Source organism: Microvirga zambiensis WSM3693 (assembly GCF_016735695.1).
Classification (GTDB): domain Bacteria; phylum Pseudomonadota; class Alphaproteobacteria; order Rhizobiales; family Beijerinckiaceae; genus Microvirga; species Microvirga zambiensis.
The window spans coordinates 1-54,817 of sequence record NZ_JAERQD010000043.1 but is presented as its reverse complement, the minus strand read 5'-3'; the positions used below and the strand labels follow the sequence as shown (position 1 = coordinate 54,817).

The 54,817-nt window shown below is 57.7% G+C and carries 49 protein-coding genes and 2 pseudogenes; 34 read left to right on the top strand and 17 right to left on the bottom strand.

Going from position 1 to position 54,817, the window contains the following annotated elements; translation table 11 throughout:
- Window positions 1-640: 640 nt before the first annotated feature.
- The gene (locus tag JKL46_RS25165; RefSeq protein ID WP_201838508.1) at window positions 641-1,330 is read right to left on the bottom strand and encodes a site-2 protease family protein; all 690 of its coding nucleotides are present in this window, start codon (window positions 1,328-1,330) and stop codon (window positions 641-643) included.
- Window positions 1,331-1,818: 488 nt separating this feature from the next.
- Between JKL46_RS25165 and JKL46_RS25160 the strand changes: the two genes are divergently transcribed.
- Together JKL46_RS25160 and minD are read left to right on the top strand one after the other, a co-directional pair.
- Window positions 1,819-2,175, top strand: a complete 357-nt coding sequence (locus JKL46_RS25160) for a hypothetical protein (protein WP_201838506.1) — start codon at window positions 1,819-1,821, stop codon at window positions 2,173-2,175.
- A 423-nt stretch (window positions 2,176-2,598) separates the two neighbouring features.
- Window positions 2,599-3,462, top strand: coding sequence for a septum site-determining protein MinD (minD, locus tag JKL46_RS25155; RefSeq protein ID WP_201838504.1), 864 nt, complete (start codon window positions 2,599-2,601; stop codon window positions 3,460-3,462).
- Between the two features lie 249 nt (window positions 3,463-3,711).
- On the opposite strand, the gene JKL46_RS25150 is transcribed toward minD, so the two are convergent.
- A complete protein-coding gene (locus tag JKL46_RS25150) occupies window positions 3,712-3,960 on the bottom strand; it encodes a hypothetical protein (RefSeq protein ID WP_201838502.1) in 249 nt (82 codons plus the stop codon).
- A gap of 457 nt (window positions 3,961-4,417) precedes the next feature.
- Between JKL46_RS25150 and JKL46_RS25145 the strand changes: the two genes are divergently transcribed.
- The 7 genes from JKL46_RS25145 (at window position 4,418) to JKL46_RS25115 (ending at window position 10,182) form a co-directional block, all read left to right on the top strand.
- The gene (locus JKL46_RS25145; protein ID WP_246529513.1) at window positions 4,418-5,143 is read left to right on the top strand and encodes a hypothetical protein; all 726 of its coding nucleotides are present in this window, start codon (window positions 4,418-4,420) and stop codon (window positions 5,141-5,143) included.
- Window positions 5,140-5,688, top strand: a complete 549-nt coding sequence (locus tag JKL46_RS25140) for an RES domain-containing protein (RefSeq protein WP_201838501.1) — start codon at window positions 5,140-5,142, stop codon at window positions 5,686-5,688. Before JKL46_RS25145 ends, JKL46_RS25140 begins: the two co-directional genes overlap by 4 nt.
- 358 nt (window positions 5,689-6,046) lie before the next feature.
- Entirely contained in the window at window positions 6,047-6,784 is a 738-nt protein-coding gene (locus JKL46_RS25135) for an ABC transporter ATP-binding protein (RefSeq protein ID WP_201838500.1), read from the top strand.
- Entirely contained in the window at window positions 6,781-7,536 is a 756-nt protein-coding gene (locus JKL46_RS25130) for an ABC transporter permease (protein ID WP_201838499.1), read from the top strand. The genes JKL46_RS25135 and JKL46_RS25130 overlap by 4 nt, the downstream gene beginning before the upstream one ends.
- On the top strand, window positions 7,533-8,327 hold the full coding sequence (locus tag JKL46_RS25125) for a phosphorylase family protein (RefSeq protein WP_201838498.1): 795 nt from the start codon (window positions 7,533-7,535) through the stop codon (window positions 8,325-8,327). The genes JKL46_RS25130 and JKL46_RS25125 overlap by 4 nt, the downstream gene beginning before the upstream one ends.
- 24 nt (window positions 8,328-8,351) lie before the next feature.
- The gene (locus JKL46_RS25120; protein WP_201838497.1) at window positions 8,352-9,353 is read left to right on the top strand and encodes an ABC transporter substrate-binding protein; all 1,002 of its coding nucleotides are present in this window, start codon (window positions 8,352-8,354) and stop codon (window positions 9,351-9,353) included.
- Window positions 9,354-9,405: 52 nt separating this feature from the next.
- Complete coding sequence (locus JKL46_RS25115) at window positions 9,406-10,182, top strand: ABC transporter permease (protein ID WP_201838496.1); 777 nt, start codon at window positions 9,406-9,408, stop codon at window positions 10,180-10,182.
- Between the two features lie 195 nt (window positions 10,183-10,377).
- Here the strand turns inward: JKL46_RS25115 and JKL46_RS25110 are convergent, their stop codons facing one another.
- Window positions 10,378-11,043 (bottom strand): ParA family protein, encoded by a 666-nt coding sequence (locus JKL46_RS25110; RefSeq protein ID WP_201838495.1) that lies wholly within the window; start codon window positions 11,041-11,043, stop codon window positions 10,378-10,380.
- A gap of 646 nt (window positions 11,044-11,689) precedes the next feature.
- Between JKL46_RS25110 and JKL46_RS25105 the strand changes: the two genes are divergently transcribed.
- A complete protein-coding gene (locus tag JKL46_RS25105) occupies window positions 11,690-13,618 on the top strand; it encodes a putative bifunctional diguanylate cyclase/phosphodiesterase (RefSeq protein WP_201838493.1) in 1,929 nt (642 codons plus the stop codon).
- A gap of 752 nt (window positions 13,619-14,370) precedes the next feature.
- On the top strand, window positions 14,371-14,865 hold the full coding sequence (locus JKL46_RS25100) for a TIGR02444 family protein (protein ID WP_201838491.1): 495 nt from the start codon (window positions 14,371-14,373) through the stop codon (window positions 14,863-14,865).
- Between the two features lie 5 nt (window positions 14,866-14,870).
- Here the strand turns inward: JKL46_RS25100 and JKL46_RS25095 are convergent, their stop codons facing one another.
- From JKL46_RS25095 to JKL46_RS25085, 3 genes are all read right to left on the bottom strand, one after another.
- Window positions 14,871-15,443, bottom strand: coding sequence for a UbiX family flavin prenyltransferase (locus JKL46_RS25095; protein ID WP_201838490.1), 573 nt, complete (start codon window positions 15,441-15,443; stop codon window positions 14,871-14,873).
- Between the two features lie 441 nt (window positions 15,444-15,884).
- Window positions 15,885-17,240, bottom strand: coding sequence for a UbiD family decarboxylase (locus tag JKL46_RS25090; RefSeq protein ID WP_201838489.1), 1,356 nt, complete (start codon window positions 17,238-17,240; stop codon window positions 15,885-15,887).
- Between the two features lie 105 nt (window positions 17,241-17,345).
- Window positions 17,346-18,422, bottom strand: a complete 1,077-nt coding sequence (locus JKL46_RS25085; protein ID WP_201838488.1) for a DUF2817 domain-containing protein — start codon at window positions 18,420-18,422, stop codon at window positions 17,346-17,348.
- 84 nt (window positions 18,423-18,506) lie between these two features.
- Between JKL46_RS25085 and JKL46_RS25080 the strand changes: the two genes are divergently transcribed.
- The 9 genes from JKL46_RS25080 (at window position 18,507) to JKL46_RS25040 (ending at window position 27,199) form a co-directional block, all read left to right on the top strand.
- On the top strand, window positions 18,507-20,039 hold the full coding sequence (locus tag JKL46_RS25080) for an ABC transporter substrate-binding protein (RefSeq protein WP_201838487.1): 1,533 nt from the start codon (window positions 18,507-18,509) through the stop codon (window positions 20,037-20,039).
- Between the two features lie 20 nt (window positions 20,040-20,059).
- The gene (locus tag JKL46_RS25075; protein ID WP_201838486.1) at window positions 20,060-20,980 is read left to right on the top strand and encodes an ABC transporter permease; all 921 of its coding nucleotides are present in this window, start codon (window positions 20,060-20,062) and stop codon (window positions 20,978-20,980) included.
- Window positions 20,980-21,861, top strand: a complete 882-nt coding sequence (locus JKL46_RS25070; RefSeq protein WP_201838485.1) for an ABC transporter permease — start codon at window positions 20,980-20,982, stop codon at window positions 21,859-21,861. The genes JKL46_RS25075 and JKL46_RS25070 overlap by 1 nt, the downstream gene beginning before the upstream one ends.
- Window positions 21,858-22,862, top strand: a complete 1,005-nt coding sequence (locus JKL46_RS25065; RefSeq protein ID WP_201838483.1) for an ABC transporter ATP-binding protein — start codon at window positions 21,858-21,860, stop codon at window positions 22,860-22,862. The genes JKL46_RS25070 and JKL46_RS25065 overlap by 4 nt, the downstream gene beginning before the upstream one ends.
- Window positions 22,859-23,740 (top strand): ATP-binding cassette domain-containing protein, encoded by an 882-nt coding sequence (locus tag JKL46_RS25060; protein ID WP_201838481.1) that lies wholly within the window; start codon window positions 22,859-22,861, stop codon window positions 23,738-23,740. Before JKL46_RS25065 ends, JKL46_RS25060 begins: the two co-directional genes overlap by 4 nt.
- 164 nt (window positions 23,741-23,904) lie before the next feature.
- Window positions 23,905-24,843, top strand: coding sequence for a molybdopterin dinucleotide binding domain-containing protein (locus tag JKL46_RS25055; RefSeq protein ID WP_201838480.1), 939 nt, complete (start codon window positions 23,905-23,907; stop codon window positions 24,841-24,843).
- A 322-nt stretch (window positions 24,844-25,165) separates the two neighbouring features.
- Window positions 25,166-25,363 carry a hypothetical protein gene (locus JKL46_RS25050; protein WP_201838479.1) on the top strand — a complete coding sequence of 66 codons (198 nt, stop codon included), beginning with the start codon at window positions 25,166-25,168 and terminating at the stop codon, window positions 25,361-25,363.
- Window positions 25,364-25,586: 223 nt separating this feature from the next.
- On the top strand, window positions 25,587-26,234 hold the full coding sequence (locus JKL46_RS25045) for a hypothetical protein (RefSeq protein ID WP_201838478.1): 648 nt from the start codon (window positions 25,587-25,589) through the stop codon (window positions 26,232-26,234).
- Between the two features lie 173 nt (window positions 26,235-26,407).
- A complete protein-coding gene (locus JKL46_RS25040) occupies window positions 26,408-27,199 on the top strand; it encodes a hypothetical protein (protein ID WP_201838477.1) in 792 nt (263 codons plus the stop codon).
- Between the two features lie 375 nt (window positions 27,200-27,574).
- Here JKL46_RS25040 and JKL46_RS25035 read toward each other — a convergent pair whose 3' ends face one another.
- Window positions 27,575-28,549, bottom strand: a complete 975-nt coding sequence (locus JKL46_RS25035) for a PAN/Apple domain-containing protein (RefSeq protein WP_201838476.1) — start codon at window positions 28,547-28,549, stop codon at window positions 27,575-27,577.
- Between the two features lie 7 nt (window positions 28,550-28,556).
- Entirely contained in the window at window positions 28,557-30,155 is a 1,599-nt protein-coding gene (locus JKL46_RS25030) for a coiled-coil domain-containing protein (protein ID WP_201838475.1), read from the bottom strand.
- 447 nt (window positions 30,156-30,602) lie between these two features.
- Between JKL46_RS25030 and JKL46_RS25025 the strand changes: the two genes are divergently transcribed.
- From JKL46_RS25025 to JKL46_RS24990, 8 genes and pseudogenes are all read left to right on the top strand, one after another.
- Window positions 30,603-31,796: a PDDEXK nuclease domain-containing protein gene (locus JKL46_RS25025; protein WP_246529511.1), complete on the top strand. Its 1,194-nt coding sequence runs from the start codon at window positions 30,603-30,605 to the stop codon at window positions 31,794-31,796.
- 242 nt (window positions 31,797-32,038) lie between these two features.
- A pseudogene (locus JKL46_RS25020) lies at window positions 32,039-32,218 on the top strand (MbcA/ParS/Xre antitoxin family protein); the annotation flags it as partial.
- The gene (locus tag JKL46_RS36930) at window positions 32,215-32,322 is read left to right on the top strand and encodes a DUF433 domain-containing protein (RefSeq protein WP_201838473.1); all 108 of its coding nucleotides are present in this window, start codon (window positions 32,215-32,217) and stop codon (window positions 32,320-32,322) included. The pseudogene JKL46_RS25020 and the gene JKL46_RS36930, both read left to right, overlap by 4 nt.
- 242 nt (window positions 32,323-32,564) lie before the next feature.
- On the top strand, window positions 32,565-32,963 hold the full coding sequence (locus JKL46_RS25010; protein WP_201838471.1) for an MbcA/ParS/Xre antitoxin family protein: 399 nt from the start codon (window positions 32,565-32,567) through the stop codon (window positions 32,961-32,963).
- On the top strand, window positions 32,938-33,672 hold the full coding sequence (locus JKL46_RS25005) for an RES family NAD+ phosphorylase (protein ID WP_201838469.1): 735 nt from the start codon (window positions 32,938-32,940) through the stop codon (window positions 33,670-33,672). Before JKL46_RS25010 ends, JKL46_RS25005 begins: the two co-directional genes overlap by 26 nt.
- A 258-nt stretch (window positions 33,673-33,930) precedes the next feature.
- Window positions 33,931-35,067, top strand: coding sequence for a hypothetical protein (locus JKL46_RS25000; protein ID WP_201838467.1), 1,137 nt, complete (start codon window positions 33,931-33,933; stop codon window positions 35,065-35,067).
- A 709-nt stretch (window positions 35,068-35,776) separates the two neighbouring features.
- The gene (locus tag JKL46_RS24995; protein ID WP_201838465.1) at window positions 35,777-38,053 is read left to right on the top strand and encodes a DEAD/DEAH box helicase; all 2,277 of its coding nucleotides are present in this window, start codon (window positions 35,777-35,779) and stop codon (window positions 38,051-38,053) included.
- Window positions 38,054-38,166: 113 nt separating this feature from the next.
- Entirely contained in the window at window positions 38,167-39,501 is a 1,335-nt protein-coding gene (locus tag JKL46_RS24990; RefSeq protein WP_201838463.1) for a hypothetical protein, read from the top strand.
- A gap of 1,172 nt (window positions 39,502-40,673) precedes the next feature.
- Here JKL46_RS24990 and JKL46_RS24985 read toward each other — a convergent pair.
- Window positions 40,674-41,648, bottom strand: a complete 975-nt coding sequence (locus JKL46_RS24985) for a quinone oxidoreductase family protein (RefSeq protein ID WP_201838462.1) — start codon at window positions 41,646-41,648, stop codon at window positions 40,674-40,676.
- 322 nt (window positions 41,649-41,970) lie between these two features.
- Here JKL46_RS24985 and JKL46_RS24980 point away from each other — a divergent pair, with 322 nt between their 5' ends.
- From JKL46_RS24980 to JKL46_RS24970, 3 genes are all read left to right on the top strand, one after another.
- Complete coding sequence (locus JKL46_RS24980; RefSeq protein WP_246529510.1) at window positions 41,971-42,909, top strand: LysR substrate-binding domain-containing protein; 939 nt, start codon at window positions 41,971-41,973, stop codon at window positions 42,907-42,909.
- Window positions 42,910-43,955: 1,046 nt separating this feature from the next.
- Entirely contained in the window at window positions 43,956-45,569 is a 1,614-nt protein-coding gene (locus JKL46_RS24975) for a coiled-coil domain-containing protein (RefSeq protein WP_201838461.1), read from the top strand.
- 201 nt (window positions 45,570-45,770) lie between these two features.
- A complete protein-coding gene (locus JKL46_RS24970) occupies window positions 45,771-46,673 on the top strand; it encodes a hypothetical protein (RefSeq protein ID WP_201838460.1) in 903 nt (300 codons plus the stop codon).
- Between the two features lie 153 nt (window positions 46,674-46,826).
- Here JKL46_RS24970 and JKL46_RS24965 read toward each other — a convergent pair whose 3' ends face one another.
- From JKL46_RS24965 to JKL46_RS24945, 5 genes are all read right to left on the bottom strand, one after another.
- Window positions 46,827-47,300 (bottom strand): hypothetical protein, encoded by a 474-nt coding sequence (locus JKL46_RS24965; protein WP_201838459.1) that lies wholly within the window; start codon window positions 47,298-47,300, stop codon window positions 46,827-46,829.
- Window positions 47,301-47,325: 25 nt separating this feature from the next.
- Window positions 47,326-48,309, bottom strand: a complete 984-nt coding sequence (locus JKL46_RS24960; protein WP_201838458.1) for a P-loop NTPase family protein — start codon at window positions 48,307-48,309, stop codon at window positions 47,326-47,328.
- A 723-nt stretch (window positions 48,310-49,032) separates the two neighbouring features.
- A complete protein-coding gene (locus tag JKL46_RS24955; protein ID WP_201838457.1) occupies window positions 49,033-49,470 on the bottom strand; it encodes a hypothetical protein in 438 nt (145 codons plus the stop codon).
- Window positions 49,471-49,929: 459 nt separating this feature from the next.
- On the bottom strand, window positions 49,930-50,907 hold the full coding sequence (locus JKL46_RS24950) for an antitoxin Xre/MbcA/ParS-like domain-containing protein (RefSeq protein ID WP_201838456.1): 978 nt from the start codon (window positions 50,905-50,907) through the stop codon (window positions 49,930-49,932).
- A gap of 139 nt (window positions 50,908-51,046) precedes the next feature.
- The gene (locus JKL46_RS24945) at window positions 51,047-51,523 is read right to left on the bottom strand and encodes an antitoxin Xre/MbcA/ParS toxin-binding domain-containing protein (RefSeq protein WP_201838455.1); all 477 of its coding nucleotides are present in this window, start codon (window positions 51,521-51,523) and stop codon (window positions 51,047-51,049) included.
- A gap of 118 nt (window positions 51,524-51,641) precedes the next feature.
- On the opposite strand from JKL46_RS24945, the gene JKL46_RS24940 reads away from it, so the two are divergent.
- The 3 genes from JKL46_RS24940 (at window position 51,642) to JKL46_RS24930 (ending at window position 53,667) form a co-directional block, all read left to right on the top strand.
- The gene (locus JKL46_RS24940) at window positions 51,642-51,989 is read left to right on the top strand and encodes a hypothetical protein (protein WP_201838454.1); all 348 of its coding nucleotides are present in this window, start codon (window positions 51,642-51,644) and stop codon (window positions 51,987-51,989) included.
- 121 nt (window positions 51,990-52,110) lie between these two features.
- Window positions 52,111-53,058 carry a tyrosine-type recombinase/integrase gene (locus JKL46_RS24935; RefSeq protein WP_201838453.1) on the top strand — a complete coding sequence of 316 codons (948 nt, stop codon included), beginning with the start codon at window positions 52,111-52,113 and terminating at the stop codon, window positions 53,056-53,058.
- Between the two features lie 90 nt (window positions 53,059-53,148).
- Window positions 53,149-53,667: a flavodoxin family protein gene (locus tag JKL46_RS24930; protein WP_201838452.1), complete on the top strand. Its 519-nt coding sequence runs from the start codon at window positions 53,149-53,151 to the stop codon at window positions 53,665-53,667.
- Between the two features lie 142 nt (window positions 53,668-53,809).
- Here the strand turns inward: JKL46_RS24930 and JKL46_RS24925 are convergent, their stop codons facing one another.
- From JKL46_RS24925 to JKL46_RS24915, 3 genes and pseudogenes are all read right to left on the bottom strand, one after another.
- On the bottom strand, window positions 53,810-54,067 hold the full coding sequence (locus tag JKL46_RS24925; protein ID WP_201838451.1) for a WGR domain-containing protein: 258 nt from the start codon (window positions 54,065-54,067) through the stop codon (window positions 53,810-53,812).
- Window positions 54,068-54,238: 171 nt separating this feature from the next.
- Window positions 54,239-54,490, bottom strand: coding sequence for a hypothetical protein (locus tag JKL46_RS24920; protein ID WP_201838449.1), 252 nt, complete (start codon window positions 54,488-54,490; stop codon window positions 54,239-54,241).
- 127 nt (window positions 54,491-54,617) lie between these two features.
- A pseudogene (locus JKL46_RS24915) lies at window positions 54,618-54,817 on the bottom strand (plasmid replication protein RepC); the annotation flags it as partial.

Genomic DNA, 54,817 nt, shown 5'->3' with positions numbered 1-54,817 from the left:
TCTATATTGACGTCTATATAGACAGACCATCCACACTCTCACTCACTAGCGCAATGCGTCCTTCCTCGGATGCGTACATTGGAACTTCATTTGAGGAGTTCACACAGCCGGTGACGCATACGCGCGGCAAAGACGCTAGGCGCGAGCGACCGGCAAAGCGTACGATCAGCACATTCAAGGCTTCGCATCTGGATGTCGGAGAGCGGACCCGCCTCAGTCGGCTCCACCAGGCTGCAAGAGCCAACAGGGCTTGGAGCAAGAAACATCGCGTTGGCGCATTGGCACGTCAGAAAGCTCGCCAGGCCTGGCTTGTGCATCGTCCGTCATCGCGGACGATCCATCGGAACTTAGTAATACCGAAGAGTCGGGTTGCCTCGCGTTAATGCCACGGCAATCTCTGGTGCAGTCTGTCGTGCAATTCCGAATTATCCCCCGCCACTATGGCACCACCTCCTCAGCGAATGGAATACTTTGCTCGGAGCCGGTGGGCCGCGAGTGGCACTGATGGCAATCCTTTCAATGTGGTTCTTCTCTCCGATGGTTCGGTCCTCAGCGTCCGCTTTACAGCGTCGAGATTTCTGCGCTGATCGACAACCCTTTACAAACGACAGGGTAAGGGTGCCCTGCTAACCGTCAGCCGCTACGAAGATGCTCCAGCGATTGTCCGAAAAATCGGCATCAGCCAGGCAAGCGGGATCGCGACAAACCATCGGAAGATGTTCAAGTCGACCCCCAGCGATCTGCCGAGCATCGGCAGAGGAAAGATGATCCCGAGTAGAACCAGGAAACCAAACCGCTCCAGCCTGGCAAATGGCCGTGCCAGTGCGTTGGGCAGAATGCTCAAGACGACGCGTCCTCCGTCCAGGGGCGGCAGGGGAAACATGTTGAAGATCGCCAGGACCAGGTTCAGCAGGATCGACTGGTAGAGTGTCTGAACCAGCCAGGGGACGAGCGCCTCCGGCAACACCCAGGCAATCCTTAGGAGACCAGCGGACGCAACAGCGAGCAATACATTCGCCAGTGGCCCGGCCATGGCGACAATCGCCATGTCGCGTCGGGGATGGCCCAGACGCCCGAACGCCACCGGAACAGGCTTTGCCCAGCCAAACAGGAATGGAGCCTTGGTCAGAAAAAGCAGTGCAGGAAGCAGGATCGTTCCAAAAGGATCGACATGCTTCAGTGGGTTGAAGGTGACACGGCCCAGACGGTGCGCGGTGTCGTCCCCTAATTTCCACGCTGCATAGGCATGTGCCGCCTCATGGAAGGTGATTGGGATAAGGATTGGGACGATCCAAGTCGATGCCGCATAGATGGTGCCAGGGAAGTCCAAACAGCAATCCTCATCCCTGCTTCGCTACTAATGATAGGCAACGCTCGGCATTTTTCAAAAACCTGTCAAGAAGCACGATGAGATGGAGAGACACTGGTTATCAAGTCATGCCCGCGCCAAGAACAATGGACTTCATTGGTCCTCGAACACGATCACGCAGCTCGCTCCTGCAAGCGTTCAAGTTGTGCAACGCAGGGCATCCGCCGGTTTCGATGGCGCTCTTGCAGCTTTCGGATTGTCGTCTGCTTGAGCCAATCATCCACCGCGCTATTCCTGATGGTCTCAACGTCGCCTTCGTGCTCGAAGTCAATGTTGGCGAGGGTTGTCCGAAGCGATTGCAGCAGGGGTAAATGCTCCACCGAGGCCAGAGGGGACGCTTCGTTCCCAGGGTGTACAGAAGGGCGTGCCGGTGTGGCGGGCATAGCTTCCTCCAGTTGTTACAGGTCAATCAAGGTGCCTTGCTTTGGGTGCCGTTAGAGACCCGATTGATGTGGCGGAACATCGGCCAAAGCGAGGATTTTCGCTGCCCTTATACATCGGCGGTCGGACAGGGCCACATATCTCAGGGCTCGTCACAGCCCTGGTTGGCGTTTTTCTGCGAAGAACTGCGATCGCGGGCCATCTTCACCGATGCCTTCCGCGGGACACGAGGGCAGGCCGGACCTGTGGGGTTCGAAGAAGGGGCCACGATCGGAATGGAACTCGTGGCATTGATTGAGGCGCCGCGTCATCGCTTCCAGAAACCACCGCTTGATCCGTCGCTGGAAAGCCCGCTTCATCCCTACCTCCGCATTGTCAGGACCATTGAATGGTGTGGTCTGGTTCGCGTGTCGATCTGGCTCTAGCTTGCAGTGATCGATCGCAAATGATCGCAGGTAATCCTCTCATCTGAGCATGTGTGGAATGCCGCGTGTCCCGTTTCGATCAGATTCGAATGAGATCCTGGCTAAGCCTCTGTTACTGCGCGGGCCCCGTTCACCTCCAAAGCAGACGGTCCGCGTCCCGTCTGCTTTGGAGAACGGTGCTGATCCCTGAGCCGGATCGGCCCGAACATGCTCACCGCTGTATGGTTAACAGATCGCTAACGGGCGCTTGCTGGCGATCGTTAACTTCCTGGTAACCATCTTGAGCGCGGAATGGGCATGCCTGCGAGGGGCGGAAAGCTGAAACGGCTCCGGTTCGCCTCCTTTTTGCTGACGACCCCTCAGTCACGCGTGTGCCTGCGTCGGTGCCGTGCCCCTCACGGTCTCTCTGGAGAAATGCCAGCGATGAAGAAGCTAAGGCCAAAGCATACCAAAGCCAAGACAAGGCTCAGACAGGGCAGGGTGCTCGTCGTGACCTCCGGCAAGGGCGGTGTCGGCAAGACAACCTCGACGGCGGCACTGGGAGCGGCCCTCGCTCAGACGGGTCAGAAGGTCGTAGTCGTCGATTTCGATGTGGGCCTGCGCAATCTCGACCTGGTCATGGGCGCCGAGCGGCGCGTGGTGTTCGATCTGATCAATGTCATCAAAGGCGAGGCCAAACTCGCGCAGGCCCTCATCCGCGACAAACGCGTTGACACGCTGGCTCTCCTGCCGGCTTCACAGAGCCGGGACAAGGACAGTCTGACCGACGACGGGGTGGCGCACGTCATCGGTGAGCTGCGGCAGCAGTTCGACTGGGTGATTTGCGACAGCCCGGCCGGGATCGAGAAGGGAGCAATCCTGGCGATGCGGCATGCGGATTTGGCCGTCGTTGTCGTCAACCCGGAGGTGTCCTCGATCCGCGATGCCGATCGCATTATCGGCATGCTCGATGCCAAGACGGCGAAAGCCGAGAGCGGGCGCCGCATCGATAAGCATTTGCTTCTCACCCGCTATGATCCCGTTCGTGCCAGGCGTGGTGAGATTATGAAGGTGGATGACGTGTGCGAGATCCTCTCCATTCCGCTCCTGGGGATCATTCCAGAGAGTGGCGAAGTGCTCCTGAGCTCAAACGTTGGAGCTCCGGTGACCTTAGGCAGCCCTGGAAGCCCACCGGCCCAGGCTTACCTTGACGCCGCGCAGCGGCTGAAGGGGGAGGGAGCCGAGATCGCTCTCGCACGCGAGAAGCATGGTCTATTGCATCGCCTGTTCACCCGGCGGGCCGCATAGACCGGTTCAGCCACTCACAAGAGCGGGACGAAGCACGGATCTAATGATCTTCACGGAAGTGGGGTAATATAGGGTGGTGTTGATCATCGCAGTTTCTCTAGGCACGCAAGTCTCTCTGTCACAGGACTCCCGTGAAGATCATTAGAATACATTCTGAAGCCTTCCGGGCTGCCCAGAGCGAGTGGTTTGAATGTGATGTTAATTCACGACGCGGCGTGAACGATGCCCGAGCGCCGGGGTGGAAACGGTCTAGGCCTGCTCCCGCCTGACGTAAATCGGTTCAAGCTGGTAGTCCTTTGAGAGATCGTTGGCCTGGTCGACGGCTTCCTCCATCGACCCGAACGGACCACTCACGGCGATGGCCGTCCCATCGATGAGCACCGTCACCATGAACTCCATCGCCCGCTCGGGCTGAACCACCTCAGCCAGGGTGATGTTGTTGCTCTGGTCCTCAGGAACTTCGTCGGGCATCAAGAGGTGGAGGCCGGGACCGGTCATTGGGGATCCTTTGGCTTCATGGGACCACGAAAAACGACGAGATAGGCTGGAAAGAGCTTCACAGGGAACAAGACCCCAATCAATGGCTACAGAATCTCCGGCGAAACGATGCGCTGAACATGCCTGAACCGCGCTCTAGCGCCGTCACGGATGGGCTAAAGCAGACGGTTTCACGACTGGCGGGCAAACGCCTTAAAGGGGCACGTGAATGACGTCGTTGACATGAAGAAAGCTCCTAGAGCTAATTCCATAATGTTTGTTATGCGAAATGTTATCTCGTTAGATATTTGTCCGATGCTAACACCAGCTTCTACAAGGGATCCCCTACTGTTTCTCATCTTCACAGATAGCCGCGGGAGCACTTTGTGCGAAGTGTGGTTCGTTTCCAAAGTTGCCTTAGTTGTCCAAGTTGCCAATCGGCGGAACAAGGCTTATCTTAGCTCCAAGGGAGGAGCAGATGGCTCGCATCAAAGACCCTCAAGCGAAAAAGCGGCCGTCTGCTCGGAAGTACTCCAGGGCGAAGTCATCCGTGCATTCATCGGTTCACTCATACAAAGTGGTTGGTGATCCAGCACAGGTGCTTCGGGAGATTCCCGACGGAGTGCTGGTCGCGTTAGTCCCCCCAGACGCAACGACGGAGAAGAAGCTGTTGCGGATAGGGTCCGGACGGATCCAACGGTTTCGGGGGCATCTGGCAGGGCCCCAGGGCCGTCTCTTTGCCCGGGTCAGTTCAGGCCCAGTCCAGAAAAAACCCGTTGTTGATGCCTCTGCGTTCGAGCCCAGCTCGCGGGCCAAGGCACTCCTCAGAGGCGTTCAGATCGCCCAAAACGATCTGAAGGAATCGGGCGGTGCCTACGACCTGGATCAGGTTCGTGTCCTGATGAATGGCATTTCACGGCAGATGGTGGATCGAAAAGTGCGCGAAGGCAGCTTGCTGGCCGTTCCGGGTCCGAGCAACCGACGAGCCTATCCCACCGTGCAATTCAACCACGATGGCACGGTCGTCCCGGGTCTGAAGGCGGTGCATGAGGCTCTCCCAACAGAGAACCCCTGGGCGGTGCTGAACTTTCTTGTTCGTCCCGATCCGCGCCTGAATGGGCGCAAGCCAATTGATCTCCTCAAAGCTGGCGATATCGACTTGGCTGTCGACGCTGCCCGGCGCATGGGTCAGCAAGGATCGTGACGGCACCATTGCCGCCACCAGATCTTGCTTCGCGGGATCCGGTCCTCATCACCCTCGAGCCTGGCGAGATCCTCCACCGGTTCTTCACGTCAGCATACAACCCAATCCATTTTGATCGCACCCGGGATAGTCGCCTCAATGCGCCTGATGCATCGTATGGCGTCCTCTACACGGCCAAGGACGCGCGTGGCGCATTTGCCGAGACGTTTCTCCGAGAACCCGGCCGCACTCTGATCCCCTCAGACCTTCTGGCCAGGAAAGCGTATGTACGGCTGCGGATTACGAACCATCTTGTGCTGATCAAACTTGGAGGGCCTGGTCTGGCCCGAATGGGAGCGACAGCGGAGGTCGTGCATGGCGGTCTTCCGTATGACGTCCCGCAAGCCTGGTCATCGGCTCTGCGCGACCACCCCATCCGAGCGAGTGGGATTGCCTATTACGCTCGCCATGATGATGAGGCCCTTTGTTATGCCATTTATGGCCATGCCGCCGCAGCTATCGTGGAGGAATACCGCGAGGCCCAGCTTGATAGGGATTGGTTCTGAGACATAGCCGAGCTTTATGGCGTTGGCTTGGCGCCCTAATCCCTCACCGCTCTCATGGACACTCTACCTGCCTATGCTGGTCACCCGAACGGGGAAATTGAACCGGACCGGTCCCCTGCCCGGTTGCGTGAGCACCCGGTGGCCGACCCTAATTCGCAATGCGATGCTCGGAGAACCGTTGGCGCCGATCCGACACAAAGTTACGAAAAGTAACAATGAGTGACGAGAATTTGTCCCTTCACAGGCAAAAGAAATGCAAGATGCATTGCCGCCAAAGCTTGTCTGCAAGGGGCTGAATGTGTCAGTGCGACAGGAGCTTTCAAGGCTGTGGCCAAGACCTTTAGGTGCGAACAGACGAATGATCACGATCCGCGGCGTTCACAAGGATTTTTCGATCGACGGAGCTAAGGTAACGGCACTGAGCCCAACTGATCTTGATGTGCGCCGCGGCGAATTTGTTAGCATCATTGGACCATCCGGTTGTGGGAAGTCGACCCTTTTGCGCATCCTCGCTGGCTTGGAGACGGCAAGCGGCGGATCCATCGACGTTGACGACGGTGACCGGGCCCGGCAGCGGGTCGGCTTTGTTTTTCAAGAGCCAGTTCTTCTCCCATGGCTCTCCGCGCTTGAGAATGTTCGCTTCCCTCTTGATACAGCCAGGGTCGCTCGAACTGAGGCCGACAGCCGTGCTTTGGACTTGCTAAAGCTCGTTGGATTGACTGGTTTCGAAGCTGCCTTGCCGCGTGCCTTGTCCGGCGGAATGCGTCAGCGCGTCTCGATTGCGCGTGCTCTGTCATATGATCCTTCGCTGCTCCTGATGGATGAGCCGTTTGGCGCTTTGGATCTGATCACTCGCGATAGACTGAATGATGAACTCCTGTCGATTTGGTCGCAGACGAAGAAGACCATTCTGTTCGTGACTCATAGTGTTGAAGAGGCCGCCTACCTTTCGGATCGGGTTGTTGTGATGTCTCCTCGTCCTGGCCGTATCAAAACCGTCTACGACGTGAATCTTCCTCGTCCTCGAGGGGAGAGAACCAAACTGGATCCGGCGTTTCACCAGTTGATGGCTGACCTTAGGCGGGATCTGCAATGAAAGGCTTCTGGAGAGTTCTTGAGACCACTTTCGCCATCGCAGCCATCGTCGTCGCATGGGATCTCTATACACGCTATTGTGATATCCCCGACTTCCTGCTGCCTTCTCCGGTGTCCGTTTGGAATGCCCTCGTGGAGGCTGCCAAAGGACAGCTTTTTGATCATCTTCTCTACACCATTACCATTCTAGTTTCGGGTTATGTGGTGGGAGTGGTTCTTGGTATCGCCAGTGGGCTTGTTCTTGCGAAGAGTGCAAGGTTAGAACGCTGGTTGTCTGGTCCAATCCTTTTCTTACAAACCGCCCCAAAGATCGCACTCGCGCCACTCTTTGTCATTTGGTTCGGCTTGGGCATCACATCCAAGCTTATCCTGATTGTATCGCTTGTCTTTTTTCCGGTTCTGATTGCGACACTCGTCGGCATCCGTTCAGTCGATAAACGACTCCATGACCTGGCGCAGGTGCTCCATCTCAGCCTCTGGCAGCGTTTCCGGCGGATTGAGTTTCCATCGGCCCTTCCAGAGATCTTCATCGGTCTACGCGTGGGGGCCGTGCAAGCTGTGGTTGGAGCTATCCTTGCTGAATGGATGGCTGGTAAGCAGGGCCTAGGCTACCTGATGACGTTTGCAACAGCCACTTACAAGACGCCACTTCTGTTCGGGGCGGTCATCGTAACGGCTCTCTTGGGTATTGCCGTCTATCAGATCATCGACTTCGTTGAACGTCGCCTCCTATCTTGGCGAGAACAACCATGACCAACACAGCATCACGCTCAGCCGCGTTCCCCTGGCTTGAGGGGAGCCCCACTCATCTGCCTTGCGAGGCAGCGGACGTCATGCCGTCAGTCCTCCTTCCAGGAGATCCGGACCGGGTGTCAAAGGCGGCAAGCGTCCTGGAACAGGTGACGGAGATTGGGCGCCGGCGCGAGTTTCAAATGGCCCGCGGCACCTGGACTGGCACACCAATTACGGTTTGCTCGACAGGGATCGGGGGGCCCTCAACCGAAATCGCAGTGGTGGAGCTTACTAACCTGGGTATGAAAAGAGGGATCCGGGTTGGCGGCATGGGAGCGATCGATCCCAGTATGCCCCTCGGCTCATTCCTGATTGTCGACACGGCCCTGCGGAATACTGGAACTGCTCGCATCTATGATCCTTCAGGTGAGCCAATCCCCGCCTCGCCTGAGGTCGTAGAGGCGCTTGAGCGTGCAGCGCAGGCGCTCAACCTTCCTTTCCGCAAGGGAGCAATTTACACTACGGACTCCTACTACTGGGGACAAGAGCGACTTGCTCAACCTAAGGGCGACCCCAGCGGGCTGCCAACCGCCGGGCTGATACGACAGCTGACCGAGGCTGGCGCTGTTGGTATGGATATGGAATGCGAGGCGCTGTTTGCTGTCGGCAGGGCTCTGGGCGTCCAGGTTGGGGCTGTTCTGGCGGTGCACGGCAATCGCGCAACCGACCAATGGCTGGAAGACTACGAAGAAACCCAGCACAATCTTATTCGTCTTGCGGCAACAGCAGCCGCTTTGCTCGACGCTCAATAGTGCGTCCAACTTGGGAGGTTTTCGATGAAACGCAGAACATTTCTCGCAACCGGCGCCGTCGCAGCGGCTGCAGGTGTTTTTCCACGCATTGCGAGAGCTCAAAGTACTGAGGCAGTGACGCTGCAAATCGATGGAGCAGCTGTTCCGTTCTACGCTCCCATCTATGTCGCCCAGGAGAAAGGACTCTTCGCGAAGAATGGTCTCGAAGTTCGCATCGTCTACGCGGCTGCGGCCGACATCATGCGCAATGTGGCGGCCGGGAACGTCCAATTCGGTTTCCCGAATGGCGACGCGGTTATTGCCGCAAAAGCTAACGGTCTTCCTGCCAAGGTGGTTCATACCACCTATCAACGCGGCATTGGGGCAACCCTTTTCAAAACGTCCAAGAACATCAAGACCTTTGCCGACTTGAAAGGAAAGACGGTCGCAGTTACGAGCCTCGGAAGTCCGAACTACCTGCAGCTGCAAGTCGGACTAAAGCAGGCAGGCCTGAAGCTGGACGACGTCAACGTGGAGGTGATTGCCACGGGTGCGATTGTCCAAGCCCTGCAAGCTGACAAAGTTGATGCCATCGTTTTCTCGGAACTGCGGCGCTACAACCTCGAAGCTGACGGCGTGCAAGTCGGCATGATCTCCTCAAACGACTTTCTGCCATCGTTCGGCAACGTCGTTGTGACGAGCGATCGGTATCTCCAAAGCAATCCAAAGGCAGTGAGCGGTTTCAATGCTGCTCTCAGTGAAGCAATTCAGTGGGTGATTGACGGTCACGTCGATGAGGCGTTGACGATTGCAATCGACAAGCACGCGCAGACTTGGAAGGGGCAGGAGGCTCTGCTGAAGCGAGCGTTCACAGAGTCGTTCATCCCATCAATTTGGCAGAGCCCGCTAACGAAACAGAAGGGGCTTGGCGCAGCGGACTTCGCGGCTTGGCAGAAGAATGTCGATATCTTGGCTGAATACAAAGTCATCGAGAAGGGCTTCAAAGCCGACGATCTTGTGGTCCAGCCGAGCGATATCAAAGCCTAATAGTCCTTCAACCTCCGTCGACAGGCGGAGGTTAACCCATCCATGGGCCATAATGACAATAGCCAGTATCCTGATTGCTCTCCGATCACTAGCCATCGCAGTGGCGATCTGGTGGATTGTCGTCCTTGTGGCGAATGTGCCGGCCTATTTGCTCCCTGCGCCGGATGCTATTGCGTCTCGCTTCGTTTTCCTCGCGCAAACGGCGGAGCTCACGAAGCACATCCGTGTCACTCTTGGTGAGATTGGCGCCGGATTTATTCTCGGTGGTTTTCTCGGTGTTGCGTTTGGGTGGTTGTTCGTGCGAGTGCCACTTCTCGGTCGGCTGCTGTCCCCCCTTATCTTAGTCCTGCAGACGGCACCCAAGATTGCGATCGCCCCCTTGCTTCTCCTGTGGCTCGGGTTGGATATGGGACCGAAAATAACTCTTATTGCGATCGTGACGTTCTTCCCGGTGATGGCAGGTGCTGCTGCGGGATTTGCAGCTGTCGAAAGGCCTTATCAAGATCTCGGCACACTTCTTCATCTAAACGCATGGCAGCGCTTTCGACGGATAGAGCTTCCTTTTTCGCTGCCACCTATCTTCGCCGGGTTGAGGATTGCCTCTACGCAGGCAGTCACCGCGGCGGTGATTGGTGAACTTATGGGAGCGACTTACGGCCTCGGCTATCTCCTCAGCTTGGGGCAAGAGAACGGCGATGCCAGCGTGGTCATCGTCGCAATCCTGGTTTTGTCGACAATCGGTTGGGGTTTCCATGAATTGATCCGCGCAGGCGAACGACACATCCTTAGCTGGCATGCCAGTCAGATCGGACTGGAAGCCCGCGTCTGATCCGCGGTTTGAAAACTTCGCCAATGCTGCGCAGGGGGACGAACCGACACAGCTCCATTTCGGTCGAGCACTGTAGTAGCTTGATCAAACCTGGGTTCGTCTTCTTGGTTCCCATCGCTCCAGCAATGGCAATCTTCAGGTCCCTTTCCGAATAACGGTTCGAATTATCTCGACCGGAGTAAGACGACATACTCGTTAAGCGGATTGACCCTGTTTGCCGGTCATCGCCTCGATTGCCTCGAAGCTCCGCGTGAGCGCTCGCCAAAGGCTGCCGATCTCCTCCGATCCAGCCGATCCGGAGTGGGACTCGCTCACCCCGGCTCCATAGGCCAAGGAGAGCGTCAGCTCAGGGCGGTGGGTGATCTGACCACTCCATGTCGGAACCTCGAGCGTCTGCATCGCGCCTCGTGCATCCGCAACACTCGGATCCGTCGAGCCGTTCCTGGCCGGCGCAGCATTGATTACCACAGCATATGGCTTCTTAAGGTCACGGCACATTTGGATCGTGGCCTGAACGGCGTCGATATCGAACAGCCCGGCGCGCATTGGGATCACGACAAGATCCGCGTGCCAGATCGCCTCGGTCACGGAAGCTTCCGCGTTGGGTGGCGTGTCGATCAAGACCCATTCAGCCCCGGCCCGCCGCGCCTTCGCCAAGGTGGCCGCGAGATGCTTGGTGCCAACATGGAGCGTCAGATCCGGCGAGCCCCGAACCCGGTGCCAAAGGGCCAACGACCCCTGAGGGTCCGCGTCAATCAGGAGCGTCGGCCGAGAGTGCTCGGCCATATAGCTCCCGAGATGCGCGGCAAGGGTGCTCTTTCCGGAACCTCCCTTGCGGGAAGCAAAAACCACGACATTCATGCCAGTCCCCCAGTCTTGATCAAGCAATGCATCGTCGCGCGAGTATGGTTAACGGAGCCTTATCGCTTGCCAGACAGCAAAACGCCCTCACCGAGGGGTCGTGACAGACCTCCGGCTGAGGGCGGTTGGAGCCCGGTCGACGAAATTGGATGGATCCGCAACCAGGGTATCTGCGGCTCAAGGAGGCTGAAACCACTAAGCCAACCTTGGCCGTTCAACCGTGGCAATTTTATGGGCCACGTTCCCACGATATCCTCGTCGTAACTTTTGATGCGCGCCGGACCGATCCTGTCAGATGGCTCTGTGCCGCCATCCTGCAGAGCGACCGCGGACTTCTTGTCAATGACCCCTTATTCAAAATTTTATAGCGTTTCATGATATGCGAGGCCTAACGGCTTAGAAGCATCGGAATTAGTGATGGTCTCCCGTCTGCTTCACGGCGTAGGCAGTAATCCTACCGACCGGGCGGGTTTCCGATGCTGGTTCGCAACAGTGTTGAACTTCGATGGTGTCCCGTTATGGAGGCGATTGCGCAAGCATCCGGAGTATGGCACTGAAGCAAGAGAATAATCGTCTTGATCGAGCTTCGCCTAAGTCACTGTTTGCACCCGCTTTTCCTGCGTACAAGCCGGAGCCGATCCGGAGGATGAAACGCTTGTCCCTGCGTGCATTTCAACTGTTGCTTGGCGTCATTATCTGCGGCTTCGTGATTTCGGCAGGGTATGTTTCGACCCTCGTGGTCAAGCGGCAGTATTCGCTCGAGTATGTTTCCCGATATCGCCCATCCTGGGATGCCAGTCAGGCGTCAAATGAGTTCGTTCGACTTGAGCAGCGCCTTGCCGAGTATGGGGATCCCGGTAGTGATGTCGATGAAGGCGAAATTAGACTGCGCTTTGATATACTTATGGATCGCGCCAAGTCATTTCTCCGAAGCGATATCCTGACCGAACCGCTTCGAGGGTACCCGGAATACGTGGCTGCCCTCCGTCAACTCAGTGATATCCTGCGAACCATTGAGCCGCTTATCGATAATATCGATCAGCCAGGCGCAGCTCAAAAGGCCTTGCAGGCCGTAAAGCCGCTCGAAGCGATATTCATCCAAATTGCTTCCGTCGCTCACTCGTACAGTGCGAACACTGTTGCGGCCGAGCAAGAGGGTCTGCTCCGTATGCACTGGAGGTTCACCGGCATCGTCGCCGGGCTCATTCTTTCCGGATTTATTCTCCTAGCCCTTCTCCTTCGCCACATTGGCTTGCTCAGCGGAGCGCACAAGAAGCTACGCGTGCTCGCCCACCGCGATTCCTTGACTGGTCTTGCCAACCGCGCGCTGTTTCAGGAAACCCTGGAAGGGATCCTGGCAAATCGCGACGGCAACAAAGTTACCCAGGCGGTGCTGCTCCTTGATCTCGACCGTTTCAAAGACGTCAACGACTCGTTTGGGCACGGAATGGGCGATGCCCTCCTCAGGGAAGTCACGACACGCATTAGCAACTGCGTTGCCGACGGTGACGTCATTGCACGCCTTGGTGGCGACGAGTTTGCCGTTCTTCAAATGGGCGTCACCAACTTGGAGGGATGCGCGCGACTTGCGACGCAGATCGTGACTGCTCTTGGTGCCCCTTATTTCATTGACGGGCATGAGATCGTCATCGGAGCCAGTATCGGCATCGCTCTCATCCGAGAGGGAAGGACACCGAGTCAAATCCTTCAGTTCGCGGACCTCGCCCTATACCGCGCCAAGGCGGTCGGACGCGGCACCTACCAGTTTTTCGCTCCTGAAATGGACGAACAGCTACAGGCCCGTCGCCAACTGGAACTCGACTTGCGTAAGGCGATCAGCAATGACGAACTGATGCTCGCATATCAGCCGATCGTAAACCTCAAACTCTATGAAATCTGCGGGTTCGAGGCCCTTCTGCGCTGGAATCACCCCGAGAAAGGAATTATCGCACCGGGTGATTTCATTCCGCTCGCCGAAGAAACCGGGCTGATCGCCAGCCTCGGTCGGTGGGTCCTTCAGCAGGCCTGCACCGAGGCAGCCAAATGGCCAGACCACATCCGCGTTGCTGTCAATCTGTCGCCTGTGCAGTTCCGATCCGGTAATCTCGCCCAGCAGGTGATAACAGCCCTCGATGCCTCCGGTCTTTCTCCAAACCGCCTGGAACTAGAGATCACAGAGTCGGTGCTGCTCCAGGACAATGACGCGACGCTCGCGACGCTTCACCAGCTTAGGAGCATGGGCATACGCATCGCTTTGGACGATTTCGGTACTGGCTACTCGTCCCTGAGCTATCTGCGCCGGTTCCCCTTCGACAAGATCAAGGTCGATCAACTGTTCGTTCGGGACCTCCCCGACGAGGGGGATGCAGCCGTGATCGTTGAATCGATCGTAAGGCTCGGAGCGAGCCTGAGAATGATCACTACCGCCGAGGGCGTTGAGACTGAAGAACAGCTCGTTCGGCTCCGTGCTGCCGGGTGCATCCAAGCTCAGGGCTTTTTCTTCGCGAAGCCAAAGCCCGCCCGGGAGTTGAGTTACAGTTTGGAGAGCGGCCCGGGACTTGAGCGGGCGGCCTGAGCCGTCCACTTCGACGAGCCGTCAACAGGCTCGAAGTTAATGAAAACATGAAAACGGGCAACACTATTTGCTGAGGTAATCGTCAGGTCGCTGATCAATGAGAGAAAGCCTCAGCACCACGGTCCTTTTCCGGTAGAATGGAGCCGGGGGCATGGACCACATTGGCCCCGATCCGACAGCCATCGCCCACGATGGCGCCGAACGTCACGGCACCGGTTTGCTCGTTGTGCCCTCGTGGAGGATGAACATCGCCGTTTAGGCGGTTCGCGACGATGATTGGCGATGACGGCGCCAGCTTCCACGAGCACGTCCGCGGCCAGCAGCCGGTCTCTCACAATGGAGGCCGTGCCGTTAAGCATGATCCATAGGGATATCGACGCTTTCGTCTCCCGTTTCGGCAATATCGCTTACGCGCCGTTCGTGAGCCACATCCCCGAAGAAAACCCGCCGAATCTCAAGGACCTGGACATCCTCATCTTGGATGCCTTGCTTACACGCCGCGCCCCACGCATTTCTCGCTGCCGGAATTGTTGGAACTGTTAGGGCAGGGTGAGCCCAAGCGAGCTATCCTGACGAACCCGCAAGCTGCCTGGGAACATATCGATTTAAGTTTCAAAGCCTTTGTTATCAGCCACAGTTATCTAGCCGCAAAGTTAGAATGTCCGGATCCTGCAATGTAAGAGATCACGCGCAGCAGCTGCATTTGAAAGCTCGGCTTGACGGTCTTAGGTGCACCGTGGGATGCAAGTCGCATGACTTCCTCAAGCCCGCTGCGCGATTTCGCTCTTGCCTTCTATGCCCACCCGGGCGTCAGCCCAGCTTGCCTAAAGCTGCAGGACGAAGGCGGGGTGGATGTACTTATGCTGATTGCTTTGCTCTATGCCGATGTGCGGCTCGGCCGACCGCTCAATACGGCAGGAATAGCGACGCTCGACGCTGAGATCGCCAACTGGCGCCGAATAGTAATTCTTCCCTTGCGTCGCGTTCGGGTTCAGTTAAAGCCCGGCTGGGCTGAAGTGCCTGATGCCAACCGGCTAGCACTGCGCGAGAAGGTGAAGGCGCTCGAGTTGGAGGCGGAGTTCATCCAGCTTTCGGCGATCGAGACTTGGCTACAGGCTCACTCCTCGAATGCCGGTCTGCCGCTAGAGCAAGCCCTGCCGGAGCTTCTCAAAGCTGAAACTCCCAAGGATGGGGCGCTCACCAAAGCCTTCGACGTGGTAGCACAAGCCGCCCGCACACTCGGCTGAGAGGTTCATCCGTCCTTCCACCGCCGGACCAGCCCGGTATCGACGTCGAAGAGATCGAGCATTCGGCCGATCGTGTGGTCGATCATGTCATCAAGGGTCTGCGGCCGTGCGTAGAAGGCAGGTACGGGTGGGGCTATAATCGCCCCCATTTCTGAAAGCTGGACCATCGTTCGCAAATGGCCGCTGTGCAGGGGAGTCTCGCGCACCATTAGCACGAGGCGTCGCCTCTCCTTTAGCACCACGTCTGCTGCACGGCTCAGAAGGCCTGTGGTTACGCCGCTGGCAACCTCAGACATCGATCTTATTGAGCAGGGTGCGACGATCATTCCTGCAGTCCGGAACGAGCCACTGGAAATAGCCGCACTAATATCGGTCGGCGCATAGGTGCGGCTCGCAAGATCGCGCACCTCTGCCACCTTGTATTCGCTCTCATACGCCAACGTGATTTCGGCCGAGCGGGTCATCACCAGATGAGTCTCGACATCAGCTTCTCGCAGGACCTGAAGTAGACGGATCCCATAGATGACCCCTGACGCTCCAGATATGCCAACCACAATACGGCGCGGATTGCTGCTCATCGTCTGACCTTCTCTCTGGCTTTTCAATTATTCATCACACTATGCAATGCAATAGCAATTTGCGCCCCGGCCCTAACTACGATGATGCTAATATAAGTCCACTCGAGCGAAGGCACTCAGCTCAATCGCAATCTTCGCCTGGAGGCGGAATCTGGAAGATAAGCACCATGTTCGTGTGGCGGATGTCCCAGACATTTTCGCCAAGCGCTACGGCCCAGTCCTTCAAGTAGCTCGCACCCGTGACGGAGGCTCTGCAGACGACTATGTGCTGCACTCGGGTGATATCTATCGCCTAGATGGGTCAGATACAGGAGGTCTGGCGCATCCCTAGCATGAAGTCTCTAAAGCCCTCGCAATTCCAAAGCTAGATGTGCCGATAGCAGCAGCCGGACAGCTTTGCCGACTGAGGGCAAAAAGGAGGAGGGGCCTTCGGCCGCCCCATCATGTTTCACGCTCGTGACCGGAACCTCGATCGACCCATTCGCGTAGGTCAATATCGTCTTCTCCAGGAATTGACTTGCGGACGAATTCGGCAGCTCGGCCCCAGGGCATTGTGGCGTCGATGGCGAGCCGGCCCCAGTGATCCTTCTTGGCGTCCCGGTAGAAGCCCGGGATATCATTGAGGATCATGGCCCGGGTATCGGCCCTGCCACGGGTCAGGTAGGCCCACATCACGTCATCTAGATTATAGATGTCGACATCCTCATCCACGGCGATGACGACCTTGTTGTAGTCAAGATAGGAGCCCATTGCGGCCAGCAGCGCATGCTTGGCGTGCCCTTCGTACTGAACCTTGAGCTTGATAATCGTGATCATCACATTCGGCCGGCAGCAGATGTCGATGATTCCCGGCACCTGCGCGGCAACGTGCCGATAGATCCGAGCGGCCGTCACAGCCTCGAGCGGGCGCAGATCCTCGGGCGAGCCGCAGACAAGGCCGTGGAACACGGCCGCGCGGCGATAGCTGACATGGGTGACCTCAAAGACATGATTGTCGCCAACTTCGACGTAGTTCCCCATGAACTCGCCGAACGGGCCTTCCGGGCGACGTTCGTTGGATACGAAGCGGCCTTCGACCACGATATCCACGGAGGCAGGCACCTCAAGGTCGATGGTCTTACAGCGGCGCATCGGCAGCTTCCTGCCCGCGATCTGGGCCGCCATGTTCAGCTCACTCGCCTCGTAGGGCAGGGAGGCGCAGGCCGACAGAAAGATTTCGGGCGGACAACTCAGCAGCAGCGCCGCTTCCAGTGGCTGGCCGCGCGATTCCGCCTTGGCCTGATACCGCGCCAGATCGTGAGTGCCTCCGAGCCGCACTCGAAGCTCCGTATCGCTCACATACATCGATCTATGAAAGGACAGGTTCGGCACGCCACTGTCCGGCTCTCTCGCGAGATAGATCGCCGAGGTGAAATACGGGCCAGCATCCCGCCCGTGATAGGTGATCGCAGGCAGATCGGAGAGCGTGCCGGAGACGAACTCGGCTTCGACATCCGAACTGGCTTGTTCAAGCACGTCTGCATCGCGGCTAGCGAGGCAGGCGTCGGTCAATTCGATCCAGCGTTCGCAGAAGCTGCATTCACCCGCGCCGATCAGCCGTTTCAGGCGCTCATGGCTGCCATAGAGATTGGAGATGACCGGCAACTCGCTGCCGCCTACCTTCTCGAAGAGGACGGCCTGCTCACCCGCCTTCTGCACGGCTCGGGTGACAGCGGCAAGCTCATGACACGGATTGACAGGGCGCTTGACCACGGCGAGTTCACCGCGTGCCACGAGATCTAGAATGAAGTCCTTCATTTTCCTGCTTTACCCGTGCTGTTGTTGCATTACGTAATTTGATCACGTTAACCAGTTACGCCTTGCAGCTAAACTTGCTCAGTGGCCTCATGCAAACGTCTCCTCTCATCTCGAAATGCCGCTAAGTCCTGACCGAACGACTTCCATGCCGCGAATTAGCACGGCCTGCCGCCACTCAGGCTCATCCGGGTAATAGGCGTGAAGCATCAGTGCTTTGACTTGTTGCGCCTTGGGATGAGCCACGCCACCATTGAGATGCAGCCAGCCATCGAAGCGTACCGCGTCACGCACAACTTTTTCCGATCGGGTGCCAAATTCCAGGCCGATTGGGGTCCAGACCAGCCATGGCGCAGCCCGCTTGTATCCATCTAGAATGGAGGCTGCGCTTCCTGCATAAGCCGTGTTTGCGCTTTTCGTATGAGCGACCGTGCCGTACCAGTCGCTACAGCGTTTGCCCTCATCGCTGTCGGGTGCCATGCCGCTTAGGCATTCTCCAAAGCCGAACGGGCCTAAACCAGTGTGTACATCGATCAAGCCGCATATCTTAGCCGACTTCAAATGATCGTTGGCAATCTGCGCAACCGTCCTTGCCGACCATGAGGGCGCCAGCCCACCGTAATAGAGGCCCTCAGGGTGCGAATACTGACCGAGCTTGATGGCAGACCGAAATGCCAGTTCGCCCCTTTCCGTCCGATAGGTTTCAAGCTTTGCATCAGAGGCAGCTAGCGCATCAGCGGAAAAATCCTGCGGGATGATGAAATCTGCTACATCTCTGTAACCGGGATTATCGAGGCTGCCTGGTGCATCCCAATCGATGAAATGCCGGTTGAGATCGATATTGTCTTCGTTGAACCGGCGGTTCCAGGCATAGCCCCAGGGATTGATCGCATGGACCAGAAGGAGCGCTACATCGCCGTCGTCTGAAAAGGTCGGTTCCTCCAGTGCGGACAATTGCAAAGCCGATCCAGGGTAGCCCTCGACGCCGTGAAGGCCAGACTCCAAAATCAATACGCGACTAGCGTCCGCCGGACCGATACGCGCGACATCTGTCGCCAATGTCTCGTTGGCTGGACCGACTTGTGGATGGAGATAAGAGGTCACTGGCATATTCTTCGCGCGAGCGCTCGCCAGGAAGCGCTGCCGGGCTTCGGAATAGCTGCTTGAGAAGAAACCTATGGTCATGGACAAACCTCTTCTTTTGAGGTCCAATAGTTTAGACTTAAAGTAAAAATGCAAGTGGTCTGCCGCTTGGAAAGGGAACGGTTGATGAAAAAACTCCTTAAATGGTCCACGGCCTTTGGTGCACTTATGTCTCTGGTTCTTTCTGCCTCTGCCGTCCGGGCCGGGCAATCCGACGACACGCTTCGCGTGGCGCTTTCACGAGAAACGGATTTCATCGATTCCATCCACACAAGCAGCGCCGACTCCGATCTGTTCGGGACGATCATCTTCGACACCCTGATTTATGCCGACCGAGCGACGGGCGATTTCAAACCGCTGCTTGCTTCTTCCTGGAACTGGACAAGTGACAAGTCGGTTGAATTCAAGCTGCGCCAGGGAATCAAGTTCCAAAACGGAGAGACCTTCAACGCAGATGATGTTGTCTTCACCTTCAAGCAACTGATGGACATGAATAACAAGTTCCGTCAGCAGCAGCAGGATTTTGGCAACATTGCTTCCGTTGAAAAACTTGACGAATACACCGTGAAACTTTCCCTCAAGCAGCCGGAGCCGACCTTCGAAAACGTGCTTGCTTCGCGTGTGGGCATCTGGCCGAACGAATACACTGAAGCAAACGGCCACATGATTCATGCGACGAAGCCGGTCGGCACCGGTCCGTACGCGCTCAAGAGCATGCAGAAGGGCTCTTCCTATACGCTGGTAAGGAACGACAACTATTTCGGCGGCACACGCCCCAAGCCGACGATTGGGACTATCGAAATTCGTGTCATCCCCGAAACGCAGACGCAAATCGCGGAACTCATGTCAGGCGGCATCGACATGGCGCTTTCGCTCTCTCCGACAGATGTCACGGCGTTGCAGGGTGCACCGGGTGTCATTGTACAGACCGGCCAGGCGACGCGGATGTATTTCCTGAGCATGAATGTCGCTGGCAAGGACAACAACCCGCTAAGTAACGCTGATGTTCGGCGCGCCATCTCTTATGCCGTGAACAAACCTGAAATGGTTCATAGCCTCGTCAGCCCCGATGCTGCCGTCTTGGCAACCAATTGCAATCCATCACAGCGGTTCTGCATCACTGACGTGAAACCGGTTTACGAGCTCAATCTCGCCAAGGCCAAGGAACTGATGAAAACGGCCGGTTATGCCAATGGGTTCGATGTTACGTTGATGGCTGAAGCCAACATCCGGGCGATCGGCGAAGCATTGCAAGGGTACCTGTCAGCAATTGGCATCCGGGTCAGGCTTGAGACAATGCCACTGCCGGCTTGGCGCGAACGCTATATTAAGGGCGAATCGCAGATGAGCATTGTTGGTTGGGGCAGCGGTGTAACATCATTGGACATTTCGAATACACTCGGCATCTTCTTCAACGGGTCTTCCACCGATTACGTGAAGGACAAAGACATCACCGAGTGGAATGCAACCGCCTTGCGCACAACGGACAAAGGAAAGCGTGAGGAACTCTATCGCAACACGCTGACTCGCATTAACGAACAGGCCTACGTTCTTCCCCTATACGGCACGGTCGCAACCTATGTCCTCTCGGAGCAGGTCAGGTATCAAGCTCCGGTAATCGATTTCCCGGACATCTCGCTTGCAGGTTGGGCGAAGTAGGAGACAAAGCGGATACGGTGATGCTGAGCTTCGTTCGGGGCAAACTGCTCGTCTCACTTCTCGTTCTGTTGACGGTGTCGTTGGTAGGATTTGCGCTCCTGCATCTTTCCGGCGACCTTGCCGCCACGCTTGCGGGAGAGAATGCCAGTGCCGAACAGATTGAGGAAATTCGACGATCGATGGGGCTCGACCGGTCTTTACTGGCCCAATATGCCAGTTGGCTGACCGGGGCAGCGAGAGGCGATCTCGGCACATCCTTCTTCACCCGCGAGACAGTGTTTTCGCTGTTCATGGCCCGGATCGGCACCACCGCCATCCTCGCCGTATGCGCCCTTGTCGTCGCCCTCACAATCAGCCTGCCGCTGGGTATGCTGGCTGCATTACGACCTAACTCTTGGCTTGACCGCTTGGTCAGCAGCTTGGCTTTGAGCGGTCAGGCATTACCCAGCTTCTTCCTGGCGTTGATGATGGTCAGCATCTTCGGCGTCACGTTACGGTGGCTCCCCGTTTCAGGCTCCTCAACTCCGCTTCATTATATTATGCCTATTGTGGTGCTGGCGGTCGGCGCAATCCCGGCGCTGATGCGACTGACACGGTCCGGTGTAATGGAAGTGCTCGAACAGGATTACATCCGAACAGCCCGCTCCAAGGGCATACCGACGGCTCGGATCATGCTGAACCACGCAATGCGCAACGCCATATTGCCGATTATATCGCTTTCAGCCGTGCAACTTGGCACGCTTCTTGGAGGTTCGGTCATCGTCGAATCGGTATTCGCCATCGATGGGATTGGCCTTCTGACATACCGATCAATTCAGAGAGGCGACTTCCCCGTCGTGCAGGCAATGCTGATGTTCGTTTCCGCGGCCTATATTGTCCTGACATTGCTAGCTGACATCCTGAACGCATGGCTGGATCCTAGATTGAGGCAGAAGCGCTGATGGAAGAGATACAATCATCTCTTCCGGCGCCACGGCGCCTGCGTATGCGGCGAGCGCTCCAACATGGCGGCTTCATCTTTGGTTTCGCCATTCTGTTCGTCACGATTGTCATCGCGATATTCGCGCCGTTCATCGCGCCGCACGACCCCATCGCTCAGAACCTGGGGGTGCGGCTGCTACCCCCATTGTGGATGCAAGGTGGTCGCCCAGACTATTTGCTCGGGACCGATCATCTTGGTCGCGACTATTTAAGTCGCCTCATCTACGGTAGCCGCGTTTCGCTGATCGTTGGCTTCTCCACCATGTTAATCGCAGGGGCAATCGGATCAGCGCTTGGCTTTGTCGGCGGATACTATGGAGGACGGACTGATGACATTGTGACCTATGTCATCAACTGCAGGCTCAGCATGCCCGGCCTGCTTGTTGCGCTGGCCGTCATTTCGCTGGTAGGCGGCTCTCTGGCCACCATCATTCTCGTTCTCGGGCTGCTTTTCTGGGATCGCTACGCTGTGGTCGTGCGAACGGCGACACAGCAAGTGCGCAATGCTGATTTTATAGCTGCAGCGCGAGTTGCTGGAGCCTCGGCACCGTGGATCATCTGGAACGAGATCCGGCCTAACGTTCTCCACCACATTCTGGTCATTGCCACTTTGGAAATGGCGATGGCTATTCTAAGCGAGGCAAGCTTGTCCTTCCTCGGCCTTGGCATCCGCGCGCCCACGCCCTCATGGGGCCTTATGATTGCTGAAGGCCGAAGCTTCCTGTTCGCCAAACCGTATCTCGTTTGGGTTCCAGGCATCGCCATTTTCCTGCTGGTCCTGGCAACAAATCTGCTCGGAGATGGATTGCGCGATCTTTCGCAGCCGGAGGGCCGCCGATGAGCCCGCTTCTCGACATCGAAGGCCTCCGGATCGACATCCCTGGTCATGCTGGTCTCCTGCGCGCAATTCGCGGCATCAGCTTTTCGATCGGGGAGGGGGAAAGCTTTGCGATTGTCGGCGAGAGCGGCTGCGGCAAGTCGCTGACCGCCATGTCTGTGCTCGGACTTCTACCACGCAGCGCGGTCCTTTCCGCCGAGACCATGTCTTGGAAGAACCAGGACATGCGCATGTTCGGGCGCCGCCAGTGGTCTCATTTGCACGGACTAGGGATCGCCGCAATATTCCAGGAGCCAATGACGGCGCTCAATCCGGTGTTGCCCATCGGCGATCAGATGATCGAATCTTTCCTTCATCATCGCCTTGGCAACCGTAGGGCGGCTCTGTCCCGTGCAGGGGAGTTGCTCGAACGCGTCGGGGTTGTGCCGGTGGAAAGGCGCCTGCGACAGTATCCACACGAAATGTCTGGCGGACTGCGCCAGCGTGTCATGATCGCCATGGCGCTGATGTGTCGTCCTAATCTGATGATCGCTGACGAGCCGACAACCGCCCTCGATGTTACGACCCAGGTGGAAATCCTCGCTCTGCTAAAGGAACTGCAGGCGGATACCGGTATGGCCTTGATGCTCATTACCCATGACCTCGGGGTTGTCGCCCACGTTGCTGACCGGATGGCCGTCATGTACGCCGGCGAGATTGTCGAAACCGGCTCTGTGGCCTCCGTCCTGACGCGTCCGGCCCATCCCTACACCAGCGCACTTCTTTCTTGCCTACCGACGCGCGGCCAGCCACTTATCCCTATTCCAGGCGTGGTGCCGGCACTAATTGGAGAGTTGCAGGGTTGTATCTTCCGGAACCGCTGTGGGTTTGCGATGCCTGACTGTGCAAGTCAGGTCCCAGAACGCGAGGTCGCTCCGGGCCATGCTTATCGTTGTCTACTTGCACGTGACGATTCGGGATCGACGACAGACTCATCAGCCGCGCCATTGGAGGCATTCCAATGACTTCGCTCCTGGAGGTGAACAATATTAGCCTCGCGTTTCGGCAGCGAACTGGTTTTTTCTCGCCACCTCAGCTTATCCCGGCTGTGAAGTCCGTTTCAATGCAAGTGAGAGAGGGCGAAGTGATGGCCATCGTCGGCGAGTCCGGCTCTGGGAAATCGACACTCGCCAAGCTTGTGCTGCGCTTGCTGATGCCGGATACAGGATCGATCACGATCGATGGCAGGCCATCAAGCACGCTGAGCCCGCGGGACTTTGCGAATCTCGTGCAACCGGTTTTCCAGGATCCTTATTCATCTTTGAATCCTAAGCGAACCCTTGCGGACATTATCCAGATGCCGCTCATTGTGCGCGGCGGCGTTTCTGCAAAAGAATGTCAGGATCGTGCACGCGAGCTCTTCGGAAGGGTGGGCCTGCCGATGCGTCTCTTTCATACCTATCCGAACCAAATCTCGGGTGGGCAGCGGCAACGCGTTGCAATAGCGCGTGCCTTGATGTTGCGTCCGAAGTTACTCGTCTGCGACGAACCGACGTCGGCACTGGATGTCTCCGTCCAAGCACAGATCCTCAAGCTGTTCGAAGAGCTCAAACAGAGCTTTGGCCTGACCTATCTTTTTATCAGCCATAATCTGGCTGTGGTCGAACGCATAGCCGACCGCATAGCTGTTATGTATCGCGGAGAGATCGTTGAACAGGGTGAGACTGCACCTTTCTTCGCAGCTCCTCGTCATCCCTATTCCCGCATGCTGCTTTCGAGCGTCCTAATACCTATTGCAGGACGGCCATTGCCGCTTGTTTCGCGCGATTTTGAGACATCGGTAAGCTGTGAGTCTCCTGCGACGGAACGCCCGATTGTGGCCACTCGCGGCTGCAGGCCATAAGCTCGCCAACCTTCTAAGGATTCAGGGCTGCAGGGACGTCGCTGGGACCGAACCTCTGCCCCGAATAGAACCCGCGTGGTGCAAGCCAGGCGGGTTTTCTTGTACCCGTTCTTCGCCGCATGACGACGGAGTTGCGACACGCCAGGAAGCGTTGGACAACATCGTTGACAGTCGATGTTCACCGGTGGTTCACCAGCCAGGGAGCATCGTTGGATATCGGTCGCCCGACTGGTGCGGCCTCTCACCGCTTGGCGGAGCCGGCCGGAGAAGCCCGCGACGACTTCACGATCTTCTCCGCACTCGCCTCACGGCTTGGGGCAGAGGAGGCTTTCACGGAGGGTCGCAACGAGGAGAGTTGGCTCCGGCATCTCTATGGCTTGGCGCGCCAGCGCATCGCCGCTGCTGATATGGACATCCCTGATTTCGATGCCTTCTGGCGCGAGGGTGTGACCCTGTTGCCGGAACACGTAGCGGTCAAGCCGCTCCTCGCCGACTTCCGTTCTGATCCGGTGCGGTTCCCACTTACGACCCCATCCGGTTTGATTGAGCTGTTCTCTGAGCGGATCGCAAGCTTCGGCTACGCGGACTGCCCAGGCCACGCCGCGTGGTTGCCATCCCAGAAATGGCTCGGGGCGCCTGCCGCAGATCGCTTCCCGCTTCATCTGATCTCGAACCAGCCGGTCACAAAGCTGCACAGCCAGTATGACCATGGCAGTCATGCCCGAGATGCCAAAATCGCTGGACGCGAGCCGATCAGAATGAACCCGCAGGATGCCACACGCCGTGGGCTTTCAAGCGGCGATATCGTGCGCGTCTTCAACGATCGTGGTGCTTGTCTGGCAGGCGTAAGCGTTTCGAATGACGTGCGTCCAGGCGTCGTCCAGTTGTCGACAGGGGCGTGGTTTGATCCCCTTGAGCCGGGCATGCCTGGTTCACTCGACAAGCACGGCAATCCTAATGTTCTGACGCCTGATCGTGGCACATCCGCACTGGCCCAAGGACCCAGTGCACATTCCTGTCTTGTTGAGGTCCAAGCTTACGATGGCTCTGCGCCGCCCGTCACGAGCTATCAGCCGCCACCATTCCTGCGAGGATCGCAGTGACTGTGGACGGATCGAATTAAGGGCTCTTGCTGGCGCCTTCTATCGGCGACAGCCGGCATGAGGCATCACATGACCAGCTGACGTTGCACTTGGACCACCGAGTTGCTGGAGGACCTGCCGCGCCGCAAGCGGCCTTCGCCCCTTCAAGGAGATGGCGCTGGTGAGCCAAGGGAATGGCATATCTTGAATGTAAATCATCCTCGGCCCTCGGCCCTCGGCAATGGTGCTTTCGACGGCGGCCCGATCAGCCACATCGCGACCCGCCGTGTGACCTTCCGGCTACAGACATCAGGGCCGAAATCGGACACATAACACGAGCCGAGTGACACGGTTTGATCGCCCCTTCCACCGTCTTCCGGAACTCGCCGCAGTCATCGAGGTCTTCATCATGCCGCCGACAGAGGTTGCAGCGCCTATCTTTGCTCCGACACATGCCCCGACATTCACGCAGGCTGCTGCGCGGTTTGTCGTCTCGTTTGCCGCCCTGATTGGCCTGAGCCTGCTGCTGACGGCGCTCTGAGTCCATATTATTCGGCGCCTGTGCCCGCGGCGATACAGCCAAAACGATTGAGATTAGGTATTGTGCGTTACCCTTGAAGGAAAGGCTGGGGGGCTAATCCTCCCTGGAAGGGAAGCGCCTCTGCCATGCACGGGGCGCTTCTCTTTGTCTGCGGCATCTGACCTTCACCAGTTGCGCTCTTAGGTCACTGTCTTTTCCAGCTCCAAGTCATCATATCTAGATAATGCGCAAACCAAAGCCGTTCTCGGTTGAGATCAAGAAATCCCGTGCACCAGGGCAGGGAAGCCACCTGCCGCCGAGGCGTCTGTTCGAGCCCGCGCCGGTGGCGAGCAGGAACCTCCAGATCGAGACGCCACACGTTAAGGCTGAACCGGCAGCCGCTCCCCGCATTCTGCCGAGCATCGTCAAAGCGGGAGAGAGCCGGCCGGAGCCCGTTGAGCCTGTTCGCTCCAAGCGCTCTGAAGCAACGGCCAATCAGAAGCAGATGGCGTTCGACCTGGCGCCCCTGGTCCAGGCGGACGAGGAAAAAGCCATTCCAGTTGCGCCAGTGATCGCCAATGCATTGTCACATGCCGACAGTCCTGCCGCTGAAAAGGATGCAGTGCCGGTCCGTAACGCCGAGCCCGTGCACGATGGAAGCGTAGGGGTTGCTGCGCGGAAGGCCAGAGAGAAGGCCTCCAAAGGTGTGAAGCACAGTGAAGCACCTCACCCTATGACAGGGAACTTAGCTCCCAAAGCCGGGACGATCATGGCTCCGGCATCGGAACCCGCGAAGGCAGAGGCCTGCCGATTGACTAAACGTCAGGCCGCCGCCATTCAATTGGCAAGGCACGAGCGCTGGAAGCGGCGTCTGCATCCCGCCTCTTGGTAGGGAAGATAGAGACAAGAGCACGATGCGGGCCTCGGCCGGGATACATCGCTTCCGAGTTCAGCATCTGATAAAACCCTGTGGTCAACTAGACCGATATTTAGCAGAGTTTTAAGCTTTCCCTTGCCCGGACATTTCAAATTTGGCTTCTAGTCGATGGGACTATAGGGGCCAAAATGACAATCCGAAATCTTGTAGCGGTGCTCGCAGGGACGCCGCTTTTGTTAGCCTGCGTCAGCACCGAGACCGTCCGTTTCCAGGCCAATGCCAATCAACAGGCTATGGTCCGTGACGGTCGCCAAGCAATTGCCTCGAAGAGCAAGAACTCGATCGTCCTCGTGAGTCCAGCATCCCGCGAGTTTCAATCTGGAACCCGGCCGGTCTTCGTAATCGGCATCAACAATCTCACAAAAAGCCCGCTCGAATTCGCGGTGAGCAACATTGCTGTTCATCAGAAGTCCGCGGACGGCAGGGTGGTCGCTTTGCCCGTGAAGACCTACGAGAGCCTTGTCGCTGAAGAGCGCAGCAAGCAAGTTGCACAAGCGCTTTTGGTCGGCCTAGCAGCAGGAGCTAATTCGTTCGCCGCGTCCCAAGCAGGATATGGCACGGCCCGCGCCAACGTTTACTCCACAACCTATACACCGTACGGCTCATACAATCGTGTCAGCACCGTTACGGCATCCTATTTCGATCCCACGGCCAATGCGATCGCTCAGGCAAACGCAGCCGCGCAGAACGACGCAATGATCGCAAGCACCGTGGAGCAGGGTCGACAAAGCCTTGCGGGCCTCGAGCAATCAGTCCTCAAGGACAATACGATTCTTCCAGGTGAGTGGTATGGCGGCCAGTTGCATTTCGAGCCACCTCAGTCTGACGGGAGCGATGCGCCTAAATCATACCGGATCAATATTGTAGTCGGATCTGACGTTCACGAGATTGAGGTCCGACAAGAGGCCGTCAAGAGTTAAATTGCCATGCGTGTTCCCTGCACCATCATCGCATTACTGATTCTCTCGGTTTCCGAAGGGTCTGCGGTTGCCAGTGACCGCAATTTCGGAGGCTATGAGTGCACAGATGACTGCTCTGGCCACAGAGCGGGCTATCTCTGGGCAGAGCTTAAAGGAATAACGGATCCAACTGACTGCCCTGTTCCCAGGAACTCTTGGTCATTCCATGAAGGTTGTCTGGCCTACGCTGAGGACCCTTTTCGTGGTGCAGACGAGGACGATGATGGAGAAGAGATCGAGTAGGTCCCCGAGTTCAATCCTTCTCTGTTCGTCTTCTGCGATTCGTTCAAATCCGCGCGCTCGCTTCCTGAGACGGCTTCGATTGTCTGCCTCTTTCTAGCGCCATTGAGCATTGGAACTCCCAGCGGTCGGCGCGGTCTTCTTCAGGCCCGAGAAAGCCCCGACGAACCGCTGGGCTTCGCCTACACGGTCCTTCAGGAAACACCATCGGGCAGTCTTGTTATGAGTATAGGCCCTGCATTGCGCCTCGGATCGGCAAAGGGACGTACAAAGCTCCAATGAGACCTCTTTTTCGACCCGATAGTCTCCCCCGGGAATGTCGAAGTCATCGGCCGCAATAAATTCCTGTTGCGGTTGCGGCGGAGGAAGGGAGGGCAATGAGGGCTGCAGCACTGGTGGAGTTGGCATGGGCCCTTTCGCAGATGCTGGAACCTGGAGATCAGCAACGCTGAAATTCCCATCCGACCAAGGGCATCTGGAGGCAAGTGCCAAGGCGTCGTTGATATCCAATCCGGCATGCTGCATCGTCGCCAGATTGGCGGTCGGCGCAACTGGTTTGGCATTCGGCGATTTTCGGTCTGCCAGTTCGACCTTAACCTCAACCCCATTGACCTTCGTCAAAGTGTAGCACCAAGCCTGGTTCCAGGATGTGTCTGCCTCATTATCGAAATGATGACCGACGCTGACAGTCCAGGTCCGGCCCAGCAGCTCAACTTGCCGATTGGCGAACTTGGTGAAGTTCGTTGTTATGATGTCGGGCTGTGTTGGTGCCGGGTCGGACTTGGTCACCGGAATATCTGGCGGACGCGGAGCCGGGGCCGGTGGCTGTGGCACTGGATCTGGTATGGCCTGCGCTTGGATCTGTGGCACTTGACCGGTAAGGTTCGGATTCCGATCGAGCGCAAACTTGATTCCGAGACCGATGCCGATTGCGACTAACGCAATCGCTGCTCCGGTAGCGATGCGCCGAATGGCAACGGCCTTATTTGTCTTCTCAAGCGCTTCAGCCTGGGCCTGCAGGGTGGGAATCGAGGCCCGAAGCAAAACCTGCTCGATGGCTTTCTCGAGCAATGACGTGTCATGCCGCACTTGCATTGGGGGCGCCCTTAAACTTAACCTGAATCAGGTCGGCAATTTCGGCTGGCAGATCCTGCTGAAGCGTCTTACGAACAGCGTTCGGATCGTCGGTCAGGATCGGTACGTAGAGAACCTCCTTGATGATCTTTTCGACAGGCACCTCTACGCGCTTCTCCACTTCCTTTTCGACCGGGACCTCAACCGGCACCTGAACCGTCCGGGTACGCTTGAACCGCCACCGGATGAGCCAACGGCGCAGGTAGTCGGAAAGTGTTCGGGTTCCTCTCGTCTCCCGAACTTCTGCGGAGCGTTGCAGTCCGAGAGCTACAATGGCGGTCAGAGGTCCTGCAAGGGCAGCCAGCGCACCGAGCGACCCAAACCAAACGATGGAGATGAAGCCGGCCTCCTCGACACTCACCACCTCCGGATTTTTACCATACAGCCTGCCGGCCAGGCGCCGGATCTGATCGTTGCGGGATGTGACGACCCGCTCTTTCTCAAGGATAGTAAGCTCATTCTGCAGTTGGGTGACCCTCACCCGAAGGCGTTCTGTTTCGAGAGCATTCGCGGCCGCTTTCTGCTGCGCATCCTGCAGCTGAGAGAGGGTTCGATTGCGACGGTCCTGCCATGTTGTCTGGAGGTCGCGGACTTCCTGCTCGAGTAGGTTCTGGCGCTCGACGAGACGACCACGGGCCTGTTTCTCAGCTTCAGTCTCACTGTTTTCCAGGGCTGCCTGTTGCTCTCGCAGAATACGCAGGTCTCCTTGGAGCCGTTGCTCCTCCACACCGAAACGCTCCCGGATCGCCGGGACGGGATTTCTCAATCGCGCCAGTTCCTCCTCCAACCGGCGGACCGTCGCCTGATCACCCTTTTCACGTGCCGTTTCAATGCGTTTCGTGAAACTCTCTCTCTGACGCTCAAATGGCTCAAGCTGGACGCGAATTTCATTGTCCCGCCGCTCGATGAGTTGTTTGAACTCCGTGTCCTTTGCTGCAATCTGTCGAGCAAGCGATGCATATTGTGGGTTCTGCAACTTCAGGTTCTCAATCTGACTTTGAACCCGCTGGATCTCGTCTTGCTTCCGTTGGCTTTCGGCGGCTTCCATCTCATTCAGCCGATCGACCTCTGCCTTAACATCGGCGACATGGCTAGCAGACGCGAGGGCGACCAGTGACTTCTCGGTACTTTGGAGCTCAATCTGAGCTGCATTCTTCCGCGCCTGAATTTCCTCATATTGGATCTGCCGTTGAGTGGACGCACGCTCCAGGCCAAGGAATACGGTTTCGAAGGTGATCAGCGCCAAAAGGCAGAGGGCAATCGCAAGGACCGGTTTCCAGATCCATCTGACCGAAAACAGCAGGGTCGCGATCGGAATCTTCGTCAATTCAGCCAGAGCGACCATAAAGAATGGAGCGCTGGCCAAGGCCAGGTCCAGACCGCTGACCGATAACTCGGTGCCGAGGCTCGCGCTGTAGGCCTGATATCCGAGCGCAAGACCTGTCGCCAACCCGATCGAGGCGGCGACGATCTCAAGCGCCCAAGCCACGCGGTAGGTCCACTGACCATAGACCGCCAATTTCGCATTAAACGCCGACGCCATTCATGCCCCCGACCCAGAACGGTAGTTTCACCATCCTGAAAAAGCTTAGCCTTTTCAAGGGAGTTCTATCGAACACTGAAAGCAAAGGGGAAACGCATTAGTATTTTGGTTAAGCGCTGAGGTGGTAGTTTGAACGGTGCAAGGCGGCGCCTGTCTCGACTACGAGACGCTGCGCCGCGAACTGCCACCGCATATCGAGCCGGCCTATGACGGCCTCCAGATCGAGATGCGCTGAGACGGTCAGCAACTGCCGACTCGATTGCGCCGTCAAGGAACGGTCAGCTGAAAAGGGCCAAAAGCCCATCTCCCTCAAGGAGTTCATCAATTTAAGTTCCATAAGATATGTTATGCGAAATGTTATCTCGTTAATAAACGACTTACATCAGGAGCTAAAAAGTAACAACTTTCGGCTAAAGCGATTTACCTTGTCCCTGCTAGAGTTGAACCATGGTGAGCTTGCCTCCCACACCGGAACTCAACGGTTATACGGCGCTCCTAAGCGAGCTCAAGGAGCGGATCCGCGCCGCTCGTCTCCGGGCTGCCGTCGCGGTGAACCAAGAGCTGATCCTGCTCTACTGGAGCATCGGCCAGGACATCCTTGTCCGACAGGCATCGGAAGGCTGGGGAGCTCGCGTCATCGACCGGCTCGGCGACGATCTCAGACGGGCGTTTCCGGACATGACCGGCCTCTCAGGGCGAAACCTCAAATACATGCGGGCGTTTGCCGAGGCCTATCCTGACCAGGAGATCGTGCAACAGGTTGTTGCACGATTGCCGTGGGGTCACAACGTGCGCCTCGTCGAGACCGTTAAGGGTCCGGCCGAGCGTCTCTGGTACGCCCGTCAAGCCATCGAGCAGGGCTGGAGCCGCAATGTCCTGGTCCACCAGATCGAAAGCGGCCTGTACCACCGCCAGGGCAATGCTATCACCAACTTCGAACGGACCTTGCCATTACCCCAGTCAGAGCTCGCCAGGGAGCTGATCAAGGATTCCTATAGCTTTGACTTCCTGGCACTCGGTCCCGACATGTCCGAGCGCGAACTCGAGCGCAGCCTCCTGGATCATCTCCGCTCCCTCATCCTTGAGCTCGGCAAGGGCTTTGCCTTCGTCGGCAGCCAATATCCTCTTCAGGTGGGTGACCAGGACTACTACCTCGATCTGCTCTTCTACCATCTGCGTCTGCGCTGTTTCGTGGTCCTCGAACTCAAGATCGAGGACTTCAAGCCAGAGTTCGCCGGGAAGATGAACTTCTATCTCTCAGCCGTTGATGACCAGCTTCGCCACCAAACTGATGGGCCAAGCATCGGGATCATCCTCTGCAAGGGAAAGAACGCCGTGGTGGTGGAGTATGCCTTGCGCGATTCCGCCAAGCCGATGGGGGTTGCTGAGTACCGCCTCTCTCCCTCGCTCCCGATCCAGCTCCAAGGCAACCTGCCAACGGCTGAGGAACTCGCCCGTGAATTCCCCTTGATGTCAGCTGTGAAGCTCCGGATCGAAATCGAGCGCGAACTGCGCTTTCTGCTGCAAGCACGCGGCCGAAGCACTGGTGGTATCGGAATCGGTCCTATGCTCCAGGAGTTGGACTTGGACGGCATCGCCCTTGAGGGTGTGGATGAGTCGAGATCGCGCTGCAGGCGATGAACCAGGCTTCTCATGGCCTCGATGTTGATCCAGACGCAGCGAAGCAAGCCATTGAGATTGGCACTCGGGTCTTAGAGGCACTGAAGCGCTTGAACAGCCGCTGACCACCCGACGCGGATGTTACCGAGGGGACGTGCCAGCCGCCGGCACTATCGGACATGGGGGATCGTGTCGGCGTTGGCTCTGGCCTATACTGGCCGCCGTGAATCTTGGTTGGATGGCTTGTGATGGATGATGCGACGCTTCGGATCCTCACGATGGCTAAAGAGATGGCTGGCAGCGAGCAGCGGGCTGCGATCTGGTTCAAGCATCAGCCGATTCCGGGCTGGGACGGAAAGACAGCGTCTGACCTCGTCCGCGAGGGTAAGGCAGATCAGGTCCTCGCTTATCTCGATGCCTTAAGATCCGGCGTCTATGCGTGATCCAGAGGAGGCTCGCGAGCTTGGTACACGACCTTGTCACGACCGACCCCGAAATCCTGGGTGGTACGCCGGTCATCAAGGTTACACGCGTCCCAGTCTGTTGACGCGGCGGCATCCATGAAGGCGGAGATCTTGCGGGATCGCATTCTGGCGGCTTCGGCTAGACTTCTTGTCAAAACGTTTGTTATGCGAAATGTTATAATAGGTTAATGGACATACCTGAATCCGCCTTTGCGCCTCCCCTCATGCTTGTGAACGGTCAAACTCTTGGCAAGCATAGCAGCGAACCACTCTTGCAGTTCCGCAGTTATTGACCTAATTTATGCAGTACCGCAGGGAGCGTAGCATGAATGGAACTCTACAGGCTGTTGCCGAACGGATGCCGGTTGACCGGCAGCGACTCGCGCTTGAGGGCTTCTTCAGCATCATGGAGCACTGGGAGATCGACAACACGGTCGCCCGCAGGCTTCTTGGCTCGCCCGCCGAACGAACTTTCTATGAATGGAAAAAGGGTAAAGTCGGGCGTATCTCCGAGGACACCCTCCGCCGGATCGGCTACATCGCCGGCATCTGGAAAGGACTGCAGATCGTCTACTCGCAGCCCGATCTTGCAGACAGCTGGATCAAGCGGCCGAATGCCTTCTTCGGCGGACAAGCTCCGCTCCAGCGCATGGCCGCGGGCGATGTCACCGATCTTGCTGCCGTCCGTACCTACATCGATGCTGCCCGTGCCCCCTGGTCTTGAGATCGATGAGTCCAAGGTTGAGTGGACCCAGGCTTGGCGCATCATTGCCTCACGCTTTCCACCCATCCATCTGTTCGAGCGCGTTTCGTCCAACCCTGCCGTCTGGGATGCGTTGATCGAACTTGAGGAGATCACCAACCCCCGCGTGCGGGATCAGGTCGGACAGATCAGGCTGGTACCGCCGGAGCGTCGGGTGAGCGGCGTCAACGCCTCTTGGGTGATGGCGTCCTTCACCCACGTGAACCCCAAAGGGTCGCGCTTCTCCGATGGGACGTATGGGGTGTACTACGCAGCCGACAGTCTTGAGACGGCGATCGCGGAGACAATCCACCACTTTGCGGCGTTTGCACGCGATGCAAATGATCCTGCCCGGCGAGAGGATATGCGAGTGCTGGTTGGCAGCATCTCGAACAGCTTTCATGACGTGAGAGCTCTGCTGCCTGAAGAGCACCGTGCCGCGGTACTCGATCCAAGCGAGTATCATGCGGGCCAAGCCCTTGCCCGTTCACTCCGCGAGCAGCACAGCAACGGACTTGTTTATCCGAGCGTGCGCCTCCGGCATGGACAATGCGTTGCGGCTTTCTGGCCGGATGTTGTCGGCATCCCGCGCCAGGAACGTCATCTCCAGTACGAATGGAATGGCCAGACGGTGACACGCTACTTCGACTATAGCCTGAGCGAGTGGTTCCCTATCCCGACGGCCTCGTAAGAAATTTACAACAATCTCCTCACCGCTCGCACATATCTAACAATTTGCCCTTACTTCATGACACGCAATTCCAAGTCTCCAAATTGCCTACTCCACCGCTGTTGCGACAGCATTAGGTCTTATTGATCAGCCTCTTGGCATCTTACGGTTAAGGCGCTAAGTGCCTGCTCATCTCCGCGGCTCACTTTGATGCCGAACGGCCGAGACATAGGATTTTTCGTCTCGGATTCTTTTCTACTAACGATCAGGATTATCCCAATGTCCGGTATCGCACGTCAGTTCGAGCCGCAGATTACCCGCAGTGGCGGCGCGCCCTCGAAATTTCGCTTTACCGTCCACTGCTCGGACTGTGCCGCTACCGACAGCTACGAAGCGTCAAGGCCCACCAGCAATGACGCCGTCAGGGGCTACTTCACGGATCGCGGCTGGCTGCTTGGCCGGGCGGCATCCTTTGACGTTTGCCCAGCCTGCCTCGCTCGTCCGCGTGATGGTCAGAAGATGGAGCCCGCCGGCCAGCGTCGCGAGACCAAAGCCATGGACGCGCGGCAACGGGACACGGCTGACATCCTGGCCCGGCACCTGGGCAAGCCTGAGGCTCTGGCAGCCGAGGTCTTCCGGCCTAGAGACAGGCAGCCCGCCCCGCCACAGGCGCGAGACACCAAGGCTCCGCCTGCACCGTCTCCTGCCCTGTCCGATAAAGCAGAGCAGACCTTCGTCGCGATCGCGGCGGACTTGAAAGGCCTGCGCGCCGCCGTTGAGCTCATGGCCGCACAGATGAGCCAGTTGGTGGCGCTTGGCAGGAGTCAGATCGATGCCCTTGCCAATCTGCCCCCTGCCCTCACCCAATCGGCTGAGGGCCTCTCGGACGGACTTCGGCAGGTTGCCCGTGCCATCGAGGCATTCCCACCGGTGCTGCCACCTGTGCCGGATCACGTCACCCCGGCGGAGGCTGACGCAGGTCCCGCCCAGACGCAGGCCGTCGATGCCGAGCCAGCACCCATTGCAGAGCCGCAGGTGCATGAACTGCCCCAGCGGAATAAGGGTAGGCGGACGGCGAAGAACGAGACCGTCGCGAGCGGGCCTGCCGATATCGTAGTGAAGTCCATTTCAGATGCCAGAGGCACGAACCGGTACTACACCTCGATCCGCCTGCCGCGCGCGCTATGGGATCGGGCGGGATTTGGATCCGATGACCGCTTGCTGCTCGACTGGAGCGGCACGGCTCTGAGCATCGAGCGGGCACCCGAGGGCGGCGTGAAGCCCAAGTCGATCGGCGGTACGACGGTGATCCTTCAGTCCTGGAAACTGGGAAACGTGAACTTGGATAAGCCCCGATTCACCAGCACGAGCGGCTCCCTGCAGTTGATCGACACCAAGAAGCAACCAAGGGGCTGATCATCGCGGGGCAAGTGCGGCCTGCCCAAATGAAATCGAACGCACCCTGCTATCGATATGTCTAGGGTCCGCTTGACATTAATTTATAACGTTGATAATGCTCGCCCATACGACCGGGCGGCCACTTCACACGACCCGCGTTGTCATGGCGACGTAGAGCGCTTGGGATTCTGATCGGGCTTTGAGGCCACATCCCCCGGTCACTGTGCAGATGGGTCCCCGCGGCGGCCCCTGCAGGGAAGTGGCTCGCGGGGTGCGTTCCTTTAGTCCTGCCCGTGCCGAATCCAATGCAGGTCATCCCATACTCGGATGGCTTCAGTGATTAAAACTTCCCCTGCCCTCGCCTTTGCATCGTCCTGCCAGCGTTACACACGTGCTTCATTCATAACCGAAGCCCTGGGCTCGAGGACGCCGTGCGATCTCCAAGTTGACAGCGCGTCGATTCCAGACAGCCCGCACCAAGGCGGGTTGCCGCTGGCGTTGCTCATTGCCGAGCGAAGGGCGCAATTTGGCGCGTCACCAGAATTCCATAGCTGGTTAGACTTCTCGCGACGAGTCTACGTACGGATCGAACCCTAATCGGGCTCTCCTACGCCGTTGAAGCATCGCATGACGCTGCCCCCTCGGGACGCGGCTCACCCCACCTTCAAAAGCTGCTGACGGAAGCCCGAACGCGAGGTTCCATGCAGCGCATGTTGCAAGACAAACCATGTCCGATATTTTCCATGCCCGCATCGAGGCCATGCGCCTCAGCTTTTACGACAACTCGCTTAGAAATCGGCTTATCAATCTGCCTGCTAACGGCAGTCGCCGGATGCTGGTTCTAAAAGGATCTGCGCGTGCACTCCGAGATGCACTTGACGCTGGGCAGATTCTTGAGATCGGCAAAGACCTCGAGACACAGATTCCGCTACCACTCGCGCGGGAGATACTCTGCGAGATCCTGGAAGAAGATGCTTTGCTGCAGGATCGGCAAGGACTTTCTGCCATCCGACTTGGTCTTGGCGTCGCCGCCTGGAATCACCCGAAAAGCGAAAAGCTGCTTTATGCCCCACTCATCCTGAAGTCCGTTCAACTGGAGGTCGGGCCTGATCGCATCCTGATGCGTGGTGCACCGCTTTCCGACGAAACCAACCCGTACCTCCTCCGGAACATCGGCATTCCTAAAGAGCATCTGCCGAATGATCTCCTCAATGAACAATGGACTCACAGCGTCAACGAACTCCCTGGCTTCGAGGACCGTGCCGTATTCGGTCTTTTTCCCCAGACCGGTCAGGCCATGGCCGACCGCCTTGACACCGAAAGGCACCCTCAACTGCTGACACATGCGACGCTTCGGCGCTTGGCCGTCGCAAACGATGCCGCCGAACTCGCCGCGACCCAGCCTCCGGCATGGCAACCTTCGATCCTTCAATCACAAAACGCGCAAGCGGCCAGCAGGGACAGCTTTCAAAATGAGATCATTACACTCGTCCGCCAGGGCTGTCCTGAAATCGTTGTCCAAGGACCACCCGGCACCGGCAAATCGCAAACAATCGTTAATTTAATCGCGAATGCGATAGTCGACGGAAAAAGCGTCCTGTTCATGGCCGAGAAAATGAACGCCGTTGAGGTCGTGTGGGAGCGCCTCAGGAAGACCGACTACTCCGCTACTGCGCTCATGCTTCAGGGCACAGGGCTCGACAAGGCAGGTATCGCCAGCCGCCTTGGTGTCACTGAAAGCTCTCACATCCAGAGCATACTAATAGCCTGTTCGGAGCAGGCGCGTCCTCGAGCTATCCTGACGTCACCACAGGCCTTCGCTCTGTACATACCACAGGACTGGCGCTTCGACATGCTGATCATCGACGAGGCGTCTCAGATGCGTCTATCATCAGCGGCCGCAGCTATTGGTACTTCGAAGCAGATCATCGTCTGCGGCGATAGCAAACAAATGCCTCCGAACCCTCCCACATCTTTCAAAGGCACAATTGATACCGACGATATGGTATCAATGAGTCTCTTGTCTGCTGCCGAACGGGTGGGCTTTCAGAGCAAGATGCTCAAACGTCATTATCGATCACGGCACCCATCGTTGATCGATACTTCTAACCGGCTTGAGTACGATACCGAACTTCGAACAGTTCCATCGCCTCTCCCAGCGGACAAGTTTGGGCTCCACTATCACTATGTCGAAAGCGTCTATGATCGCAAGTCACGAACGAACGTATTGGAAGCCGAGGCGATCGTAGAGGCGGTTCGCGGACAGGTCAGAGCGAATCCTGATTACACAATCGGCATCATCACGATGAATGAACCTCAACGCGCCCTCATTAAAACGCTTCTGGAAAGCGACAATGGGAACACGGCCATCCCCGCGACAGCGTGCTTGTTCGTTCGGTCCATCCAGGACATTCAGGGGGAAGAGCGCGATATGATTTTTGTATCGCTTGCGTATGGACGCACCGAGACCGGTGAGTACCACCGGAATCTGGGTCCAATATCTGCCCCACACGGCGAAAATCGTGTCAACGTAATGATGACCCGTGGTCGCTATCGGACATCGATTTTCAGCGCGTATGGGGCGACAACTTTGCCGATGACGGGCAGTAAGGGAGTAGAAGCTCTCCGCTTCCATCTGCACGCCGCCCAAGCTGGGCATCGCGCGTTAGCGGGTAAGCCATTACGACAAAGTCCACTGGTGAAGCGCCTCGCCGCCGAGGACTACACCGTCAGCAGGTTCGGACGCGCACTATTGGTCCGGAAGGATCAAAGAGAACGAGAAAAGATTTCTTCGCGGTATATCGGCATAATCTACCTTACCGGTACCACTGATCCCCTTGAAGAAGAGTCCGAAAAACAGCAGCTTCAGTACGCAGGCTGGATCGTTACCGACTTTTCTCACGCTCTGATAGATGCTGATGATATCTTTGATCGACCAGAGCTTCGCACACTCCTCAGCGCCCTCAATGATATGAGTCTACGCTCGATCTTTAGACGTGCCTGATCGGCGTATGACAGCACCTGATTCCAACGTTTGAATCTGCCAGTATTGCACCGGTTCGCGGGCCAAGTACTGAAAGTATGCAATTCGTAATTCATAAAGATTATGAGATAGACATGGGTTCGTTTCCTTATCCATGGGGCAAAATGCGGCCGACGGCTTGGCGCAATGCCCTGAAGCACCAACTGAACGAAATCGCGTCGTTGAAGATAGATGCGACGACGGCCTACCGACGCGTCGTTGGGGAACTCGAACGCAAGGATCAGGTGATCCGCCAGCAGCTTGAGTTCCTTGACAAGGTAACGTCTGGTGGAAAATACAACAGCCAAGTCGCTGAGGATCTCTTACGGGACTACCGTCACGTCTTGCTGCCGAACGACCAAACAGAAGTTCATGATCGGTCTGATCCTCACCGTCTGCGCAAGTCGCGAGCGAAGGTTCGTGTGACGAAAAATTCGGTCATGGACATTATGCGTGGAGTGAGCCCGCCGGATTCCGGCGCAGGCGGTGATCATATCGTAATTCACACGGCCTCAGAATCGCCTCTCGGTCTTGAGCAGCCCATTCCCGCCGGCCAACAATCTGACAACAATGGTCTGGATCAGAAGCATCCGACGTTCGAATCTTCCGACAGCGGCGAGGCAGCTTTAGAGGCCGAACGTCAGGAGCAAGTTGAGAAAGTCGCACGTCAAAATGCGTTTGTGAGCTTCGAGGGCGAGGCAACCGAGGAGTGCAAGCAAATGTGCGAAGGCAGAAGATGCTATGACTTTTCGGATCCGTGCGATGAGGAAAGATTCCCGTTAGAGCTGACTTCACTCTACCCGAATTTTGAAAAGACTTTTAACCTCACAGCATTGGTCCTCATCGAGGATATGCCTGAAGATGACTATAAGGCATGGGTAAAAGTGGTAAGATACGGCCACCTACCGGAGGACGAACAGGAAGAGAAGCTGTGTGATGCCATGACGCCGTATCGTGATATGAAGAGCTTTATCAAAAACGGAAAAAATTTTATCTGGAAAGATATCCAGCGCGAACACGCTCGGAGAACAATATGGCCGTGGATTCGCTTGCGGTTTGAGTTTGTCGACACGCTGATGCTCGATCGGGCAAGCAATAGTTTTACCGAAGATGACTTGGATGCCTTGGCGAAATTCGACTATATGGTCGAGGGCCAAGCGAGCGCTGATCAGCGACGCCAGTATGCTCAGATCATCGATTTACTGCAATGGCCAAAGGAGACGTCACGTCGTGAGCTTATCTTGAGAGCCGACCCTGCATATGATCTTGACCTCCTTTATGACTATGACTCACTGCTCGACTACTCATCCGACGCCGGCCCGGCGAAAAACATCCCCGTATGGAGAAGAATGCGGGAGCCGAGGCCATCCAGCGTCGATGATGCACTTATACGGCTATACGAGAGATCGGGAGAAGCACGGTTGGTTTGACAACTGCTCTTGAAGCTGACGCGCCTTGGTAGATATCCTCAAACGGGTATCTACTCTCATGGCGACCGACTTTCTTCCCTTACCACCGCTTGCAAACAAACGCACAAAAATCCGATAGCACTTGAGCGCGGAATCGGTACCTTTACATCTCTGGAGGGATGCGACATGCCCGACCAAGTTCGACCTATAAGCAACGAGGACCTGTTGGAGGCTGGGGTCACTGCCATCGGCTCGTGGCGGGCGCAGGGATCCGGCCCCATCCAGAACTCCACGCCGCTCCACGGTCAATTTTCAGGCTTCCTCGATTGAGGGGCCCAGATTCCCAGTCCTACGCTTCGCTCCTGCCTTTGGGCCCTAATCCAACCTTCGCGCAGACGAAAATCCTCTGCGACCGCCTTGAATCGGCGAACCTCCTCTTGCTGCTTCCTGCGCTGCCGCTCCTCCTCGGCGAGCATTGATGGTGTCGGAATGATGAGCCGGGATTTATCCGTCGAGCTGTGGCAGTTCCGACCTGTGGATATGGAAAAGGCAGGACCGCCGTAACGGGTTGATGTCTGGAGTGTTACCCGATCACGCCCAGGTTTACATACTTCACCTCGGGGGCCAAACGTAAGCGTTCCAGGCCGGGCTCTGTTCGGGCCTTGCTTTCTCGAGCGACAAAAAGAACATAAAAACCCGACGCGGACGCTGAATGTGAATGACGGTGGACTGCGGTTCTCAGAGACCCTCATGCTTTGAGAATTTCGTAACAACCCTCACAATATCTCGGCGGTTGATCCTGCTAGCGATCCACACGCTGCCATCAGAGCTCTTCTCGTCGAGCAGGACATTCCTGAGCAGCGGATCGGATGATTGGCCTCGGCCTTGTTATTCGGGTATGTCCGCAGACGTATCGGTGTTAACCCCGCACAGTCCTTCTGAAGCAGGCGTTCTGGAGGTTGAATCTCAGCCTTATGGTCATTCGAGGCGATCCCGCCGGATGGTGGCTCCCGAGATCGCTGACAGATCACTGAAGTCGTTAGGGCCGACATGCCGATTGGTGGCCAGGGCGACAGATTGGCCGGTGTACTGACAGCATTGGCGATGCTCCCCTTCAACGACCATATCCAGATCGGAGAAGATGTAGGCAGGAACGTCATGCCAAGGCGGGTGCCTCGCTCGGGTGAAGACTCCTAGACGGTCAGGACAGTCGATCCGGTGGTTTTGCGCGCTTGCAGATCCTGATGGGCCCTGGCCGCATCCCGCAGCGGATACGACTGGTTGACCTCGATCTTGACCTTGCCCGAGAGCACGACGTCGAACAGGTCGCGGCTGATGGCCAGCAGATCGGCCCGCGTGTCTGCATAGGTCCGCAAGGTGGGACGCGTCACGTAGAGCGAGCCCTTCTGGGCCAGCATCCCTAGATCGACCGGTTCAACCGCGCCGGAGGACTGCCCGAAGAGCACCAGAAGCCCTCGCGGGGCAAGACAGTCCAGCGAGGCGGAGAACGTGTCCTTGCCGACCGAGTCGTAGACCACCGGAACCATCCTGCCGCTCGTGATCTCCCTCACCCGCTCGACGAAGTTTTCACGCGCGTAGACGATGGGATGGTCGCAGCCATGAGTTCTGGCGAGTTCAGCCTTCTCGTCGCTGCCAACAGTGCCGATGACAGTCGCACCCAGCGCCTTGGCCCACTGGCAGGCGATGAGACCGACACCGCCGGCAGCGGCGTGGAACAGGATCGTGTCGCCTTCCTTGACCTTGTAGGTCTGCCGGAGAAGGTACTGCGCTGTCATCCCCTTGAGCATCATCGCAGCTGCCTGCTGATCCGAGATGCCGTCCGGCAGCACGACCAGACGATCCGCCAGCATGACGCGTTCTTCGGCGTAGGCTCCTTGGGGGCCTCCCGAATAAGCCACCCTATCGCCGACCTTCACGTCCGTGACACCGGGTCCGATCGCCTCAACCACGCCGGCCGCCTCAGTCCCGAGAGCGCTTGGCAGGGATGCGGGGTACAGGCCGGATCGCACATAGGTATCGACGTAGTTGAGACCGATGGCCGTGTGGCGGATACGGGCTTCTCCCGCTCCGGGCTCGCCGAGATCGACCTCTTCCCAGACGAGAACGTCAGGCCCTCCAGTCTCATGGAAGCGAATGGCGTGAGGCATGGTGCGATTCCTGTCCGTGATCGATCGTGGCCCTACCTTAGGAGGCAATGGACGGTCCGCAAGGGGGAGGACGAGCAGCCCCGTCTCGGAATTCCGGGAGCGGGCGTTTGAGCCTCTCGATCCCGGGCAAATTGCGTCGGGAGGGCTGACTAAGGATCTGCCGCCGTCATGCTTCCCTAGGTTCGAGCCTTGCCCGCAAGGCGGCGTTCTCCGCTTCCAAGTGGGCGATCCGATCCCGCATGGCCCCCAACCCCTCCTCGATCTGGGCGAGCGTGAAGCGTGGCGTGATATGTTGCGGGCAGTTCCAGTCGAAAGCTTTGAGATGGAAGACGAAGGCGCGCTCGACCTTGGCCTTATATTCGGGATGGCTGAGTTCAACCGCCAGGTCTGGCGCATTCGCAAGGTCGACCACCTCGACGCGGGCGTAGACCTTCAGCCGTTGCCGACCGTCAGCCGGAAGGTGGGCGAACTGGAGGCCCGTCTCGGCACGCCATTGCTCATTCGCACGACCCGCAGGTTGAGCCTGACCGAGGCCGGCACGGCCTATGTCGCTGCCGTCAGGCGCATTCTGGAGGAGGTCAATGAGGCCGAGCGGATGGCGGCGGGGGAATTCATCACGCCCCGAGGCGAGCTTGTCCTGACGGCACCGGTGTTGTTCGGCCGTCTTCACTTGCTTCCTCTTGTGACGGAGTTCCTTGATGCGTATCCCGAGATCGATGTGCGGCTGGTCCTGTCGGACCGGAACCTTCACCTGATCGACGATCACGTCGACATAGCGGTGCGCATCAGTCCGCTTCCGGACAGCAGCATGATCGCGACCCGGGTCGGCAGCATGAGGACGGTGGTCTGTGCCAGTCCTCGGCTCCTTAGCATTCATGGGTATCCGAAGACACCGGATGAGCTGGCCGGCATGCCATGTGTAGGCTTCGACATGCTTGCAGCCCGGTCCAATTGGGTCTTCCAGGGCCGAGGTGCCAAAGCCGCCATTCAGGTAAAGGTGCGACCGCGTCTGATCATATCGACGGCTGAGGCGGCGGTGTGGGCCGCGGTGCAAGGCGTGGGCGTCACCCGGGTGCTGCACTACCAGTGCGCGCAGGCTGTTTCGGATGGGAAGCTCGAGATCGTACTGCCGGCGTACGAGCCGGCCCCGCTGCCGATCCATCTACTCCATGCCGAACGCGGTACACTGCCGCTGAAGATGCGGGTTTTTCTCGACTTCGCCGCACCCCGATTGCGCGAGCGGCTGGACCACCTTTCATAGAATAACCGGGAACGACTGCAACGACTGTCGAGCCATGACGATCCACACCGCGTCGGGCGGCGACGTTGATGGCCTTTAAGGAGGTGATGGGTACCCAAAGATTGCTGCCCTTGGACACTGGGCTCAGGATTGCCGAAACCAGATGGTCCTCCTCCTTCCCTGCCAGTCTCGTTGATCGTCCCATTTTGCCGGCCTCCCGCCCCGGCAAGTGATCCACGGGCCATGAAGTTCAGAAGGCCACTGTTTGGCATGTGAGCCGAGACGGCCAGGTGCCACCTCCTTGCCCTGGTGCAACTCCTGCGCACGAGGGACTTTCACCGGCGGCTCTTGTCACCCTAATTAGAAACCACTGACGGCTGGCCGCGAGGATATGGTCACTGTCGTTCTCGCTGCAGTCAGACCCGCTTGGCCCGTTCCGGGAGACGCCCCTGATGTGCGGAACGGCAACGCCGCATGCACACACGGGATCGCGGTTCTGTCCCGCTGTGCGGTTTCACAGGGGATGGCAGGCGGGACGACTGCACCACCGGGTGCCTTGATTGTTTCAGTTGAGAGGAAGTCACGCCCGGCATTGGTCGATAACAGCCAGCCGTGCTGTGAAACGATTGCGTCCCTGCCGGTTGCACTCGGCTCGCACGCAATTGCCCATCCCATCCGTCCTTATGCAAGCCGCCCGGCCTCATCGCTTGCACACATGCGCTCCAGCTACGGGCAGGACAAGCCCGCAATGATCAACGCAGTGCAAGTCGTCGTGCCTCAAATTTTTCAGTGAATTTGCTGTATTCGAGAGCGATGCTTCGTATTCTATGACTCAGAATGCGCACTGCAACCGCGATAACCCTATCGCTTTCACTACAAAATATCGACTACTTTGGCAAAATCTCTAGATGACAAGACATTCTCGCTGAGCTAGAATTTAATTATCGCCGAATATTAATCCTTAGTGTGTTTATAAATTAATTTTCTCACCCTTCACTTGGCATCTCTTGATCGGTCCTGCCGAGCAGCGAGAGCGTCTCATCGGAATCCTCTAGTTGGAGCCACCTATGTTTCACGCGTCGGTCGGGGTTAAGGTCATGCGCACCAGGGGATATGTCAGAACCCAGGTCAAACATGCCTTGCGCGAGGGTGACGCCAGCGCCTCGGTGCGGCCCGGTGCAGTTCCGATGGCAGGATGGGCTTGCAGCGCGGTGATCCCGGAGCGGCCGCGCGATTACGACGCTGCCTTTAAAGCCGCCCCCAAGCACTTCGGCGCTCGCTACCGGAAGGGTGCGCCTCTTGGTGTGAATTTACAGCTCAATGTGGCGCCGGGATGGATCAGAGAAGTCGGGGATCTGCACGATGAGCGGAACGAACGCAACCGACTTCTCTATCAAGCGGCGCTAGATTTCGTTCAAGACGTCAAGGGTGTGGTAGCAGCCAGGATGGATCTCGACGAGGAAGGCGGTGGTGTGGTCGACATCTACCTCGCACCGGTTTTCCCCCGCACCAACCGTCTTCGGAAAGACGGGAGCCGAGGGTCGGAGATCCTTGAGATCTCCGTGAGCAAGCTCAACGCCTTCTGGCGGGAGCAGAGTGGCGAAAAGACGGGTTATTCCGGTGTACAGACTCTATGGGCTGCGTATTGCGCCAAACATCTCGATCCACGCATCCAGCGTGGTGACCGGAAGAGCGAGACTGGGCGAGAGAACCTCACAGTGCCCGCATTCAAGGCTGAGGCCGCCTATGCCAAGGCCTTGGTGGCAGAGGCCGAGACGATCATGGAGCAGGCCCGCCGGGACAAGGCGGAGGTGGAGAAGGAACGCCAGAGGCTCACCGATGAGGCTCAGGCAATCATGACCCACGCTCACGAACTGGAACGAGAACGAAACCTTTTGCACGCAGAAATCCAGATGTCCGAGGATGCCTATGAGTTGGCTCAAGCCGGTCTCAAGAAAACCGAGACGAAGCTAACAGACAGACTCCGCCGGCTGGATGAGGAGGACGAGCGCCTCACGACTGCGCGGCACGAACTCGCCAGCACGGAAGCGCAACTCCGACGCGACCAAGTGGATCTCGCTGAGAAGAAGCAGAAACTTAAAGCGGAAGAAGAGCGTCTGGCCCGGGAGCGAATAGAGCACGCAACTAAGATACGTGAAGCGGACCAGCTCATTGAAAATCTCCGCGCTGACCTGGAAACAGAACAAAGCGACGTGAGAAAGCTGAGGAACGAATTGACGAGCGCGCGCGCCGCAGTTGATCAAGATCGGCGGCAACTGGAAACCACGAAGGCAGAAGTAGCTCGCGATCACATTAATCTCATAGCTGAGAGAAAGGCGATTGCTCAGGAGCGCGAGAAAGTGGATCAGCAATCCAATGCTCAGGCCAAGTGGGCAGAGGCGCTGGAGATGGGTGTCGACAGAATTTTCAGAGGACAGATCCCATCGAAGGACGTTCTTAAGCAACAGCTTGAGTTGCAGCCTGCAATGGATCCGCTCCTTCTCGCATTCGACAGCTTTCTGAAGCTACACCAGATTGCCGCGCAGACATTAACAGAACAGAGCGCGGCAAAACGTAAACTCCAGGAAGCAAAGCAACTCTTTGCCAACTTAGCTGAGGGCGAGGCGCAGGTTGAAAAGCAAATGGGAATTCTGTCCAACGCACTTAACCGGATCGGGTAGATTCAGCAGCAACTCTCACGAGAAGGCCAGGAGAAGTTCATTGAAGCGCAAAGTGGTTTCGAGCAAGTCAAAGTTATCAGGCAGCGGCCTAACAAGAAGCCCGGCCAGGGTCTGGAAATATGATCACCTCATTGAGGCCGCGAATTGCGGAGGCGAATGATGACTAGTGAGCCCGCCCATGTGTCTTATGGAAGGCCTCAGTTGCTGCAAGAACGTCAAGTGATAGAAGGCAAAGTATTATATCCGCTCGAAGCATCTTTTCCGATGCAGCCTGAGGCGCTTGAGCGTCTTGCAGATCACCGCGGCTCGCCTTTGCGGCCGAATCGTAGGGTCATTCACAATCTGTGCAACTTACAATCCGAGATCTCGAGCTCGAAAATGATCAGATTTCCTCGCCATGAGTGCGGCTTAAGTATCTGTTTCGAACGCAATATAGATATCGACCCAAACGAATTAGTCGTCGCCAATGACCGCAATTTGACCGGTTTGGTATGGGTCAGTCGAGAGGAACACCAAAGAGCAGTCGAAACTCGTTCCAAGTGGTGGATTAGCATAAGGCTGGAGGACGGGCTGCCTCGCGAATTAGCCGCCTCCAGCTTCAACGCACTTATTGATTTCTTTGACGAAGACGGGACATGCGCATCCTATGGCACTGCGAGCCAGTTCCCTGATGACATGGACTTCATCGTAATCACGCATCACCCAGTCCCGCGGAACTCTTCAGGGAAAAAGAAACGCCCGGTTGAGAAAATGGTCGATCTGTTCCGCGGTAAATGGGTCAGTGACGAGCAGCGCCAGAAAGCAATCGAACTTACCTCAATTTGGACGATAGCAATCCGTGGGCCGCGCATCCGCTCGTTTGTACTGGCTGCCGCTGAATGGGATGTTTTAATTGAGGCAGCCAATGCGGCTGTCAACGAGAAGCGCGCCGTGAAGAAGCGGTCGTCCTCTGCACGCCGTCCAACGCGGCGCCGGCCTCCAGTCCAAGGGGATAGCTCCGAAAAAGCCGTTCCACCCTCACAGGGACGCAGCAGAAACAATCGGAGAAACTTACTTCGGCGCATCTGGGAAGGGTTACAGGCATTCGCGCAAGCTGTGCGGTGATGGCTGAGATCAGCCAGTACCGACTATTCTCGGAAACCAAAATGGACGGCCCGCGGGCGCGACAAACCTACCAATTCGGCTCCAGCGGGCTCAGCCTTTCCTTATTAAGAAGCTGGCCCGCCACCGACTGTGCGATTAGCCGCTCCCTGCTTGTCACCCTTCCGGCGTCTTCCAGGGCGCATACGAAATGTAGGCCAAGCGGATGAACAGCAACGTCAACATCTTCTGAACGGAAATCTCCATCGCTTTTGGCTCGCCTGTCTCAGCCTCGTAAAGGAGCTGACAACTCTGACCGGACAAGTCCTCGCGGGTGGCGATCCACATGAGCTCGATCACAATCTGGCCGGGCGTATGAGTAAGCACATAGCCTCCGATTCTGTAGGACATCGGGGCATTCCAGGATACCCGACGTTCCTTACCCTCTTCATCCAGCTCCACGTCGCCGACCCCGGCAGCCCGCCCGCGCAGGCCAGGCCCGCGGCCTTGGAACAGGCCGGTGAACGAGAACCGCCGCCGGGGCGTGACCGGAATCAGCGTGATCAAGCGCCGCGCATTCTCACGGGAAAACGTCGCCCCATCCATCGTCAGACGGTCCAACAACCCATGCGCCTCGAGCCGCGCCTCCATCGGAAGGTCTTGATTTCCTGCACCCTTACTCACCTTTCGCCTCCTCATCAGAAGAGGTAGCCGGCTGCGCATCGGCTGATGTGTCTGTCGCTTCCTGTGTTGATAGCTCGCCGGCCGGGATGACCTTGATCATCTCCTCGCCCAGCACCAGCCGCACCGTGTGAGCGCCCGCAGCTTTCGCCTGCGCCAACCGCGCATCGAGCCTTTCGCGCGGCAATAAGGCATCCTCGATACGGGGCTCGACCGATGGGTCCATGGAATGAGCCAGGATCCGACCATCGATCCCGCCTTGCTCCAGAACAAGGCCATGCGAGGCAACCTGCTCGGCAAAGCTGCGGCAGTGCTCCAGGACTGCCTCGCCCGGGGTGAGAGCTTTCAGGGCAAACGCGGTATCGATGCACTTGAGGAGTGAAGCCGGGAAGCCGGCATCGACGAGGAGCTTCAGGCATGCCACATGCAGTTTGTCGGGATCCGGCTCGCTGCGGGCGATCCGTCCGATCTCCTCCTGCGCAACCTCGGTGGTCAGGACGAAGATCGCCTCGGCCAGAGAAATCCTTTCGCCAGCGTCTTCGTCCACGAAGCCTTGGTTCCAGGAGCTCTGGAGGGTCTTGACGAGGTTAGGGTGGGCCTTGTCGATATCCTGCAATACGAACACGGCAGCCGGATTCTCCCTCACCATGCGCAGCAGAGAGCGGACTTCAGTTCCACCGGAGTCCGGTGCAAAAATATGGGCCAGATCCTCGCCATGACTGGAGGCCAGTTCATACAGTCCGCCGGTATGACGAAAGCTAGCGGCAAGGCCCAAAGGCAGCCCGAGATGGTCGTCGTCGACGTTGGGTCCTACGACGAGGAACACGCCAGGCCTGTGTTGCTGCGGGCTGAGGGCGAGGTGCCGGCAGATCTCGGCCGCAAAGGCCGCGACAGCAGCATCCTGGCCGATGAGTTGCCTTTGTGTTTGGGTGACGAGTTCGCGTATGGCCTCGTCAACGGTGAGGGAACGTGTCGACATGAAGTGTGTCTCGTGGGGAAAGGGTGATGGGACGGTAGCTGGCGCTTTTGTGACGCAGACCAGCCTGTTGCAGGGCGCGACGCTGTCAGCCTCTCCAAGGCCGCACCGTTGTGGCTCGGCCTCAAGCGAAGCGTGCTTGTCCTTTTGCGGGATTTGCCTTGTCTTGCCCTACACTGATCCAGGTGCCTTCCCATCGTTCTTCCTTGGGATTGTATCTTCTGGGGTCTTCCTCCTTCCCCTTCCTCACTGGCGCCAACTGCGCCATGGTCCGCACAATGCGTTGTTAAAACCGGCATCGCAGGCGTCTCAGCTGAGACGCCTCTTGGTCGGGGCATGCCATTCAATCTGTGATAGGATGATCGCCTGCCCGACGGATGCGATCACTGAGCATCAATTAAGGAATGGCTCGCGATTCAGGTGTTCCGCACCTAGCAATTGCGATGCTGTTGGTGGTGAAGCCAGGTTTCCCAGGGCCTCGCTTGCCTTGTTTGCTGCAGATTGGATTTTAACAATCTGCCAGCCCCTGCTGACCACACGTCAACACGTCCAATGAAAAGCCATAAGCCATTTCAGGCCGATTGATCCATTAATAGAACTCGAACATCAAAGAATAATCCAACCATGACGGAGTAAATTTCGTGTAACAACACTTTTGACAAGAAGTCTCTGGCCGTAGATCAAGCTTGTGGCTGCGGACTTTAGAGTGGCTGACTTCCCGATCATTCAGCGCCCGGACCCGGTCTGCGGCTTTCCTGGCGGTGACTGGAAAGACGAAGTGCCTGGATGCGCCCCTTCCTTGAGAACGAAGTAGGTGTTGATCAGCGCCACGATCCTTCGGCCCAGTGCCTGATCCTCGTCGTCGTTCTCCGTGTCGAGGATCTCGAGCCGGATGTCGAAATCAGGGTCGCAAATGAGAATGGCCGGATCCTCCTCGTCGGATCCCCGGCACTGCAGGAACCAGCCCTCATTCGGGTTCGGGTCTTCTGGACGGAGATCCGCATTCAGACTCTCGACGATGCACCGAGCGAGATGATCGTTGATCCGCGTGCCATTGTCATCGCCGAAGATGATCCGGGGCTCGCCGTGAGGATCCCTGATGACATGCCGGCGCTCGTTTCCAGGACGGGCGATGAAGAGGGTCCAGTGTGACGATGGGCTCATAGGCTACTCTTTGACTGACGACGAGTAGTAACGGACTATGCCACGCCTATGGCAAACATCGATCCGCCCTAGGATCAATCTTTGACCATTCCAATTGAGATGTCGAGCCAGACGCTGGATGGCAAAAGCTGACGGTACGCCTGGGACAGCGCAGCGTATTTTGTTCAAGTCGTCCGTAAACTTATTTTGTCATCACGGACGTAGTCGGCATCCAAGGTGCCGAATTGCTGGATTGAGGTGGCCACGTAACCTGCGAGGGTTTTGATTGCGAACATCACGAGCAATTCTCGATTGATCGAGGTCGACGGAGATCATGTTTCCATCCTTGGTAAGGTTGGCACAGGGGTCGAGAGGTTCTTCCGTTCGTTGTAGCCTGACATCCGACTTGCAGGTCCAATACCCGAAAGTCTACAAACGAGCTGTGACAAGGCCAAGTCGTCTCGCTTTGAGCTCGTATCCTTACTGGTAGTCATTGACACCTTCTGCAGCCCGAATGACCTCTTCGATGTGCCCTGACCGCAGTCGGTCGATCGGTGCCGCGCTATCGGTGTACGGATTGGGCGTGACCAGCCACTCCCACGCCTCCTCCGGTGATGGGAAATATCCGGCAACCCGATCAAGTCCTTCGACCGGTCGGGAATGATCAAACTGGCGCGCCGGATAGACGAACCCATGGGCGTCTTTGCGGAAGGCAATGACCGTCCCGCTCTCTCGCCAACTTTCGAGCGTCGCGGCGGAGATACCGAGCTTCTCCACCATGCGGTCAGCAGCCAGGAGTTCGGATGCTGCCCAATCCGTCGAGTCATCATCGACTGTGATTTCGTCCAGCAGCGCTGCACCCTGTTCCAGGCTGACCAATGGCCCAAGGCCGGATCCCTGGATGAAGAGTACGCCGTTCCTGGGAGCGCCGAGCGGTCTGTCCAAAGGCCGAGGGCCGTATTCCACTTCCCGAGATGCCTCATGGTCAAGATCTGCAAGATCATCTGCAAGGAGGGCTGTATTGCCGCCAGGGGTCTCCTCTGTTGACAGAACCCGCCTCGGATCCTGTCCTTCATGGTCCCGAGCAATGTCGATGACGTCCTCGAGGCGCCCTGCTCTCAGAGCCTCAAGCGGGGAAATCCCTTCCAGCGCATCATCCGGGACCAGGAGCCATTCAAGCCGCTTCCAATCGGCCCGGATCGGCATCACGGCCAAGACCTTGGAGAGTCCCGTCACGATTCCGTCCGGCGTGAACTGACAGGCCGGATAGCGGTAGCCTTCTACTGTTTCGACAGCGATAAGCTCGCCCGTCTTACGCCTCTCCTCAATCAGCGGCTCGGGGATTTTGAGGATCGCGGCGACGTACGAGGGCATGTAGAGCCCACCAGCCAATTTGACCAACTCGGCTTTCCGTACCTCACCGGCCGCTGTCAGTTCGGCTATCGTTGACACGGTCATGTCAGTACGATCCTCCGTTGATCTCACTGATCCGCGAATTTTGTCGATGCCATGTGTGTCTCCAATGACTTTCCGATTGTTCACTGGCGGTCTGGCAAGCGGATCACCGATGCACTTAGCGATAGTCACTCATCTGCTCTCATACGTACACTCCATACTCGATCTGACCCAGTAGCGTGAGGACCCTACCTATCTTCCCTTGCGCAATAAGGTCCAGCGGCGTGGCTTGCAGGACCTGATTATGCTCGACTAACCAGATGAGGCCCTGCTCACCGAAGACCTCTTGTGCCTTTCCGATAACCGCGGCGATCTCGGGATCGGTCCCTTTGAGGGATCTTAGCCGCTCGATTTGACGCTCGAGACGGGCGATGACCCGCTCAATGAAGTGGTCGGTGTTTGCCGCAGTGTAGGGCCTGAAGTCTCGATCCGGTTCAATGGGCGGCATGTGGTCTCCCCCGCGAAGGAACTTCAGGAGCATGAACTCGCCTGCCTCCGTCGCCATGAGCTCGACCGGCGAACGCCCGCCGAACCACTGGTGAGGCCTCGTCAGGAAGTCCTCAGGGTCATCGTAAAGATCAGCAATCAGGGTGCGGATCTCGTCGGCCATCTCTGTCATGGACGAGAGTCTAGCATCACGGCTGATTACGGCCAATTCGGTTGGAGGCTGCGATTGCCATCGTGCTGACGTGAAACATAATCCCGATCATGGGTATGGGGTTCTCTGTCGAGCGGTCATGGCCTCCACCGAGCCTTATCAGGACATCATGGCGGCGATCGAACGCCACTGGACGATCCATGCGCTCCGGCGGTTTCGCGAGCGCTACAATCTCGACGATTATGAACCAGACTCTTTGATCGACCTCGTTGATCGGATCGAGCTCAAGTACCGAGCTGCTTTTGCGAGTCCGTATTGGGACCCCTACCCTAGGGTCATGGTCATCGCCAAACTGACACGCCGCAATCTCTCAGCATCCCCGAAGGTCAGGATCGTCTACCAGCGACGAGAACAGATGATTGTGACGGTGCTCCCGCTGAAGCAGGACCCGAACCGCCGAAACAAGCTCAAGACCCTCAGAGTATGAAACCAGTCGTGTTGGTCGAGCTCTGCCGAGAATTTAGATCATGGCAGGTGGGTTCTGCGGAGTTTTGACAAGAAGCCCGTAACGGATGCCGTGCCATGTTGCTCCCGATCGGGAGGATTTCATGCGGAGCAATCAACGGCTGGCCCAGCTCTGGCTCGATGCCTTGGCAACCGAACTCGGGGCCTCGGTAGGTACCATTGCCACCTACACCGACGATCTCAACTGTTATCTTTCCTGGCTCGACGAGAACAGCCTCGGCCTGGACGATGTCGGCCTGGAGCAGATCCGGGACTACATCGCTGGTCTCGATGGGCGCGGCTACGCGGGCTCGACCATCGCCCGCAGGATCACGGTGGCGCGCGGCCTGCACAAGTTCCTGATCGCCGAGGAACTCGGCTCGCGCGATCCCACCGCCCATCTGTCGGCCATGAAGCGGTCGCGCAAGCTGCCCTTCGTCCTGTCGATCACCGAGACGGAAGCGCTGCTCGAGACGGCGCATCGGCTGGCAGCCGATCCCTTGGTCGGCCTCTACCGGCAGGCTGGCTATGCCCGCCGGGCGGCCCTGTTCGAGACCCTCTATGCCTCAGGCATGCGCATCAGCGAGGCCCTGTCCCTGCCCGCCGATGCCGCGCCTCCCGGCACCCGCATGTTGCTGGTGCGCGGCAAGGGCGACAAGCAGCGCCTCGTGCCCCTGCACGACGGAGCCATCGCGGCCATCGCCCTGTGGCAGAAGCTCGCCGGCGCCTATTCCGGCGGAGCGCCCTCCCCCTGGCTGTTCCACCCGGTGCGCAATGGAGTCAAGGCTCTGACGCGCCAGGCGGCCCTGCTCGAGATCAAGGAAGCGGCGGTGGCGGCAGGGCTGGCCAGCCCTGAGCGGGTGTCACCGCACGTGCTGCGCCATGCCTTTGCCACCCACATGCATTCCGGCGGTACCGACCTGCGCGTGCTGCAGGAGCTGCTCGGCCACGCCGGCATCGAGACCACCCAGATCTACACCCATCTCGACACCTCGCGCCTGCACCAGATGGTCCGCGACCTCCACCCGCTCAACGAAGAACTGGAAATTTGAGGATCCGGGCAGCCGATCTCACCGATCAGGTGTTGGAATTTGGGAGTTCGTACCAATTCGGACCTGCCACCGAGTTCAGGATCTCAGCCGATGAATGACCTGTTGCTGCCAGGCACGATGAAAATTCTGCTGATCGTGTATCACTCGATGACCGGTGGTACCCGCCAGATGGTTGAAGCCGCTGCCCGTGGAGCAGCGTCGGAGTCAACCGTCCGCGTCCGCCTGCTTCCGGCACCGGTCGCGCAGGCTTCTGATGTTCTCGAAGCGGATGGCTATATTTTCGGCACTCCCGAAAATCTGGCAGCCATGGCCGGGCTGATGAAGGACTTCTTCGATCGAACGTACTATCCGGCGCTCGATCGGATCAGCGGGCGCCCCTACGCGATGCTGATCTGCGCCGGAAGCGACGGTCACAGCGCAGCACGTCAGCTTGCGCGGATTGCGACCGGGTGGCGGCTCAAGGCCATTGCTGATCCGCTGATTGTCTGCACGCACGCGCAGACGCCAGAAGCGATCTTGGCCCCTAAAGTCATAGGCCCAGACGATCTGAAGCGCTGCGAGGAACTCGGGGCCGCACTCGCGGCGGGCATGAGTATTGGAATGTTCTAGACGGCAAGATAGTGCGTTATGAACATGATAGAATGGCAGGCGCCACTCGTCAGCAAGCAGACTCTTTGTTGCCACGGCATAGCTGGTCAGCCTCTGCATCTCCGATTTCAGAGGAAGAGATCGCGCACACAACCTGCAACTATCAGGTCGACCCATTTCTGAGCTGGTAGCCACGCCTCCGCTTTCGCTGAAGCCACGTTTCAAGAGCCTCCACCGCGCATGATTGGTTGTCATGAAGCTCTATCCTCCTTTGCCCCGGATATCCGATACGGCCCCACTCGCGGATCAGCGTGGGGTTGCCAAACAGGCTGGGCTCGATCGCTAAGACATAGTAGCGAGCCATGTTGCAGGCGGGTTCAACCCTGTCGAGGACCAGGTACTGTATCGTGTCGTCGGACATGCCTCCATGTTGCGCAGGGCGCGAAGTGAGGTCCAATCAAAGTGATGAATCCATTGCGCCGCAACGATTCAAATCCGTGATGTACCAAACCATCGAAATGTCAGCGCAGCAACTCACAGGGCATATTCGCTCGTCTCGTGCCTGGCTTCTCCCCTCCCCTCATCCACGTCGTTATTGTCTCCCCTGAGGGAGGTTCCGTGCAGCCTTTTCGAGCGCCATGACACGCTCCTCGAGAGCACCGATCGACGTCAGTGTGTAGGCCAAGCTGCCGGCCGCCAGCCCCGCGGCAACAATAGCGGTGATCAGGGAGCCGGTCTCAACGGCTTTGTCCCCGACCCGGGTCCGCTGCAGAGCCTTCTTCAGGTACCGCTCGAAGATCACGTAGAGGACGAGCCCGCCTACGACGGTTGAAATCAACACCATACCTTTGCCTCCTTGTTCTCCGTCCTACGCGGACAGCTCTCCTGTGATGAGCGAACTGACCATTCCAACGTTGCCCACCGGACACTCGGCGCAAGCCAGTTATCGGTGCGCGCAGGATCCCCTCCCCTCACGACATCCTGCGTCTTCGCATGGCCAGGAGCTCGACGCCCAGGTCGATGCGGCCGGCTTTGACCAGGCGCGCCATGGCGCGGAAATAGCCGCCCGGGTTCTTGATCCGGCCCTCGCCGCGCGAGACGTCGTCGTCGTAGAGCTGCAGCACGTAGATCACCGTCACCGCGGCCCGCACCAGGCCGATCTCGGCCACGG

Bases quoted from the DNA above. Each gene is read 5' to 3' on its own strand.
- JKL46_RS25105 (WP_201838493.1), top strand. From the start codon at position 11,690: ATGAAACGCTTGTCCCTGCGTGCATTTCAACTGTTGCTTGGCGTCATT.
- JKL46_RS25085 (WP_201838488.1), bottom strand. From the start codon at position 18,422: ATGACCATAGGTTTCTTCTCAAGCAGCTATTCCGAAGCCCGGCAGCGC.
- JKL46_RS25120 (WP_201838497.1), top strand. From the start codon at position 8,352: ATGAAACGCAGAACATTTCTCGCAACCGGCGCCGTCGCAGCGGCTGCA.
- JKL46_RS25040 (WP_201838477.1), top strand. From the start codon at position 26,408: ATGACAATCCGAAATCTTGTAGCGGTGCTCGCAGGGACGCCGCTTTTG.
- JKL46_RS25115 (WP_201838496.1), top strand. From the start codon at position 9,406: ATGACAATAGCCAGTATCCTGATTGCTCTCCGATCACTAGCCATCGCA.
- JKL46_RS25150 (WP_201838502.1), bottom strand. From the start codon at position 3,960: ATGACCGGTCCCGGCCTCCACCTCTTGATGCCCGACGAAGTTCCTGAG.
- JKL46_RS25080 (WP_201838487.1), top strand. From the start codon at position 18,507: ATGAAAAAACTCCTTAAATGGTCCACGGCCTTTGGTGCACTTATGTCT.
- JKL46_RS25000 (WP_201838467.1), top strand. From the start codon at position 33,931: ATGTCCGGTATCGCACGTCAGTTCGAGCCGCAGATTACCCGCAGTGGC.
- minD (WP_201838504.1), top strand. From the start codon at position 2,599: ATGAAGAAGCTAAGGCCAAAGCATACCAAAGCCAAGACAAGGCTCAGA.
- JKL46_RS25065 (WP_201838483.1), top strand. From the start codon at position 21,858: ATGAGCCCGCTTCTCGACATCGAAGGCCTCCGGATCGACATCCCTGGT.
- JKL46_RS25100 (WP_201838491.1), top strand. From the start codon at position 14,371: ATGACTTCCTCAAGCCCGCTGCGCGATTTCGCTCTTGCCTTCTATGCC.
- JKL46_RS25075 (WP_201838486.1), top strand. From the start codon at position 20,060: ATGCTGAGCTTCGTTCGGGGCAAACTGCTCGTCTCACTTCTCGTTCTG.
- JKL46_RS24965 (WP_201838459.1), bottom strand. From the start codon at position 47,300: ATGGAGGCGCGGCTCGAGGCGCATGGGTTGTTGGACCGTCTGACGATG.
- JKL46_RS25005 (WP_201838469.1), top strand. From the start codon at position 32,938: ATGCTGCCCGTGCCCCCTGGTCTTGAGATCGATGAGTCCAAGGTTGAG.
- JKL46_RS25135 (WP_201838500.1), top strand. From the start codon at position 6,047: ATGATCACGATCCGCGGCGTTCACAAGGATTTTTCGATCGACGGAGCT.
- JKL46_RS25110 (WP_201838495.1), bottom strand. From the start codon at position 11,043: ATGAATGTCGTGGTTTTTGCTTCCCGCAAGGGAGGTTCCGGAAAGAGC.
- JKL46_RS25160 (WP_201838506.1), top strand. From the start codon at position 1,819: ATGTGGCGGAACATCGGCCAAAGCGAGGATTTTCGCTGCCCTTATACA.
- JKL46_RS25045 (WP_201838478.1), top strand. From the start codon at position 25,587: ATGCGCAAACCAAAGCCGTTCTCGGTTGAGATCAAGAAATCCCGTGCA.
- JKL46_RS24985 (WP_201838462.1), bottom strand. From the start codon at position 41,648: ATGCCTCACGCCATTCGCTTCCATGAGACTGGAGGGCCTGACGTTCTC.
- JKL46_RS24995 (WP_201838465.1), top strand. From the start codon at position 35,777: ATGTCCGATATTTTCCATGCCCGCATCGAGGCCATGCGCCTCAGCTTT.
- JKL46_RS24990 (WP_201838463.1), top strand. From the start codon at position 38,167: ATGGGTTCGTTTCCTTATCCATGGGGCAAAATGCGGCCGACGGCTTGG.
- JKL46_RS24925 (WP_201838451.1), bottom strand. From the start codon at position 54,067: ATGTCCGACGACACGATACAGTACCTGGTCCTCGACAGGGTTGAACCC.
- JKL46_RS24975 (WP_201838461.1), top strand. From the start codon at position 43,956: ATGTTTCACGCGTCGGTCGGGGTTAAGGTCATGCGCACCAGGGGATAT.
- JKL46_RS24935 (WP_201838453.1), top strand. From the start codon at position 52,111: ATGCGGAGCAATCAACGGCTGGCCCAGCTCTGGCTCGATGCCTTGGCA.
- JKL46_RS25060 (WP_201838481.1), top strand. From the start codon at position 22,859: ATGACTTCGCTCCTGGAGGTGAACAATATTAGCCTCGCGTTTCGGCAG.
- JKL46_RS25130 (WP_201838499.1), top strand. From the start codon at position 6,781: ATGAAAGGCTTCTGGAGAGTTCTTGAGACCACTTTCGCCATCGCAGCC.
- JKL46_RS25030 (WP_201838475.1), bottom strand. From the start codon at position 30,155: ATGGCGTCGGCGTTTAATGCGAAATTGGCGGTCTATGGTCAGTGGACC.
- JKL46_RS25070 (WP_201838485.1), top strand. From the start codon at position 20,980: ATGGAAGAGATACAATCATCTCTTCCGGCGCCACGGCGCCTGCGTATG.
- JKL46_RS24945 (WP_201838455.1), bottom strand. From the start codon at position 51,523: ATGACAGAGATGGCCGACGAGATCCGCACCCTGATTGCTGATCTTTAC.
- JKL46_RS24940 (WP_201838454.1), top strand. From the start codon at position 51,642: ATGGCCTCCACCGAGCCTTATCAGGACATCATGGCGGCGATCGAACGC.
- JKL46_RS25125 (WP_201838498.1), top strand. From the start codon at position 7,533: ATGACCAACACAGCATCACGCTCAGCCGCGTTCCCCTGGCTTGAGGGG.
- JKL46_RS24980 (WP_246529510.1), top strand. From the start codon at position 41,971: ATGGAAGACGAAGGCGCGCTCGACCTTGGCCTTATATTCGGGATGGCT.
- JKL46_RS25025 (WP_246529511.1), top strand. From the start codon at position 30,603: ATGGTGAGCTTGCCTCCCACACCGGAACTCAACGGTTATACGGCGCTC.
- JKL46_RS25010 (WP_201838471.1), top strand. From the start codon at position 32,565: ATGAATGGAACTCTACAGGCTGTTGCCGAACGGATGCCGGTTGACCGG.
- JKL46_RS24950 (WP_201838456.1), bottom strand. From the start codon at position 50,907: ATGACCGTGTCAACGATAGCCGAACTGACAGCGGCCGGTGAGGTACGG.
- JKL46_RS24960 (WP_201838458.1), bottom strand. From the start codon at position 48,309: ATGTCGACACGTTCCCTCACCGTTGACGAGGCCATACGCGAACTCGTC.
- JKL46_RS24930 (WP_201838452.1), top strand. From the start codon at position 53,149: ATGAATGACCTGTTGCTGCCAGGCACGATGAAAATTCTGCTGATCGTG.
- JKL46_RS24955 (WP_201838457.1), bottom strand. From the start codon at position 49,470: ATGAGCCCATCGTCACACTGGACCCTCTTCATCGCCCGTCCTGGAAAC.
- JKL46_RS25090 (WP_201838489.1), bottom strand. From the start codon at position 17,240: ATGAAGGACTTCATTCTAGATCTCGTGGCACGCGGTGAACTCGCCGTG.
- JKL46_RS25145 (WP_246529513.1), top strand. From the start codon at position 4,418: ATGGCTCGCATCAAAGACCCTCAAGCGAAAAAGCGGCCGTCTGCTCGG.
- JKL46_RS25095 (WP_201838490.1), bottom strand. From the start codon at position 15,443: ATGAGCAGCAATCCGCGCCGTATTGTGGTTGGCATATCTGGAGCGTCA.
- JKL46_RS24920 (WP_201838449.1), bottom strand. From the start codon at position 54,490: ATGGTGTTGATTTCAACCGTCGTAGGCGGGCTCGTCCTCTACGTGATC.